Below are 55,416 nucleotides of genomic sequence, written 5' to 3' on the forward strand. Positions count from 1 at the left end.
CTTCCTCACGGTCGGCGTCCTCATCGCCGTCTTCGGCATGCGGCTGGTCTTCCCCGTCGTCATCGTCGCGATCAGCGCCAAGATGGGCCCGATCGAGGCCGTCGACCTGGCACTCAACAACAAGGACCGCTACCAGCAGCTGGTCACCGACGCCCACCCGGCGATCGCCGCGTTCGGTGGCATGTTCCTGCTGATGATCTTCCTCGACTTCATCTTCGAGGACCGGGACATCCAGTGGCTGCGCTGGATCGAGCGGCCCCTGGCCAAGCTCGGCAAGGTCGACATGCTGTCGGTCTGCATCGCCCTGATCGTCCTGCTGATCACGTCGTTCACCTTCGCCACCCACGCCCACCAGCACGGCGGCGCCCACGTGGACAAGGCCCAGACGGTCCTGATCGCCGGCATCGCCGGCCTGATCACCTACATGGTCGTCGGCGGCCTCTCCGGCTACTTCGAGGACAAGCTGGAGGCGGAGGAGGAACGCGAGCACGAGGAGGAGGAAGAGGCCGCCCGCACCGGCAGGCAGAAGCCCGCGATCGTCCTGGCCGGCCAGGCCGCGTTCTTCATGTTCCTCTACCTCGAGGTCCTGGACGCGTCCTTCTCCTTCGACGGCGTGATCGGCGCCTTCGCCATCACCAACGACATCGTCCTGATGGCCCTCGGCCTCGGCATCGGCGCCATGTACGTCCGGTCGCTGACGGTCTACCTGGTCCGCCAGGGCACCCTCGACGACTACGTCTACCTGGAGCACGGCGCCCACTACGCCATCGGCGCCCTCGCCGTCATCCTCATGGTCACCATCCAGTACGAGATCAACGAGGTCGTCACCGGTCTCGTCGGCGTCGTCCTGATCGCGGCCTCCTTCTTCTCCTCCGTCCGCCGCAACCGCGCCCTGGCGGCGGCGGGCGCGGGCAGCGACGAGAAGGCCGAGGTCTCCTCCGGGGTGTGACGGCCCGGACGGTGAGGAACGCTTCGAACGGGGCGGCCGGCAGGGCCGGCCGCCCCGTCGGCGTCACAACAGGTACCTGGGGGCGGGAATGGGTTTCTTCGACGGACTGCTGGGCGGGCGCGCCGCCGACTTCGACTCGGGCAACGCGTCGACCAACGCCATAGAACTGACCAGGCGGCACCAGACGGTGTCCCTCACCAAGCAGGAGGCGGCCACCGGCCACCTGCGCGTCAACCTCTCCTGGCGGATGCGGACCTCCGACTTCGACGGAGCCCAGCGCACCAGCCTGTTCCGGCACCCGTTCAGGGCACTGAAACCGCCGGAGGTCCTGGGCCACGGCCAGAGCATGGTCAACGTCGACCTGGACCTCGGCTGCCTGTATGAACTGACCGACGGCACGAAAGGGGTCGTACAGCCCCTCGGCGGCTATCTCGGCGACGTCAACGCACCGCCGTACATCAAACTCAGCGGCGACGACCGGTTCGGCTCGGCGTCCGGCGAGACGATGTACGTCAACCTCGACCACCGGGACGCCCTCAAGCGACTGCTCGTCTTCGTCTACATCTACGACCAGACCCCCGCCTTCGACCGTACGCACGCCATCGTCACCCTCTACCCCAGCAACGGCCCCCGCATCGAGATAGGCCTGGACGAACGCCACCCCCAGGCCCGCTCCTGCGCCGTGGTCATGATCGAGAACATCAAGGGCGAACTGATCGTCCGCCGCGAGGTGAAGTTCGTCTACGGCTTCCAGGGCGAACTGGACCGCCTCTACGGCTGGGGCCTGCAGTGGGGCAGGGGCTTCAAGACGAAGGTGGACAGGTGACCGGCGCCCGCCTCGGGGGCTGACTACCGCCCGAGGAACTGCGGCCCCTGCGGCGGCAGCCGGAAGTAGGGGTCCCCGGCCACGGCCACCGGCGCCGACATCGGCTGGGGATAGCCGTAGGCGGGCGGCTGTGCCGGAACCGCGGCCGTCGGCTGCTCCGGGGGCAACGGCTGGGAGGGAACCGGCTCCTCCTCCATCTCGGACTCGTCCACCGAGATCCCGAAGTCCGTGGCGAGCCCCTTCAGCCCGTTCGAGTAACCCTCGCCCAGCGCCCGGAACTTCCAGCCCTCCCCGCGCCGGTACAGCTCACCGCAGATCAGCGCCGTCTCCGCGCCCGTCTCCGGCTTGATCTCGAACCGGGCCAGCGGCTCCCCGTCGGCGACCGCCGCGTCGTACAGCAGGATGCACAGCGCCGGCACCTGGTCGAAGGCGACCCCGTCCGCGGAGGCGACCAGCACGATCCGGCCGACCCCCGGCTCCACCCCGGACAGCTCGGTCTGGATCGTGTCCGTCAGCCCCTCGGCGATCCGTTTCTTGCCGAGCCGCCACACCTTCCCGGAGGGGTGCCGGGGCTGGTTGTAGAAGACGAAGTCCTCGTCGGAGCGCACACGGCCGTCCGGGCCCAGCAGCAGCGCCGACACGTCCACGTCCGGGACCCCCTGCCCGGGCGTCCAGCGCAGCACGGCGCGGACCGTGGTGGCCTCCAGCGGGACGTTCGACCCCTTCAGCATGGCGTGCGTCATGCGGCCATCCTGCCCTCTCGGTCCTGGTCACGACAATGCGGGGCTGGGCCGCCGACATGGGCGAGTTACCGGGAATTCATGCCCACAGGGAACCCCGGACACGGATCCCTACGTACTATTACCGGCCACCCTTTACCGAACCCAGAGGCTCGGCTCGCGCCCTGAGGGAGTCCTATGCGTCATTTCGGGCACATCGCCCCCGAGGTGCGGCAGCGCCTCTTCCACCAGGAGCCGTGCGCGTTCACCGCCGACTCCCCGGCCCGGCTGCTCTCCGCGGCCCTGGGTGCCACGCTGTACAGCCCGGCCACGCGGCCCCGGCTCGCCGACGACATCGTCAAACAGGCCGGCAGCGGCGTGGTCTCGATGGTGCTGTGCCTGGAGGACTCGATCGACGACGCGGACGTCGAACCGGGGGAGGAGAACCTCGTCCGGCAGTTCGCCGACCTCGCCGCCCGGCCCGCGGTGGAGCCGCCCCTGCTGTTCATCCGGGTGCGCACCCCCGAGCAGATACCGGACCTGGTCCGCCGTCTCGGGCCCGCCGTGCGCCTGCTGTCCGGGTTCGTGCTGCCCAAGTTCACCGAGGAACGCGGCGTCCCCTTCCTGGAGGCGCTGACCGCGGCGGAGAACAGCAGCGGCCGGCGGCTCTTCGCCATGCCCGTCCTGGAGTCCCCCGAACTGCTCTACCGCGAGTCCCGGGTGGAGACCCTGGAGGGCATCTCCCGCGCGGTCGGCAAGTACCGGGACCGGGTACTGGCCCTCCGCCTCGGCGTGACCGACTTCTGCTCCTCCTACGGCCTGCGCCGCGCCCCCGACATGACCGCCTACGACGTCCAGATCGTCGCCTCCGTCATCGCCGACGTCGTGAACATGCTGGGCCGCGCCGACGGCACCGGCTTCACCGTCACCGGCCCGGTCTGGGAGTACTTCCGCGTCTCCGAACGCATGTTCAAGCCGCAGCTGAGGCAGAGCCCCTTCCTGGAGGTGCAGGCCGTCTCGCTGCGCGAGAAGCTGATCGAACACGCCATGGACGGACTGCTCCGGGAGATCTCCCTCGACCAGGCCAACGGCCTGCTCGGCAAGACCTGCATCCACCCGTCCCACGTGCTGCCCGTGCACGCGCTGTCCGTGGTCAGCCACGAGGAGTTCAGCGACGCCCAGGACATCCTGCGGCCGGAACGCGGCGGCGGGGGTGTACTGCGGTCCGCCTACACGAACAAGATGAACGAAGTGAAACCGCACCGCGCCTGGGCCGAGCGGACCCTGTTGCGCGCCGAGGTGTTCGGCGTCGCCAACGAGGACGTCGGCTTCGTGGAACTGCTCGCCGCCGGCATACCCGGCTGAACCCTTCTCCACCTCCACCTCCACCTCCGCCTCTCCAAGGAACGAATGAACAACGCAGTGAACGACGGGGTCTGGTCCGGCAGCTGGGTCGCCGAGCGGCTCGGGGTCGCACTCGTGGGCGACGACGGCCTGCCGGCCCTGGTCGGGCTCGCGCTGCGGCGCAACCCCAAGCGGGCGCACCTGCTGGTCTCGAACGTCCTCGGCAAGCACGTCCCCCAGTCGCCGGCCGTGGTGTACGACCACGGCTTCCGGCTGGGCCGACGGGTCGCCGCCCTGCTCGGCGCGGAGGCGGGCGCCGCGGTCGTCCTCGGCTACGCGGAGACCGCGACGGGGCTGGGGCACGCGGTCGCCGACGGGCTCGGCGCGGTGCCGTACCTGCACTCCACGCGACGGCCGGTGCCCGGGGTCGCCCCCGCGGGCGGCTTCGAGGAGTCGCACTCGCACGCCACGTCGCACCTCCTGCTGCCGGAAGACCCCGCCCTGCTGGCCGGGGAAGGGCCGCTGGTGCTGGTGGACGACGAGTTCTCCACCGGCAACACCGTGCTGAACACCGTCCGTGATCTGCACGCACGGTATCCGCGCGGACGGTACGTGGTGGTCGCCCTGGTCGACATGCGGTCGGACGGGGACACGGCCCGCCTCCAGCGGTTCGCGGAGGAGATCGGCGCCCGGGTCGACGTGATCGCCGCCGCGTCCGGCACCGTACGGCTGCCGGAGGACGTGCTGGAGAAGGGGCAGCGGCTGGTCGCGGAGCGTGAGGCCGCCGGACCGGAGGGCGACGGGGCTGCCCGCGCCCCCGGAGGAGCGCCACAGCCGGGGCCCGTCGCCAGGGTCGACCTGCGCTGGCCCCCCGGGCTCCCCGACGGCGGGCGGCACGGCTTCACCCCCGCCCACCGGGCCCGGCTCGAAGCGGCGCTGCCCGCCATGGCCGGGCGAATACGCGCGGCCCTGCCCGCCGGCGCCCGGCGCGTCCTGGTGCTCGGCTTCGAGGAACTGATGTACGCCCCGCTGCGGCTCGCGCGCGAGCTGGAGCGGGCGGCGGACGCCGAGGTGCGGTTCTCCACCACCACCCGCTCGCCCGTGCTCGCGGTCGACGACCCCGGCTACGCCATCCGCAGCCGCCTGGTCTTCCCGGCCCACGACGACCCGGCCGACGGGCCCGGCGAACGGTACGCCTACAACGTGGCCGGCGCCGGCTTCGACGCCGTCGTCGCCGTGGTCGACTCCGCCGCCGACACCCCCGCCCTGCACGCGCCGGACGGTCTGCTGGCCGCCCTCGCCGCACACGTCCCGCACGTCCTGCTCGCGGTCGTCCCCTCCTACCTCCCGCACGCTCCCGAAAGGCCGGCCATGCTGCCCGAGCCCCTCCGCGGCCCCGCGTTCTCCTCGTACGCGCCGGAGGAGGTCGGCTGGCTGCTCCAGGACCTGTCCGACGTGCCCCTGGAGGCGCCGACGGAGGAGCGCGAGGAGGCCGTCCAGCGCGGGGGCGCGCACTACGCCGAGTCGCTGCCGGTGGAGTACCAGCCCAGCGCGCGGTACCAGGAGCTGTTCCACGCGGCCCTGGACGCCTCCGCCGCCCGCATCGCGCAGGCCGTCGGCGTCGTGACCGAGACCGTCCTCACCGAGCGCTCGCCCCGCCCGGTGCTGGTGTCCCTGGCGCGCGCCGGCACCCCCGTCGGCATCCTGATGCGCCGCTGGGCCCGCTTCCGGCACGGTCTCGACCTGCCGCACTACGCCGTGTCGATCGTGCGCGGCCGGGGCATCGACGCCAACGCGCTGCGCTGGCTGGCCGCGCACCACGACCCGCGGGACGTCGTGTTCGTCGACGGCTGGACCGGCAAGGGCGCGATCACCCGCGAACTCGCCGAAGCAGTCGAGGAGTTCGAGCGGGAGGAGGGCATCAGCGGATTCGACCCGGAGATCGCCGTCCTGGCCGACCCCGGCTCCTGCGTCCGCACCTACGGCACCCGCGAGGACTTCCTCATCCCCTCCGCCTGCCTCAACTCGACCGTCTCCGGGCTCGTCTCCCGCACGGTGCTGCGCGCCGACCTGGTCGGCCCGCACGACTTCCACGGCGCCAAGTTCTACCGCGAACTCGCGGGCGCGGACGTCTCCGTGGCCTTCCTCGACGCCGTCGCCGCCCGCTTCCCGGAGGTGGCCGACGGCGTGGACGGCGCGGTGAAGGAGCTGTCGGCCACGGACCGGACCCCGACCTGGGCGGGCTGGCGGGCGGTCGAGCGGATCAGCGAGGAGTACGGCATCCACGACGTCAACCTCGTCAAGCCCGGCGTCGGCGAGACCACCCGGGTGCTGCTGCGCCGGGTGCCGTGGAAGATCCTCGCGCGGGCGGGGGCGGGCGACGACCTGGCCCATGTGCGGCTGCTCGCCGAGCAGCGCGGGGTGCCGGTGGAGGAGGTGGACGACCTGCCGTACACCTGCGTCGGGCTGATCCACCCCCGGTACACGCGGGGCGCCACGGGCGCCGACGGCAAGGCGGTGAACGTCTGATGCCGGTGCTGGTGGCGAGCGACCTCGACCGTACGCTGATCTACTCCTCGGCGGCCCTGGCGCTGACCATGCCGGACCCGAGGGCGCCCCGGCTGCTGTGCGTGGAGGTGCACGAGGCCAGGCCGCTGTCCTACATGACCGAGACCGCGGCCCGGCTGCTCACCGACCTCGGTGACACGGCCGTGTTCGTGCCGACGACGACCCGGACGCGCAAGCAGTACCAGCGGATCAACCTGCCGGGGCCGCCGCCGGCCTACGCGATCTGCGCCAACGGGGGCCACCTGCTGGTCGACGGGGTCACCGACGCGGACTGGCACGCGGGCGTGCAGGCGCGGCTCGCCGAGGAGTGCGCCCCGCTCGCGGAGGTCAGCGAGCATCTGCTGCGGTCCGCCGACCCGGTCTGGGTGCGCAAGCACCGCATCGCCGAGGACCTGTTCGCCTACCTCGTGGTGGAGCGCGACCTGCTGCCCGGGGACTGGGTGAAGGAGCTCGCGGTGTGGGCGGAGGACCGGGGCTGGACGGTGTCCCTGCAGGGCCGCAAGATCTACGCCGTGCCGAAGCCGCTCACCAAGAGCGCGGCCGTCCGTGAGGTGGCCCGGCGCACCGGCGCGGAGCTGACGCTGGCCGCGGGGGACTCCCTGCTCGACGCCGACCTGCTGCTGGCCGCCGACCGCGGCTGGCGCCCCGGCCACGGCGAACTCGCCGACAGCGGCTGGACGGCCCCGCGGATCAGCGCCCTGCGGGAACGGGGCGTCCTGGCGGGGGAGCGGATCCTGCGGGAGTTCCTGACAGCGGCACGGCAGCCGATCTGAGGGGCGCGGGGCGCCCGGCACCCCGGCAGGCGGCTACCCGCAGCACCCGCCCCCGCAGCACCCGCCCCCGCCGGCCCTCGGCGAAGGCGCGGGCGCGACCGCGGACGTGTTGTTCGACACGCCTACCGCTACCGTCGACAGGAGCTTCACCGTGTCGTCGTGCCCCGCGGGGCACGACGCGGGGGCGGCGGACTGCGCCATGGGCCGGCTGAGTTCGAACGTGTCGCCGCAGGTCCGGCAGCGGTACTCGTAACGAGGCATGGCCCCAGGTTAGCCGTCGGGGCCCGGCCGGGGGCGTCTCAATGTTTCATGAGTGTTGCTTTCTATCCGGCATATGTGCAGGGCATTCGAAAACGTTACTGATAATTTGTGAACGCCGTTGCGAGGATGCTCAGCTCACCCGCGCGAGCAAGACCGAGTGCGGAGGGAGACGCAGGCGTGACCAATGCGTCGCAGGGGGAGGACGGCCCCATGGGGGGTGGCCGTGGCGAGGAGCCGTTGGACGCCGATGAGACGCTGCACCTGAGAGTCGACGCCCTCAGGGCGGACCAGACCATGCAGTTGCGCGTGCCGCCGCCACCGGAGCCGCCCGCCGCGGGCGGCGGCCGGGCCGAACGCCGGCGTGACGCGCGCTCGGCCGGACGGGAGCGCGTCGCGCCCGCGAGCGCGGCCCTGGGCGCCGTCGTCCGGCTGCTGGCCCCGCTGGCCCCGTACGCGCGCCGGATAGCCCCCTACGCGCGCCGCCTGAAACCGGTGTACCCGCGCCCCGGGCGCGACGGCTGGCGCCGCTGGATACCCTCCTGGCGCCAGTGGCTCGGCGCCACCCTGACCTCGTTCGGTCTGCTCAGCGCGTTCCTCGTCACCGCGTACGCGATGACGGACATACCGGAGAACCTCAACTCGTACGCCACCCAGCAGGACAACGTCTACTTCTGGTCCGACGGCACGCCCATGGCCCGCACGGGCTGGGTGCAGCGGCAGGCGATGCCGCTGAAGGACATCCCGCCGGACGTCCGCTGGGCGGTGCTCGCCGCGGAGAACGAGAGCTTCTACTCGGACCCGGGCATATCCGCCAGAGGCATCACCCGGGCCGTGTTCCGCACCCTGGGACAGGGGGACACCGAGGGCGGATCGACCATCACCCAGCAATACGTCAAGAATGTCTATCTGACGCAGAACCAGACGATCAGCCGCAAATTCACCGAAGCGATGATCGCCCTCAAGCTGGACAACAGGATGAGCAAGGACCAGATCCTGGAGGGCTATCTCAACACCAGCTGGTTCGGCCGCGGCAGCTACGGCATCCAGCGCGCCGCCCAGGCGTACTACGGCAAGGACGTCGGCGATCTCGACGCCTCCGAGGCGGCCATGCTCGCCGGGCTGCTCAAGGGCGCCGGCCTGTTCGACCCCACGCTCAGCAAGGCCAACCACGCGCGGGCCGTCGAGCGCTGGTCCTGGATCCTCGACCGCATGGTCAAGATCGGCAAGCTGTCGCCGCGGGAACGGGCGAAGTACACCAAGTTCCCCGAGCCCCTGAAGAGCAACCCGCTCTACAACACCGGTGCGCAGAGCGACTACCTGGTGGAGCTGGCCTCGCAGTACGCCAAGAAGGCGGGGCACCTGACGGACAAGCAGTTCGACCTGGGCGGCTACCAGATCTACACGACCTTCGACCGCAAGCGGGAGAAGGCGCTCACCGACGCCGTCACCAAGGCCCGCAAGCAGGCCGGGCGGGACGATCCGGCGGCGGCGAGGAACGGCCACTACGGCGCCGCCTCGGTGGCGGCGGACGGCCGGATCCTCGCCGTCTACGGCGGCCCCGACCACCGCACCCAGGGCTACAACGAGTCCAACGCGACCACCGTCCCGGCCGGCACCGCCTTCACGCCGTTCGTCTACGCCGCCGGGCTCGAACACGGCGTGCGCAAGACGCGCGGCGGACCCGCCACCCCCGTCACCCCGGACAGCGTCTACGACGGCGACGACGGCGTGCCCGTCACCACCCCCGAGGGGCCGTACTGGGACCGCAGCGGCAAGAAGGTCGCCGCGCACAACGACGGCGGCCGGTCGTACGGCGACATCAGCCTGCGCGAGGCCATGGCCCGGTCCGTGAACACGCCGTTCATGCAGCTCGGCATGGACACCGGCCTGGACAGGGTGCGCCAGACCGCCGTGGCGTCCGGGCTGCTGTCCTCCAGCATGGGCCCCCAGGTCCCGGCCCTGTCCATGGGCAACTCCACGCCCAGCGCGATCCGGATGGCCAGCGGCTACGCCACCTTCGCCGCCGACGGCAACCACACCGAGCCGTACTCGGTGCGCCGGATCACCCGCAACGGCTCCCCGGTCGCCCTGGCCACCCCGCGCCCGAGGCGCGCGGTCGGCGCCGAAGTGGCCCGGCAGGTCACGGAGGCGCTCGGCGACTCCTTCCGCACCGCCCATCCCGAGGCGGCGGCCGGCCGGTCCGGAGTGTCGGGGAAGGCCGGCACCACCGAGAAGGACACCGCCGCCTGGTACGTCGGCACGGCCGACTCCGTGTCCACCGCGATCGTCGTCTACCGGATCGACCTGGCCAAGTCCCTGGAGCCACTGCCGCTCAAGGGCCTGGCCGGCACGTCCGCGCACAGCGTCCCGTATGCCCTCTGGTCGGCAGCGACGGGTCTCGGCTGAGCCGGGGCCCGTACACCCTCCCCTTCCGCAGAATGAGCCGCGCATGCCCCGCAAGATGTCGTCGTCAGGCCGCCGTCGAGCCCCCCGCAGCCGCAGTGTGCCCCGCGCCACCCGGCCGCAGGTCCTGACTCTGGCCGCCCTTCTCGTCGTCGCCTCGCTGGTCGCCGGGTTCCTGGCGCTGTCCGGCACGGACGGCAACAGCACCCCGGCCGCCGCGGCCGGCAAGAGACAGAAGAGCGCGCCGAAGGCCAGCCCGACCCCTGAGTGGGACGGCAGGACCAAGGTGCTCGGGGACGGCTCGACCTCCTACACCGGGCCGCAGAAGGGGCAGCTGAAGCCGGTGCCGCTCAAGCCCGGTGAGAAACCACCGCAGTTCGTGGTCTTCTCCTGGGACGGCGCGCTGGAGGGCAGCGACCACCTGTTCTCGCACTACCGGGAGCTGGCCAAGGAGTACGACGCCCACATGACCTTCTTCCTCACTGGCATCTACCTGCTGCCCAAGAGCAAGAAGTCGCTGTACCACGGTCCCATGCACTCCCCGGGCGACGCCGCCATCGACTACGCCACCGACGACCACATCCGCACCACGGTGGAGCAGCTCGGCAAGGCGTACGAGGACGGCAACGAGATCGGCACCCACTTCAACGGCCACTTCTGCGGGGCCAAGGGCGGCGGCGACTGGAGCGTTGAGGAGTGGAAGAGCGAGATCGACCAGTTCTACTCCTTCGTGGAGCACTGGAAGACCAACACCGGCTTCAAGGACCTCGCGCCGCTGCCCTTCGACTTCAGGAAGGAGGTCACCGGCGGCCGGGCGCCCTGCCTGGAGGGGCAGCCGAACCTGCTGAAGGCCATGAAGAGCTACGGCTGGCGCTACGACGCCAGTTCGCCGGGCGACTTCCAGATATGGCCGTCGAAGAAGAAGGGCATATGGGACTTCCCGCTGCAGATGCTGCCGTACGAGAGCGGCAAGTACCAGGGCCTGTCCATGGACTTCAACTTCCTGTACAACCAGTCCGAGGGTGAGACCCAGGGCGATCCGGCCAAGTTCCCCCAGTGGGAACAGCAGACCGTCGACTCCTACATGGCCGGCTTCAACCGGGTGTACTACGGCAGCCGGGCCCCGCTGTTCATCGGCAACCACTTCGAGAACTGGAACGGTGGCATCTACATGAAGTCCATCGACCAGGTGGTCAAGAACGTCTGCACCAAGAAGGGCGTCAAGTGCGTGTCCTTCAAGGAGCTGGCCGACTGGCTCGACGCGCAGAAGCCGCAGACCCTGGCCGCCCTGCGCAGCCTCGACCCGGCCCAGTCGCCGGACTGGTCGGCGGTCGTCAAGTGACGGGCGGGCGCGGGGGATTCCACTTGTGCAACCCCCTTCACAACCGACGCCCACGGCGTGCGAAGATGCCCCTCGCCCGGTAGGTGTACCGGCGTAGAGGGGAACATCATTGAAATCTAGAAGACTGAGCCGTGGGCGGCGCCGCACGGCCATAGTCACCGCCGCGGCCGCCTCGGTGGTCGCCGGCGTGGCACTGGTGCCCAACTGGAGCGCGGGTGCGGCGGTGACCGACGACCCGACGGTGGACGCGGCGACCAAGGCGACCTTCCAGCGGCTGGCCGACGCGGTCTTCACCGACCGCACGCAGGCCCTCGTGGAAGGCGCCGGGAAGGCGCAGACCCGGCACACGTCCGGCTTCTCCGGTTCCGTGCGCCTGTCCGGCGGGCAGACCCGCCAGGAGAAGTCCGCGCTCGACGAGCTGCGCGACCGCCGCGGCCGGCTGGCCCGGCTGGGCGAGACGTACCGCGCGGGCAGCACCAAGGTGACGCTCGACGCGACCCAGGTGAAGGGCCGGCACGCCAAGGTCGCCGTCACCGAGACCACGTCGCTGACCTACGACAAGGCCACCGTCAAGGGACCGAAGTCGACCGGCTTCCAGGCCCACCACGAGCTGACCTTCGAGGCCGACCGCAAGGGCACCTGGCGGCTCACCGGCATCCGGGACACCGACGACGGCTACCTGGCGGTGAACCAGGTCGCCAAGCCCGCCGTCACCTCGGTGAAGACCGCCACCGCGGACGACGGCCCGCCCTCCGCGGCGCGCGCCGCCACGACGTGGCCCGCACCGGTCAACCAGAAGAACTTCTCCGCGACCGGCTACGACTACAAGGCCATGGTCGCGTACGCGCAGAAGTACTGGAACAAGTACAACCCGGCCTACCCGGACTTCAACGGGCAGGGCGCCGGCGGCGACTGCACCAACTTCGTCAGCCAGGTCCTGAAGGCCGGCGGCTGGAAGCACGTGCCCGGCTACACGTACGACTGGAAGAAGTGGTTCGGCACCGCCGACATCCAGTCGGACTCGTTCGTCGGCGTCAACGAGTTCTCCTGGTTCGCCCTGTCCTCGAAGCGCGCCACCAGCCTCGCCAACGTCTACCAGATGGACATCGGCGACGTGCTGCAGATGGACTTCAACCGGGACGGGTCCAAGGACCACTCGATGATCGTCACGTACCGGGACAGCCGCGGCGTGCCCTACGTGAGCTACCACTCGACCAACACGTACAACCGGTCGGTGGCCAGCCTCGTCGCCTCGTACCCGAACGCGGCGTTCTACGCCTACAGGACCTGACCCGGTCCCGGCTGCCGCGGGCCCCGCTGCTCCCGCCCCTCCGGCCGCTCGTCCTGCGGACGCCGCTCCCGCGGCGTCAGCTGCTCGGGCCGCGCCCGCTGTTCCGGCGGAGGGGCGTCGGGGTGGCGGGCCCGCCAGTACGGGTTGTCGTGCGGCAGGTTGTGACCGACGCGGCCGTACATGCCGAACGTCATCAGCAGCAGGCCCACGATGAAGCTGAAGAACACGTTCTGGATCCTGAACGCCAGGAAGTTGCCGGTGGTGTCCAGCAGGCCGAGGAACAGGAAGCCGTTCAGCAGGAACAGCACGCCGAGGACCATGTTCAGGGTCGACGCGAAGTTCCCGCCGATCACCATGCCGACCAGCAGCACGGCGCCGATGCAGATCGACAGCACACTCAGCGCGCCGTTGGAGTTGAGCCCGGCGACCGTGTTGCCGCCGGTGTCGAAGAAGCCGATCTGGTTGAGCAGGCCGAGAATGCCGAAGGCGACCAGGAATCCGCCGATGAGGCCGGCACCGATCCGGTAGACCTGGTTGAGCCGGTGATCGACGGGCAGATGGTCGTCCAGCCGGGGCCGTCGCTCCTCGGCCTTCCTCGTGTGCACCGCGTGTGTGGCCATGTCCGCCTCCCTCGGGCGCTAGCGGAGGCCATCCGTCCTCTTAATATCCGCTGCCGCACAGCACCCGGCAACACGCACGTCAGTGCCCGGCGCCGCGCTCCTCGCGGATCTGCGCCACCACCCGCGCCACCGTCTGCCGCACCCCTTCGGTCTCGGTGAGGAAGTGCCAGTAGTCCGGGTGCCGCCCCTCCAGCGTGCCGACCGCCCGCTCCAGCCGGGCCACCGCGTCGTCCAGCGGCCGGGCGTGCCGCGGATCGGGGGTCGAACGGCCCGTCATCGCCAGCCGCTGGGCGTCCCGGATCGCGAACCGGGTCCGCTCGATCTCCGCCTGCGGGTCCTTCTGCACCGCGTTCAGCCTGCCCAGCCGGTCACCGGCGGCCGACACCGCCTCGTCGGTGGCGTTCAGCAGGGCCCGCACGGTCGCCAGCAGCGCGGTCGCGTCCGCCCAGCGCTGGGCCTCCCGCGCCGCCTGTGCCTCCCTGAGCTTCAGCTCGGCCTGCCGTACGTTCTCCGCGGCCTGGTCCGGCACGTGCTGGAGGTCCTGCCAGCAGGCGGCGGTGAAGCGGCGGCGCAGCTCGCTCAGCACCGGCTCCACCTGTCCGGCCCGGGTGGTCAGCGCCTCGGCCCTGGTGCGCAGGCTGACCAGCCGGTGGTCGATCTCGGCCGCCCGCTCCGGCAGCCGCTCCGCCTCCGCCCGTATCGCCCCGGCCTCCCGCTGCACCCGCTCGGCCCGCTCCAGCGTCGCCTGCACCCCGTGCCGCCCGGCGCCCTGGTTCAGCCTGGTCAGCTCCGGCGACAGGGCCGCCAGCCGCGCGGCCAGCTCGTCGGCCCGCAGCTCGCGCTCCCGTACGGTGTCCAGGGCGTTGCTCGCCGCCAGCAGCGACTGCCGGGCCCGCTCCACGGCGGGCGCCAGTCGGGCCAGCTGCGTCTCCGCCTTGCCCAGCAGCGGCTCCAGCGACCCGCCGAACCGGTCCAGCTCCTGCCGGACCCGGTCCAGCTCGTCCTTGGCCGCGGTCAGCTCGGCCCGCGCCCGCGCCGCCGCGCCGGCCTCCAGGTCGTCCCGGTCCAGGTCGTGGGCGTCCACGGCCTGGATGTAGCGCCGGCTGACCTCGTCGATCCTGAGCCCGAGCGCCTCGAAGTCGGACACGGCCCGCCGGGCGGCGGGGGAATCGTCCACCGCCGAGATGGTCTCCACCGAGATCCGCAGGTCCCGCTGCGCGGTGTCGAGTTCGTAGAACGCGGTCGCCGCCGCGTCCTTCGCGGCCTGCGCGTCGGCCCGGTGGCTCTCCGCCCGCCCGCCGAACCAGCGCCGGGTGCCGCCGCCGGCGAACGCGACGGGCAGCGCGAGCGCGGCCAGCACCGGCAGGCCGAGCAGCGTGAGGGCGTCCCGCAGCGGGGAGGGGCGGCGCCGGGCCCGTGCGGTGGACGGCGGCCGGTACGGCTGGCTGGCTGGCGTGCCCGGTGTCGCCGTCACATCCCTCTCCCGTGCTGTGGTTCGCGCTGGGTGGTGTCATTCTCCCACCCGTTGAAGACGAACACACGGGCCGGTCAGTTCGCCGTGCGCACCGTGACCTTCCCGTCCTGGGTGTGCGCCGACACGCGGTGCGGGCTGCTGTCGTCCCGGGGCACGGACACGGCGACCGACCCGTCGTCGGCCCCCGCCGACACCCGGTACGCGCCCCGGGGCAGGCGCACCGTCACCGGCCCGTCGTCGCTGCGGACGTCGACCAGGTCCGGCGGACCGGTCAGCTCGACGTCCACGGAGCCGTCGCCGGTGGCGGCCTTCACCCGGCGCGAGGAGACCACCGCGCGCACCGACCCGTCGTCGGCGCGCAGGTCCAGCGGGCCGCTGGTGTCGGTGACGCGCACGGCGCCGTCCTCGTTCACGACCCTGACGCCGACCCCGCGCGGCACCTCGATGCGGTGCCGGGCCGAGCAGTCGGCGATGAGCCCGGAGCAGTGCACCCGCAGCACGAGCCGGTCGCCGTCCATGGACCAGCGCACCCCGGGTTCGGAGCCGGCGACCACGGACCCCTCGAACCAGCGGGTCACCTCGACCGTGCCGGCCTTCCGCCCCCCTACGGCGACGATCTCCAGCGCCGAGTCGTCGGAGTCGACGGTGAGGGTGCGGCCGTGCAGCGCGAAGGACCGGTGATCGGGACGGGTGTCGTCGCCGGCGGAGGCGCCGCAGCCGGTGAGCACCGCGAGGAGCGCGCCGGCGAGCACGGCCGGCCGGGCGGCGCGGAACGAGAGCGAACGGACCATGTGATGTCTCCCCTTGAACCGGCTCCGCGGTGCGAACCGGTCTGACGCGGCGCCGCGGGATCCGGGGCCGGTGCTGCTTCGGTCTCCGCCGACGCTAGGGCCCGCGGGCCCGCGCCGGCGATCCGGCGGCCTCCCGGAGCGGGGGTGGGGTTAACCCCCTTGCCCCGGCCCGCTGTCCGGTTTGCAGGGCAGCCGCTCGGGCAATGTAGGCTGTCGACCTGTCCCGGGTGCGTAGCTCAGGGGTAGAGCGCCTGCCTTACAAGCAGGATGTCGGCGGTTCGAAACCGTCCGCGCCCACCGGTCCGGCCCCTCGGAGCAGTTGCCGAGGGGCCGTTTCCTTGCCCTATTCCTCCTCCGCCGTCCTCTCGTGGGCGTGCTTCAGCCGGGAGCGGGCGTCCATGCGGTCCGCCGCCGCGACCTCGGCCCAGAAGCGGTGCGTGCTGACGAAGACCGCGAGTTCGTGCTCGCGCCGCCGCAGCTTCTCCACCTCGGCCTGCTCGTCCTCCGTCCAGCCGGGGGACGCGGGCCGCTCCACCTTGCGCCAGCCGGTGTCGTCACTGAACCCGTCCATCGGCTCGACCGACCAGGGCAGCCGCTTGAGCAGGGCCGACAGCTCGGCCCGGACCTGATGCAGCTCCTCCTGACCGGCGAGGAGGTCACTGGGGAATTCATAGGTCGTAGCCACGCGGCAATGCTACGCCTGTTCGATTTACGGGGGCGAGGCCGTCCGTGGGGTCCGGGGGAAGGTTCAGCCGAACGGGTGGCGGGGCGGGGACGGCCGGGGGGCCGGGTCAGCGAGCGCCGTCCCGCAGCTCCCGGACCAGGCGGGCCGTCATCGGCACCGGCACCCCGTGCCGCTCGGCCGCGCGCAGCAACGCCCCGCCGATGGCGTCCAGCTCCAGCGGGCGGCCCGCCTCGGCGTCTCGCTGCATGGACGACCTGGCGGCGGGCGGGAAGGTGTCGTAGCGGGCCAGGGCCCGCTCCGGGTCGGCCGGGGCGCCGCAGGCACGGCTGACCGCGGCGGTCTCCGCGACCAGTGCCTCCAGCTCCTGCCGGTGACGGACGCGGGCCACGCCGAGCGGGACGCCGTACCGGGTGGTGAGCAGGGCGAACGGGGCGAGGAACGCCATCTTGGCCCACAGGGCCGCCGTCTCGTCCCCGGCCACGCGGGCGGTCGTACCGCAGTCGGTGAGGTGGGCGGCCAGCGCTTCCAGGCGGGTGCGGGGTACGGCGTCCCCGGCCAGGTCGATCTCCGTGAACGGGCTGCCGTGCTCGATCACGCCCGGGGCGGTCCGGGTGGACTCCACACGGATCACGGCCGGGGCGACCCGGTCGGGACGGTAGCGGGCGCGCAGGGCCCCGGGGTGTTCGACGCCGTTCAGCAGCGGCACGGCCAGGGCGTCGCCGAGGACGGCGGGCGAAACCCTGGTCAGGGCGGCGCCGAGCGCGGTGTGCTTCACGGTGATCAGGCAGGCGTCCACCGGCTCGCGCAGCTCGGTGTCCGCGTCGACGGCGGCCGTGAAGTCGCCGAACTGCGGGCTTCGGACCGTGATGCCGGTACGGCGCAGGGCCTCGGCCGTGGCCTCGCCGGCCAGGCAGATCACGCGGTGCCCGGAGCGGGACAGCAGGGCGGCGAGCAGTCCGCCGGTGCCGCCGGGGCCGAGGACGGCCACGGTGAGCGGTCGCGTCATGAACGTCATGGAATCGTCCCTCCGACGGTCGGCCCCGGGTGTCGGTGGCCGCCTTCGCGCGGATCATCGCAGGGCACGGCGGGGTGCGCGAGACTGGGCGCATGTGCCGGAGCATCAAGACGCTGCGTCCGCCCGTGCTGCCCGGTGAGGCCACGGACGAGGACATCCACGCGGCCGCGTTGCAGTACGTGCGGAAGATCTCGGGCTTCCGGGCCCCCGCCGCCCACAACCGCGAGGCCTTCGACAAGGCGGTGCGAGCGGTGGCGCGGGCCACGGCGGAGCTGCTCGGGGAGCTCGAGGTCCGCGGGCAGTCGGTGCGGCGAGAGGGGTAGCCCCCGGCGGGGCCGGCGGCGGTCGGCCGGCGGCCGTGGGGGAGCGGGGCCGGCGGGTCCGGGGCAGGCGCGGACCCGCCCGCAGGCGTGCCCGCGTGTGACCACTCTCACGGAGGCGCGGCCCCGGAACCCGGTCGAGGCGTCATCGCGCAGGGCCGCCGGCCGTACGCCGTGGACGGTTATGAGACAGGTGGGCTGGGCGTGGCGAGGACGGCCGTACGGCGTGACGGAACGTCAAAGAGGCGCAGGTGTACGCACGTTGACTTCCGGGAAGTTCGCGGGAGACGTGCGTCCGGTGACCGCGGCGGGCGTCCGGACCGGCGCCGGGCCGTGAGCGGGGACATCACCACCGTGGCCGAATGTTGAACTTGCAAGCATTGATTAGGTGCCCCTAACCTGGGTCTTCCGTTCGGTACCGCCGCCCCACGACCGGCCTTCTCCGTCCCCGGCCGGCCCGACCGTCACCGAAGAGGAGACCTCCCCATGTCCGCACGTCTCGATTCCGCTCGGCCCTATGTGATCGGGCTCTTCCGCATCGTCCTCGGCCTGCTCTTCGCGGCGCACGGCGCCGCATCCCTGTTCGGCGTCCTCGGCGGCGCCGCCGGCGGCGACGGCGGCACCATCGCGGCCGGCACCTGGCCCGGCTGGTACGCGGCCGTGATCCAGCTGGTCGCCGGCGGCCTGGTGCTGCTCGGCCTCGGCACCCGCGCCGCCGCGCTGATCGCCTCCGGCTCGATGGCGTACGCCTACTTCGACGTCCACCAGCAGGCCGCCCTGTGGCCCATACAGAACGGCGGCGAGCTGTCGGTCCTGTTCTGCTGGGCGTTCTTCCTGCTCGTCTTCACCGGCTCGGGCGCCTTCGGCCTGGACCGGCTCCTCGTCCGCCGCGCGCCGCAGGACGGCGAGCGGGCGCCGGAGCGGTCCCCGGTGGCCGCCTGACCACCGGGTCGGCGTGCCACGACGGCCCGGCCGGTGCGCCGTCCGACGGTGCGACCGGTGCCCTGTCCGGCGGCCGACCGGTGCCCTGTCCGGCGGGACCGGTTTACGCCCGTGACCGCCCCGTGAGCCCCCCGCGAACCTCCTGTCACACCCCCGGCGTACGCTGTATGGCTGTCTACGGGGGAGTGACGGGAGTCGTGGTGTTCGAGAGTGTGGGGTCGCTGGCGGCCGGGCCGTGGATCTATGCCGTGGTGGCCGTGTCGGTCCTGCTCGACGTGTTCCTGCCCGTCCTGCCCAGCGGCGTGCTCGTCATCACGGCCGGCACGGCGGCGGCGGCCGGCTCGGGCGCGGCCGGCCAGGTCCCGCACGAGGTGCCGGACATCCTGGCCCTGATCCTGTCCGCCGCGACCGCCTCCGTCCTCGGCGACCTGGTGGCGTACCGGCTGGCCTGGCGCGGCGGGGAGCGGCTGGACCGGGCGATAGCCCGCTCCCGGCGGCTGACCACCGCGCAGGAGCGCCTCGGTGACGCCCTGACCCGGGGCGGCGGCGCGCTGGTCGTCCTCGCCCGCTTCGCCCCGGCCGGCCGCTCGGTCGTCTCCTTCTGCGCCGGCGCCGCCCACCGCCGCGTCCGCGACTTCCTGCCCTGGTCCGCCCTGGCGGGCCTGTCCTGGGCCGCCTACAGCGTGGCCCTCGGCTACTACGGCGCCCAGTGGCTGGGCGCGACCTGGCTGGCCACGGGCGTCTCGGTGGCGGCCCTGTTCGGCGCGGGCGCGGCGGCGGCCTTCCTGATGCGCCGCCGCCCGGTTTCCTGAGCGCCCCGAGGGGCGCGGGCGGCGGCGGGGCTCAGCAGCCGGACAGGTAGTTCGTCAGCGCGCTCTTCTCGGCGGAGTCCACCGACAGGTCGTAGTAGTACTTCACCTGCACCCAGGCCCGCACGTACGTGCACAGGTACGCCGACCGGGACGGCACCCAGGTGGCCGGGTCCTGGTCGCCCTTGGCCTGGTTGACGTTGTCGGTGACGGCGATCAGCTGGGGCCGGGTCAGGTCGTTCGCGAACGCCTGCCGCTGCGCGGTCGTCCACTTGCTCGCGCCGGAGTCCCACGCCTCCGCCAGCGGCACGAGGTGGTCGATGTCGAGGTCGGAGGCGGCGGTCCAGGTGGCGCCGTCGTACGGGGAGTACCAGCTGCCGCTGGTCGCGGCACAGGAGGAGTCGGTCACGACGTTCGACCCGTCCCGCTTGAGGACCGTCTCGCGGGTGTTGCAGGCGCCGCTGATGGTGATCCAGTGCGGGAAGAGGTCGCGGCTGTAGCCGGTGCGGTTCTCGGTGGCCACGGTGAGCTGGGAGAGGTAGCTGCGGGCGGTGGCGCCGCTGACCGGGGTGGGGAGGGCCGCGGAGGCGTTCGGGGAGTTGAACAGGGCGACGGAGGCGATCAGACCGGTGAGGGCCGCGAGTATGCTCGTCCGTCGACGCGCGTAGAACCTGGGCATGCGTGAACTCCCTTGTGGGGTGGCGGTGTTGGAGCGCGAGCGAGGGAATGCTCGCGGGGCGGTGTTGCCGGGGGGTGAGCGCTCGGTAAGAAGCTAGTGACGTGCGCATGTCACGACAAGGTTGACGGCGGAACTTTCACATCCCTTACGATGGGGAGCGCAGAAGGGGAGTAGCTCTTCGCCGGACCGTCGACATACTGCTCAGCGAGCCTGAGCCGGCGCCCGGAGGCGGACCGCGTTCCAGCGGTCCCGCCAGCGAGACCTTCGGCAAGCAGTGCACGCCCGTGCCCCTTCGGCGCGGGCGCCGAGTGCGCTGCCGTGCCGAGGTGTCATCGCGTGACGTACCGCACTCTCGGCGGGGCAGCCCGACCGATTGAGGAACCTTGATCAGCATCACCGTGACGGCGCTCGTCTTCGGCGTCATCTTCCTCGCCGAACTGCCGGACAAGACCGCCCTCGCCGGTCTCGTCCTCGGCACCCGCTACCGCGCCTCGTACGTCTTCGCGGGCGTCGCCGCCGCCTTCCTGCTGCACGTCGTGCTCGCCGTCGCGGCCGGCAGCGTGCTGACCCTGCTGCCGCAGCAGATCGTGCACGCCGTCACCGGCGTCCTCTTCCTCGGCGGAGCCGCGATGCTCCTGCTGAAGAAGGGCGAGGAGGAGGAAGAGGTCAGGAAGCCCGCCGACCAGTCCTTCTGGAAGGTGGCGGGGACCGGCTTCACGCTCATCCTGGTCGCCGAGTTCGGTGATCTGACCCAGATCATGACCGCCAACCTGGCCGCCCGCTACGACGACCCGATTTCCGTCGGCCTCGGCGCGGTGCTGGGCCTGTGGGCCGTCGCCGGGCTCGGCATCGTCGGCGGGAAGGCGCTGATGAAGCGGGTGCCGCTGCGGCTGATCACGCAGATCGCGGCGCTGCTGATGCTGGCGCTCGGCGTGTGGAGCCTGTGGGAGGCCGTCAGCGGCTGACCGGCAGGGCTCCGCGCCGGGGCTGTGCGGTGGGACCGGGCTGAACAACGGGTGAATGCTCGCGGGGGCGGTGGCGGGATGCGGACGGGTTTTGTACCGTAGAGAAACAAAGTGGCTCCCGCCCGTTCACCCTGACCGGCGGGCGGGGCCGCCTTGTCCCGTCCGACGTCCCACCCGACGTCCCGCCCGACCCGGGGTCCTGTCCTCTGGAGCTGCCGATGCCGGCCACCGCCACGCCCGCCGTCCTCACCGCCCGCGCCCTCCTGCTCGACATGGACGGCACCCTCGTCAACTCGGACGCCGTGGTCGAGCGCATCTGGCGGCGCTGGGCCGAGCGGCACGGCCTGGACGGCGACGAGGTGATGAAGGTCGTGCACGGCAGGCAGGGCCACGCCTCCATGGCCGTCCTCCTCCCCGGCCGGCCGGTCGAGCAGAACCTCGCCGACAACGCCCGCATGCTCGCCGAGGAGACCGCCGACACCGACGGTGTGATCGAGATCCCCGGCGCGCGTGCCTTCCTCTCCGCGCTGGAGGGGCTGCCGCACGCCCTGGTGACCTCCGCCGACGTCGCCCTGTCCACCGCCCGCATGAACGCCGCCGGGCTGCCCCTGCCGGCCGTGCGCGTCACCGCGGAGTCGGTCGGCGCGAGCAAGCCGGACCCCGAGGGCTTCCTGAAGGGCGCCGCCGAACTGGGCGTCGACCCGGCCGACTGCGTCGTCTTCGAGGACTCCGGGGCGGGGATCGCGGCGGGGCGCTCCGCGGGGATGCGGGTCGTCGGGGTCGGGCCGCGCGCGGTGTTCCACGAGCCGGACGTCGCGGTGCGGGACCTCACCCAGGTGCGGGTCGAGGCGGTGGCCGGCGGGGGCGTCCGACTGCACATCGGCTGACGGCCGGCTGCCGGCCCCGGACGCGCGGGGCCGCGCGACGGAGCCGCACGCCGAGTCCGCCCGGGCTCCTTCGGGGCGCTCCCTCACCCGCTCGGGGCGCTGCGGCCGGGCCACGTCCGCCGGGGCGCCCCGTCCTCCGTCGGGGCCCCGTGGCCGGGCCGTCTCCGTCCCTCCGAGCGGCCACGCACCCCGTCGGCGGCGCTACGGCTGCGTCGTTTCCGACTCCAGGCTTCTGCGGGTCGCCGGGCCGTACGTGCCCAGGGTGTCGTCCGTGATGCCCCGGGCCAGCTGGTAGTTGCGCACCGCGTCCTCGACCGCGCGGGTGAAGGTGCCGTTGATCTGGTCCCCGTAGAGGTTCAGCCGGCGCAGGCGCTGCTGGAGCTCGGTGACCTCCGGGCCCGTGTCACCGCGGCGCAGGACCGGTGCCGCGGTGGGCGTGGTGCGCGGAGTGCCCGAAGGCGTCGGGGACGGGGTCGGCGAGGCGGCGGCGCTGGAGGCGCTCGCGGAGGGTGTCGCGGACGCGGAGGGCGAGGCGGAGCCCCGCGACGGGCTCGGGTCGGCCGTCGCCGAGGGGGAGGGCAGGGGTGGGCGGGGTGTCACCGGGGGTGCCGGGGCCGCCGCCGAGGACGGTGCCCGCGTCGTCGCCTCCGGGATGCTCGCCCTGACCTCCTGAGCCACCCTGCCCCGGGCCGGTGCCTGGTACGAGAACAGCGCGAAACCGGCGACCGCGACGACGGCCGCCCCCGCGCCCCCGGCGGCCAGCAGCACCGTGCGGCGCGGGCGGCGCCGGGGCCGTCCGGGCCCGGTCCCGGCCGCGTCCGGCTCCGCCGCCGGACCGGGCGGCGCGGGCGTCCGCAGGGGCGGCGGCGCGGTCCCGGCGGCTGGTGCGGGCGGTGGCTCGTCCTGGGCCGGCCGCATCTCCACGTACGGCCGTATCCGCAGCGGGTCGAAGTCCTCCGCCGCCGCGGCCTCCGCCGTGCGGGTCTCGCGCAGGGCCTCGGCCGCGCGGGCCGTGCAGTCGCACGACGGCGTGTTGTCCGGCCCCCTCGGCGTCCCGCACCGCGGGCACGTGGTGCCCCGCTCTCCCGTCACGCGTGTGCCCCTCCCCTCGGGAACTCCAGAGATTATGCGGATTTTCTCCGCAGCCGCAGCACTCGGCGGGCCATAAGTGGTGACACCGATCACCATGGAGGAGACGCACCGACCCCCGGGAGGTCCCATGGTCCTGGAGACGCACGGCACGGCGAAGGGCGTGAGCAGCGGCGAACACGTCCCGGGCAGCGTGCTGGTGCCGATGGGCGCGCTGCTGCTCGGGCTGCTGCTCGCCGCGCTCGACCAGACCATCGTGTCGACCGCGCTGCCGACGATCGTGAGCGACCTCGGCGGCCTGGAGCACCTCTCCTGGGTCGTCACCGCCTATCTGCTGGCGTCGACCGCCGCCACCCCGCTGTGGGGCAAGCTCGGCGACCAGTACGGCCGCAAGCGACTGTTCCAGACGGCCATCGTGATCTTCCTGATCGGGTCGGCGCTGTGCGGCCTGGCGCGGGACATGCCCCAGCTCATCGCCTTCCGGGCGCTGCAGGGCCTGGGCGGCGGCGGGCTGCTGGTGCTGTCCATGGCGATCGTCGGCGATCTCGTGCCGCCCCGCGAACGCGGGCGCTACCAGGGTCTGTTCGGCGCCGTCTTCGGCACGACCAGTGTGCTCGGGCCGCTGCTCGGCGGGCTGTTCACCCAACACCTCAGCTGGCGCTGGGTGTTCTACGTCAACCTGCCCGTCGGCGTGACAGCGCTCGCGGTCATCGCCGCCGCCCTGCGCATCCCGCGCCGCACCGCCCGCCACGTCATCGACTACCTGGGGACCTTCCTGATCGCCGCCGTCGCCACATGCCTGGTGCTGGTCGCCTCCCTCGGCGGCTCCACCTGGCCCTGGGACTCGGCGCCGGTCATCGGGCTCGCGGTGCTGGGCGTCGTCCTCGCCGTGGCGTTCGTCGCCGTCGAGCGCCGGGCCGCCGAACCGGTCCTGCCGCTGAAGCTGTTCCGCATCCGCACCTTCACCCTGGCCGCCGTCATCAGCTTCATCGTCGGCTTCGCCATGTTCGGCGCGCTGACCTATCTGCCGACCTTCCTCCAGGTCGTCCACGGCATCTCCCCGACCCTGTCCGGCGTCCACATGCTGCCGATGGTCTTCGGCCTGCTGCTGTCGTCCACCCTGTCCGGGCAGATCGTCAGCCGCACCGGCCGCTGGAAGGTGTTCCCGGTCGCCGGCACCGGCGTCACCACCCTCGGCCTGCTGCTCCTGCACCGGCTCGACGAGCACAGCCCGACCGCCGTGATGAGCGTCTGCTTCTTCGTCTTCGGCGTCGGCCTCGGCCTCGTCATGCAGGTCCTGGTGCTCATCGTGCAGAACGCCGTCTCCTACGAGGACCTCGGCGTCGCCACGTCCGGCGCCACCTTCTTCCGCTCCATCGGCGCCTCCTTCGGCGTGGCCATCTTCGGCACGGTCTTCGCGAGCCGCCTCGGCGACAAGCTCACCGGCGCCTTCCGTGGCGTACACCTGCCGCCCGGCGCCACCCCCGACGCGCTGAAGGCCGACCCCCGGGGCATCGCCGCCCTGCCGCCCGCGCTGCGCCCCGCCGCCCTGCACGCGTACGCCTCCGCCATCACCGACGTCTTCCTCTACGCCGCGCCCGTCGCCCTCCTCGGCTTCCTGCTCGCCTGGCTGCTGAAGGAGGACCGGCTGCGCGGCTCGGTCACCGCGCCCGACGTCTCCGAGACCATCCCGCCCAACCCGGTCCAGCGCTCCTCCTACGACGAGGTGTGCCGCGCCCTGTCCGTGCTCGGCACCCGGGAGGGCCGCCGCGAGATCTACCGGGAGATCACCGAACGGGCCGGGTACGACCTGCTGCCCGCCGCCAGCTGGCTGCTGCTGCGCATGCGCCGCTACGGCTCCGTGGAGCCGGCGGTGCTCGCCGAGCGCAGCCCGGTCCCGCTCCAGGCCGTCATGGCCGCCGCCCGCCAGGTGGAGGAACGGCGGCTCGGCGAGCGCGGGGGCCTGGACCTGGCCCTGACCGACGCCGGCCGGGAGGTCGCCGAGCGGCTCGCCGCGGCCCGCGAGGAGTCCCTGGCCGAACTGCTCGGCGACTGGTGGCAGCCCGGCCGCTCGACCGACCTCAGCCGGCTGGTCCGCGAGCTGACCGGCGAACTGTGCGGCGCCGAACGCGAACGCCCGCACAACGGCACGGTGACGAAGATCAGCTGACGGCCCGCGCCGGCGGCAGCTCCTTGCGGAACCAGTGCTCGGCGTACCGGTCGGTGTTGTGCGGGGCGGTCTCGGTGTAGCCGAGGCGGGCGTACAGGGCGCGGGCCTCGACCAGGTCGCCGCGCGTGTCGAGGACGATCCGCCGGGCGCCGAGGGCACCGGCGGCCTCCTCGGCGGCGGCCACGAGCAGCGGTGCCCCGCCCCGGCCGCGCAGCTCCGGCAGCACGAACACCCGGGTCAGCTCGGCCGTGTCCGGGTCCAGCAGCCGCACGCCCGCCGACCCGGCCGGCGTGCCGTCGTACCGCCCGACGAGCAACTGCCCGCGCGGGGGCGCGAGTTCGGCACCGCTGCGCGCGGCTACCGCACGCTCCAGCTCCTCCGGATCGGTGCGGCGCCCCTCGTGCAGCAGGTACCAGCGGTCACTGACCTCCGTGTAGTACGCCCGCCACAGCGCGGCGGCGGCCGGGGAGCCGTACGGTTCCGGAGCGATCGTCCACGTCATGCCGGCCATTGTCGGGAGCCGCCCCGTCCCCGCCGCAACCGGATAAGACGGCGGGCCGCACGCGGGACGGGGAACCGTTTGTGGGCGAACTTCCGGGTCACCCGAAGGGAGAACCGGCCAGCGGGGCCGGTCCGACCGGAAGGCAACCATGTCCACAGGCCTGATCATTCTGTTGATCGTGATCGCGGCGGTCGTGGTCCTCGGCGCCGTCGCGCTGACCGTGCGGGGCCGTACCCGGCACGGCGGCCCGAACCTGAAGCGGCGCTTCGGGCCCGAGTACGAGCGGACCGTGGCCCTGCACGACGGGGACACCGAGGCCGCCGAACGAGAGCTGACCGAACGCCTCGAACGCCACGGTGATCTTCGGGAGCGCCCGCTGGACGGCGCCGAGCGGCAGCGTTACGCGGACCGCTGGACGGCCGTGCAGGAACACTTCGTCGACTCGCCCCGGCAGGCGGTGGCCGAGGCCGACCTCCTCATCGCAGAACTCGCCGCCGCGCGCGGCTACCCCGACGGCGGACGGTACGAGGAGCAGCTCGCCGCCCTGTCCGTGCACCACGCCGACCACGTCGACGGCTACCGGCAGGTGCACCGCGCGGCCACCGGCGCCGCGGCGGACGGCACCGGCGCGGGAACCGAAGAGCTGCGGTCGGCGCTGCTCGGCGCGCGGGCCCTCTTCGAGGACCTGACCAGCGCCGAGTCCGGGCGGCACCGCGCCCCCGCCGGCACGGGCCGCGCGACGCCGCCCGCCGCGACCCACTCCCACGCCCGTTCCCACACGCCGTGGGCCCTGCACCGGAGCCGACCGAAGGAGAGCTGACGCCATGACGGACAGGACCAGCGGCTCCGGCGGTGACCGGCACCGCCCGCAGCGCCTCACGCGCGGGGACGAGTGGACGCCGGAGCAGGAGTCGGAACAGAGGGACGCGTGGGCACCGGGCGACGCGGCGGCGGGCCGCAGGACCCCGAGAAGGCCCCTCCCGGAGGAACGCCTGCCCGGCGAACCGGGAGCGGACCGGAGCGGAGGCGGCCGGGGCGCGGAGGGCACCGGCCGGGAAGGGCTGACCGGGGACGACCGGACCCCGCGGGACACACCGCCGGAGGCCGCGGACGCCGCATCCCGTGAGTACGACCCCCGCCACGGCTCCGAGGGGCTGCGGCCCGGCACGGAGGACTTCGGCCCGGAGACCCCCGGTACGCAGGGGCGGGCGGCGCAGACGTACGGCGCGGGGGACAGGCGGACCGGTGGCCCGGAGCGGGCCGGGGAGGAGGAAGGCGTGATGCCGGACAACGGGCTCGGGGCCCCGTCCACCGGTGAGGTCAGCGGGCGCGAGTCCCGGATGACCGAGGCGCGCGCGGCGGACACCTGGCCGACGGCGCCGGGCGGCACGGCCGCACCCGGTGGCAGCGCCACCGGCGCCGGCGCCCCGCTGCTGCCGCACGAGGAGACGGAGCAGTGGGAGCGGCGGCTGCGCGAGGTGCTCGCCGGGTTCGTCGACGAGCCCCGGCAGGCCGTCGAACAGGCCGACCGGACGCTGGAGGAGATCGCCGCGCGGTTCACCGAGGCCGTCACGCGCCGCCGTCGCACCCTGCGGATGTCCTGGGAGGGCAGGGAGGAACGCGGACCGGCCGTCGAGACCGACACCGAGCAATTGCGGCTCGCCCTGCGCGACTACCGGGAACTGGCCGGGCGGCTGCTACACGGCTGAGCCCGCCGCGCCCCCGTCACCCCTGGCGGCAGCCCTGCGCTGCCGCCATTCGCGTACGACCGCCTCGACGTCGTACGGCTTCCTGCCCAGCGGCGGACCGGGCGGCGGCTTGAACATCATGTCCTTGATCCGGACGTTGACGTCCTCGATGATCTTCCGGGCGATCCGCTCCGAGGGCGCCGCGTACGCCGCCTCCAGCGCGTCCTCCGCCTCCTTGCGCAGTGCCAGCGCGGGCGGCAGCACCGCCAGCCCCTCCCGGACCAGCTTCCGCTTCACCCACCACAGTTCGTCGTAGGTGGAGTCGACCTCCGTGGGCAGCGGCGCCCCCGCTCCCGGCAACCGGTCGAACTCCCCGCGCCCCTGCGCGTCGCGGATCTGCTTGTCCACCCAGGACTCGAACGGGACCCCCGGTGGCTTTCGCTCGGTCATGAACCCATTGTGCCGGACGCGACCCCGCCGGGCGTTTTATCATGCGGCGGCGGTACGGCACCCGCCCACCGCGACCCAGCCGGCGCACAGGACGTATGCAGGGGGAACCTCGTGCTCGAACTCACCATGGCCACCGTCTCCGGGGCGGACGCGGGCGCCACCGCCGGCATGACGATGGCCGAGGCGCCCAGCGAGCCCGGCGCCGTGCTGCGGATCGGCCGGGACGGCGCGGCGTGCCGGCTGGTCACCCCCGACGACTGGCTGTTCGTCTCCCGCGTTCACCTGGAGTTCCTGTGCGGCCCGGACGGCGCCTGGCAGCTGACCTGGCTGCGCGGTTCCCAGCCCGACCCGGCCTCCGAGGTCCGGCTCCTCGTCGGGGAGTACGCGCAGCCCCTCGGCTACGGCACGACCGTCCCGCTGCCGCACGGCGGGTCCGGAGAGATCGTCATCCAGGACCGCACCGCGCCGCGCAGCGTCAACGTCGGCTTCTACCACGAACCGTGAGCCCACGCGTCCCCGGGCGCAGCCGCCTCAGCCGAGCACCCGGGCCAGGGCGAACCCGTCGTACCCCTTGCTGCCGACCGTCTGGATCGCCGTACCGGTCAGCCGGGGGTGGCCGGCGATCAGCTCCAGCGCGGCACGGGTGCCGACCACGTCCGGCTCGGTGCTGCCCGCGTCGGCCACCCGGCCGCCGCGCACCACGTTGTCCAGGACGATCAGGCTGCCCGCGCGGGTGAGCCGCAGCGCCCACTCCACGTAGTGCGGGTTGTTGACCTTGTCCGCGTCGATGAAGACCAGGTCGAAGGGGGCCGGGTTCTCGTCGGCGAGCTTGGGCAGCGACTCCAGGGCCGGGCCCACCCGCACCTCCGTGATCCGGTCCAGGCCCGCCCGGGCGATGTTCCGGACGGCCACCTCCGCGTGCTTGGCGCTGTACTCCAGCGAGATCAGCCTGCCGTCCTCGGGCAGCGCCCGGGCCAGCCAGATCGTGCTGTACCCGGCGAGCGTGCCGATCTCCAGGATGTGCCGGGCCCCCTGGAGCCCGGCGAGCAGCTGGAGGAACTTGCCCTGCGCCGCCGTGACGGCGATGGCGGGCAGCCCTGCGGCATCGCTGTCGCGCAGGGCCGCGCGCAGCACCTCGTCGTCCGGTGAGAGCGTGTTGATGAAGTAGTCGTCGACGTCGTCCCAGACCTGCGACCCGCTCATAGCCCCAGCTGCCTTTCCCGAGTGTCCTGCCTCGATGATCGCAGCCGAGGACGCCGATGGGTACGACTGCGCGCGGGGCAACGCGCCGGGGACGCCCCTCAGCGGCCTTCCACGGACGGCGCGGAACCCGGCAGCGGACGCCCCGCCGACTCCGACATCCGCCACACGGCGACACCGCCCACGACAGCCGCGGCCATCATGTAGTAGGCGGGCATCATCATGTTCCCGGTCGCCCCGATCAGCGCGGTCACGACCAGCGGGGTCGTACCGCCGAACAGCGACACGGACACGTTGAAACCGATCGACAGGGACCCGTAGCGCACGCGCGTCGGGAACAGGGCGGGCAGCGCGGCCGGCATGGCCGCCGTGAAGCACACCAGGAGCAGACCCAGCGCGCCCATGCCCAGCCCCACGGCCAGCAGGCTGCCTTCGCGGATCAGCAGCAGAGCCGGGACGGACAGGAACAGGAAGCCCGCACAGCCCGCCGCGATCACCGGCCGGCGGCCGACCCGGTCGGTCAGCGCGCCCGCGAACGGCTGGACGATCATCATCAGGGCCATCACGCCGAGCACGACCAGCAGCCCGTGCGTCTCGTCGTACTTCAGCTCGCTGGTGAGGTAGCTCGGCATGTACGACAGCAGCATGTAGTCGGTGACGTTGAAGACCAGGACCAGGCCCATGCACAGCAGCAGGGACTTCCACTGGCCGGTGACCATCTCGCGCAGCGGCACCTTCGGCCGGGCCGCCTCCGCCTTCTCGACCTCCGCGGCGAACGCCGGGGTCTCCTCCAGCCGCATCCGCAGGTACAGGCCGATGATGCCCATCGGGCCCGCGATCAGGAACGGGATGCGCCAGCCCCACGAGGTGAGGTCGTCCGAGGACAGCAGCGCGGTCATGAGGGTGACCAGACCCGCGCCGCCGATGTAGCCGGCGAGCGTGCCGAACTCCAGCCAGCTGCCGAGGAAGCCGCGCTTCTTGTCCGGCGCGTACTCGGCGATGAACGTCGTCGCGCCCGCGTACTCACCGCCGGTGGAGAACCCCTGCACCAGACGGGCCGCGAGCAGCAGCAGCGGCGCTCCCACGCCGATCGTCGCGTACGAGGGGATCAGGCCGATCGCGAACGTACCCGCCGCCATCATGATCATCGTGACCGCGAGGACCTTCTGCCGGCCCACGCGGTCGCCCAGCGGGCCGAAGACCATGCCGCCGAGCGGACGGACGAGGAAGGCCGCCGCGAAGGCGCCGAACGTCGACAGGAGCTGCGCGGTCGGGTTGCCGGACGGGAAGAAGACCTTGCCCAGGGTGACGGCGATGTAGCTGTAGACACCGAAGTCGAACCACTCCATCGCGTTGCCGAGCGCCGCCGCCTTCACGGCGCGCTTGACGAGCGCGGGATCGGTGACGGTGACGTCGCGGCCGGTGCGGGCCCGCGCGGCCCGTCGCGACTTGAGGGGCGGGGTGACGGCTGAGGCGGTGGTAGCGGTCGCCAAAACGGGGCTCGCCTACCTTTCGACGGGGACAGGGACCGGCCCGGACGGCGACGATGACGTACGGCGGGCCGAAAATCGACCATAGGCACACTTCCGCCCCTTACGTCCTGCACGCGGGTCGATGCACAGTGCAGCTAAAGGGCGTATACGCAGGTACGTCTTCCCCCTGACGTGCGGCCATGCCGGCGGCCCACTGTGATCCATATCGCGTCCCCGGCGTGCAACCACCGGCTCCCCGGACCGTGGTGTTTCGGACAAAAGGAGACGGACGTCAGGTGAATCGGGGGTTGCCCGCGTCCCTTTCCAGGGGGTCTGCGAGGCTCAGAAGGAGCGCAGAGGGGCACCCGGCGCGCACCGGCTGCCGGGACGACGGGGCGGGAGGCCGACGAAGCGTGGCGAACGTGGAGCACAGCGGGCGACCGGCGGACGTCTTCGGGAGAACGGCGGCCGGAGCGCGGCTGCACGCGACCCGGCTCGCGCTGTGGGCGGTGGCCGCGATCCTCGCCGTACGGCAGATGGCCGCCGTCCTGACCACCCCCAGCGGCGAACGGCTCACCGATCTGGAGACCTGGGTCGGCCCCGAGGGCGTCCTGCACGTGAAGGGCTCGATCTACGACTCGACACGGTTCACCGGCACCCCCTTCAGCGGCCTGGTGCTCAAACCGCTCACGCGCTCGGCCGAGGCCGCCCTCGGCTGGGGCTGGACCTTCGGCACCCTGCTGCTCGTCGTCGCCCTCGGCCTGGTCGCCGCCCGCGCGCTGCCCCAGCCGGTCAGCCGGCGCACCTCGCTGCTGGCCGCGCCCGTCGCCGTCAGCCTGCTCATGCTGTCGCTGCCGGTCCGCAACACCCTGTGGCTCGGGCAGACCAGCGTCATCCCGGTCCTGCTCGTCCTGCTCGGCTGCTTCACCGTGCGCGGGGAACGCGCGAGCGGCCTGTGCACAGGCCTGGCCGCCGCCCTCCAGCCGACCGTCCTGCTCTTCGTCCCGCTGCTGTGGTTCACCGGCCGCCGCCGCGCCGCCCTCACCACGGCCGGCACCTTCGCCGCCTGCACCGCGCTCGCCTGGGCCGCGCTGCCGCACGACTCCCGCACCTACTGGGTGCACCACATGGCCGGCGTCGGCCTCGGCGGCAAGGCCGACGCCCTCGCCAACCAGTCCCTGCACGGCGCCCTGCTCCGGTTCGGCCTGTCGGGCTCCTCGGAGATAGCGCTCTTCCTCCTCCTCGGCGCCGGCGTCGCCTCCCTCGCCCTGCGCCGCGCGGTCCGCTACGCCCACGACGGCCAGCTCCTCCTCGCCGTCGCCGTCACCGGCTGCGCAGCCGTCGCCGTCTCCCCGACCACCTGGCAGCACCAGCTGCTGTGGGTGCTGCTCGCGGTGGTCGGCCGGGTCGGCAGGCGGGCCTCCGACCGCTACGTCTGGCCGGTCGCGGTCGTCCTCGTCACCACGCTCCCGGCGCAGATGATGCTGCCGCACATGCCGGTGGTGTACCCGCTGCGGGACAACCTGGTCCTGCTCGCGGCCCTGGCCGCCGCCACGGCCGTGCCCTTCCTGTCCCGCACCTCGCCGTACTACCGGTCCCCGATACCGGCGCAGTACGCCCCGCAGGCCCCGGCCCGCTTCCGCCGCGTCCCGCTGCTGCCCTTCCTGCGCCGGGTGCTCACCCGCCCCAACCTGCTGCTGGAACTGCTCCTCCTCCGCGTCACCTACGCGGCCTACCAGCAGGTACGGCTGGCGGCGACCGGCGGCAGCAACTCCGGGGGGCGCGCCACGGCCGAGCGGCACGGCCACCTGGTCCTCGAGGCCGAGCGCTTCCTCCACATCGACATCGAGCACGCCGTCAACCACGCCGTGGTGAAGGCCGACTGGCTGCGGGACTTCTTCGACTTCTACTACGAGTCCTTCCACTTCGTCGTCCCGCTGACCGTCCTCGGCGTCCTGTACTGGCGCCGCCCGGTCGACTACCGCTGGGCCCGGGCGTCCCTCGGCTTCGCGACGCTGCTCGCCCTGATCGGCTTCTGGCTCTTCCCGCTGGCACCGCCGCGCCTGATGCCCACGCTCGGCATCATCGACACCGTCCACGGCGTCCAGGACTTCTCCAAGCCGGACTACGGCACCCTGACCGCGCTCACCAACCAGTACGCGGCGATGCCGTCGCTGCACTTCGGCTGGTCCCTGTGGTGCGGGGTGGTGATCGCGGTGATCGCGCCGAGGTGGTGGATGAAGGCGCTGGGGCTCCTGCACCCGCTCTTCACCGTCTCGGCCATCGTCGCCACCGGCAACCACTGGGTCCTGGACGCGGTCGGGGGCGCAGTGGTGGTGTCGGCGGGCTTCGCCCTGTCGTACGCCTTCCAGGGCCCGCGGCCGAGGGGGCGGGCGGGGATCAGGCCGGCCGGGGTGGAGGCGGGCACCGGAGCCGGGGCCGGGGAGTCCGGGCGGGTGACCGTCGCCGGCAGGTGACCGTCGGTCCGTCCCCCGTCCGGCGGTGATCGGCGGACTCGTACCGAGGGGGTGCGGGCAGAGCCGCGGGTCAGGGGGCGGGACAGGCGGCGTGGGCGGCCCGGATCCGCCGGTCACGCGGGCGGGGCGCCGGGGTGTGCCCCGAGCTCCGGGCCGGCGCCGGGTGACGGGAGCGGCCGTCGGATCGCCGTCCGCGGTTTGTCACTCCCGGCCCGAGGCGACCACCGCCAGCGCACCCGACACCAGCGCCGCCAGCAGCAGCGGGATGCCCAGACCGTGGTGGAGGACCAGCCACGCGCCCAGGCAGGCACCGGCGGCCATCGCGGCCACGGAGGCCGCGCGGCGCACAGTGCGGCGGCTCGTGTCGTCGCCGAGGCGGGACTCGGAGGCCAGCCCGGTCAGGGTCATCGTCACGACGGTGGTGGTGGTCAGGTCGGGCACGCGGAACTTGCGGACCGTCGCCGTGCGCAGGCCCATCGCGAAGGCCGTGAGGCCGATGAGGGCGACCCGGGTTCCGGCGGTGTCCGGCCGCACGAGGGCCACCGCCGCCGCCACGCCGACCAGCACCGCCTCCACCGCCAGGGCCAGCCGGGCCGAGCGGCGGCGGGAGCCGCGGCCGTACCGGCCCGCCACCCGGCCGCCCGCCACCGCGCCCAGCAGGAAGCAGACCAGGGACATGAACGCGTGACGCACGGAGAAGCCCGGGGCCCCGGCGGCGGCGAAGCCGAGGACGACCACGCTGCCGGTCACGTTGGCCGTGAAGACCCGGCCCAGGCCCAGGAAGCTGACGGCGTCGATCAGGCCGCTGACCACGGTGAGCGCCAGCAGGACGGCCACCAGCCGCAGTCCGCGCGTCTCCGGGTCCCCTACCGGCGGCGTCGGCGTCGTCATCGTTCCTCCGAGGGGACGGGAGGTGGAAAGAAGTCCACCCGGCGCGCGAAAGAAGTCCACCCGAGGACGGGGGGCTCTCGGATGTCCGGGCGCAGCGTGCGTCCGTAGCGTTCGGGACATGACTCAGGACACGCGCGAAACGGCGGAAAAGCAGCCCGGTCGGCCCATGCGCACGGGCCCGGCGGTCACCCTGGGTGCCCTGGCACTCGTCGGGGTCGCCGGGGTGGCGCCGGGGGTTCCCGGCGCCGACGGACAGCGCTCCGGTGAGCGCGGGGAGGTGGTGTCCGTCGTACCGGTCGCCGCGCACAGCCGTGCGGAGGTCGCCCGGGCCCTGCGCGCGCAGCACATCGGCGCCGCCCCGGTGCGCCACGGCGTCCTCGCCTACCGGGTGACGTACCGCACGGTGGACCCGCACGGCCGGCCGACCACCGCCACCGGACTGCTCACCGTCCCGTCCGGCGGCGGGCGCCGCCTCGGGCTCGTCTCCGACACGCACGGCACCATGGCCAACCGGTCCTACGCGCCCTCCGTGGCCGAGGCCGCGCGGGCGCAGTCGTACCTCTTCGCCGCCACGGGGCGCGCGGTTGCCGCGCCCGACTACCTGGGCCTGGGGCAGGGGCCCGGCCGGCACCCCTACATGGACACCCGGTCCGCGGTGACCGCCTCGGTGGACATGCTGCGCGCGTCCCGGACGGCGGCCGGGCTGCTGGGGCGCTCACTGACCGGGGACCTGTACGTCACCGGGTTCTCCCAGGGCGGGCAGGTGGCGATGGCGCTGGCCCGGGCGGTGCAGGGCGGGGACGCGGCCGGGTTCCGCCTGAAGGCCGTCGCGCCGGTGGCGGGGCCGTACGACCTCCAGGGCACCGAGGAGCCGGCGCTGACCGACGGCCGGGTCAACGACGTGAGCGGGGTGTTCTACCTCTCCTACTTCCTCGTGGCCCAGAACCGGCTGCACCCCATCTACCAGGACCCCGCCGAGGTGTTCCGGCAGCCGTACGCCGGGCGCGTCGAGCGGCTCTTCGACGGGCGGCACAAGGACGAGGACATCGTGCGTCAGCTCGCCCCGACCGTGCGGCAGTTGCTCACCGACCGCTTCTACCGGCAGCTGCGCAGGCCCACCGGCGGGCTGCTCGCGGCCCTGCGCGCCAACGGCCACGCCTGCGACTGGAAGCCCGAGGTGCCGGTACGGCTCTACGCGGGCAACCGCGACACCGACGTGCCGATCGGCAACGCCCGGACCTGCGCGCGCACCCTCGCCCAGCGGGGGGCGAGGGTGCGGGTGCTGGAGGTCGGACCGGTCGACCACTTCGGGTCGGACCGGGCCGCGCTGGCCGGCATCGCGCGCTGGTTCAGCGGGGGCACGGCTCGGTGAGGGGTGGCCGGACGGCCGGCGGCTCGGTGCCGGGTGGCTCAGTACCAGCCGTTGGCCTGCCAGAAGTTCCAGGCCTTGGCCGGGCTGCCGTAGCGGGAGTTCATGTAGTCCAGGCCCCACTTGATCTGGGTGGCCGGGTTGGTCTTCCAGTCGGCTCCGGCGGTGGACATCTTCGAGGCCGGCAGGGCCTGGACGAGGCCGTAGGCGCCCGACGAGCTGTTGGTGGCGGAGGGGTTCCAGCCGCTCTCGTGCTCGACGATCTTGCTGAACGCGTTGAACTGCGCGGAGTCCGGGATCATCTGGTGCGCGATCGCCTGGGCGGAGGAGGCCGACGTGGTGGCGGCCTGGGCGGGCGCCGCGGTCAGAGCCATGCCGGCGGTGGCGGCGGCCAGGGCGGCGGTGGTGAGGACCTTCTTCGGGGAGGCGATGCGACGGATGAAGGAAACGGACACGGAGAACCTCTTGCGTCGGGGACGGGGGATCACCCGCATGGGAGGGGCCACGCGGTGTGGCCTCATGCGGCGGCGCCGCGGCCCGGGTGGGCTCGTGGCGCCTGGCGACGTCGTCCAGAGAAGCAGGCCCGGAACCTGTCCGCAATGACCCCTTTTGCTAGTTGTGGCCGGATCGGTGGCATACGTCGGCACTGTGATCTGGGTCGCAAAGTGCAGGTCAGAAGGGGCACAGGAATAGGTGTATCGGGCAAATAGGACTACGATTCCGGATCGTAGGTGACGTGCGTCATGTGGGGCTCCTCACCGGTCCGCTCACCGACCGGTACCGCGCCCTCACCCGACGCGACCGTCGAATGTGACCGCGGTCTCGAAAGCGGCCCGCCGCGTGGCCCGGCGCAGCGCCCGCAGCACCGCCGGACCGAGCGCGACGGTCAGCACCACCGTGCACAGCGCCCGGCCCAGGTCCCAGCCGAGCGAGGTGGCCAGGCAGTAGGCGACGAAATGGGCCAGGTTCTCGGCGACCGGGGCGTCGCCGTGGAAGGAGATGTTCGAGGCCGCCGCGCCCAGGAAGGGCCAGCCGGCCAGGTTCATGCACGTGCCGTAGGCGAAGGCGGCGAGGAAGCCGTAGCCGGCGAGCAGCAGCAGCTCACCGCGACCGCGCAGCCGGACCGGTCCGGGCAGCAGGCCCGCGCCCAGCGTGAACCAGCCCATCGCCAGCATCTGGAACGGCAGCCACGGCCCGACCCCGCCCGTCAGCAGCGCGGACGCGAACATCGTCACCGAGCCCAGCGCGAAGCCGAAGCCCGGGCCGAGCACCCGCCCGCTGAGCACCATCAGGAAGAACATCGGCTCCAGCCCCGCCGTGCCCGCGCCGATCGGCCGCAGCGCCGCCCCCGTCGCGGCCAGCACGCCCAGCATGGCCACGGCCTTCGGCCCGAGGTCCGACTCCGAGATCGTCGCCGCGACCACCGCGACCAGCAGCACCAGCAGGCCGGAGAAGAGCCAGGGGGCGTCCTGCGCGTGCGCGTTGAGCTGGGAGGCGGGCGGGGCGAGGAACGGCCAGCCGAAGGCGGCCACACCGACCGCGCTGGTCAGCGCGAGCGCGGCGAGCGAGCGGGGACCGAGGCGGACGGCGCGCGTCCGTGCGGCGGTGCGGATGCCGTGGCTCACCTCAGCGCCTCCCGCACCTGGGCCACCGTCAGCCACTGCTGAGGGGCGAGGATCTTGGTCACCTGTGGGGCGAAGGACGGGGAGGACACCACGATCTCGGCCGTCGGTCCGTCGGCGATCACCTCGCCCTCGGCGAGCAGCACCACCCGGTGGGCCAGCTCGGCGGCCAGCTCCACGTCGTGCGTGGCCAGCACGATCGCGTGCCCCTCGGCCGCCAGCGCGCGCAGCACTCCGACCAGGCGGGCCTTGGCCGCGTAGTCCAGGCCGCGCGTCGGCTCGTCGAGGAGGAGCAGGGGAGGCCGGGCGGTCAGGACCACGGCCAGCGCGAGCGCCAGCCGCTGGCCTTCCGACAGATCACGCGGGTGTGTGCCGTCCGCCACGCCCGGCAGCAGCTCGGACACCAGGGCGCGGCAGGTGCCGGGCGCGGCGCCCGCGTCCCGGTCGGCCGCCGCGCACTCGGCGGCGACGGTGTCCGCGTACAGCAGGTCGCGGGGTTCCTGGGGGACGAGACCGACCCGGCGCACGAGGTCCCGGGGCGGGGTGCGGTGGGGTACGGCGCCGTCGACGTCGACGGTTCCGGAACTGGGCGCCACCAGGCCGACGAGCGAGCCGAGGAGGGTGGACTTGCCGGCGCCGTTGCGGCCCATCAGCGCGACGGTCTCGCCGGGGGCGACGGTCAGGTCGACGTCCCGGAGGGCCTGGACATGGTCCCGGCGGACACAGAGGGCGCGGGTCTGCGCGAGGTGCTTGCCCGGAGGTTCCTGGCCGGGGGCGGGCCGGCGACGGAAGAGGGAGCGGCGCCCCGCGCCGCTGGGCACCCGGCGCGGGGGCCGCCCGGGGACCGGTGCCGCCTGACCACGCGGACGCGGCACCGCCGCGGCGCCCGCCCGAGCCGTCCCGGCGACACGGCTGTCCGCCGCCACGACACCGGAGGCGCCGGTGCCGGGGGCGGTCGAGGTGTCCGCGGCTCGGGTGGCGGAGGCGTCCGCGGCCGTGGCGCCTCGGTGCGCAGCCGCGTCGGCCGGTTCGAGCGCGGTCGCGGTGGCCGCTACCGCGGCGGCAGGGGTGTGCGCCGCTGCCGCCGCGCCGGACAGGCGGGCGCGCAGGGGCGGGGCCTGCCGGCGGGCGTCCCGGACCGTCAGGGGAAGCGGGGACCAGCCGGCGAGCCGGCCCAGGGCCACCACCGGGGGACAGACCGGGGACACGGCCATCACCTCGGCCGGGGGACCGGTGACCGGGGCGGCGCCGCGGGCCGGGAGCAGCACGACCCGGTCGGCGTACTGGATGACCCGTTCCAGGCGGTGCTCGGCCATCAGGACCGTCGTCCCCAGGTCGTGCACCAGCCGTTGCAGCACGGCCAGCACCTCCTCGGCGGCGGCCGGGTCCAGTGCCGAGGTCGGTTCGTCCAGGACCAGCACCCGGGGGTGCGGGGTGAGGACCGAGCCGATCGCGACCCGCTGCCGCTGTCCGCCGGACAGGGTGGCGATCGGGCGGTCGCGCAGCCCGGCGAGGCCCAGCAGGTCGAGCGTCTCCTCCACCCGGCGCCGCATCACCGCCGGGGCCAGCCCCAACGACTCCATCCCGTAGGCGAGTTCGTCCTCCACGGTGTCCGTCACGAAGTGCGCGAGCGGGTCCTGTCCCACCGTGCCGACCACGTCGGCGAGTTGGCGCGGCTGGTGGGTACGGGTGTCCCGGCCGGCCACCGTCACACGGCCGCGCAGGGTACCCCCGGTGAAGTGCGGGACCAGCCCGTTCACCGCGCCCAGCACGGTCGACTTGCCGACCCCGGACGGACCGGCGAGCAGCACCAGTTCACCCTCGGGGACCTCGAAGTCGACGCCGGCGACGGTGGGCCGGGCCGCACCCTCGTACGTCACGCTGACATCCTCGAAGCGGATCACGACGGCTCCCTCGGGACGACGAAGGCGGGCAGCAGGGCGAGCAGGACGGCCACGGCGGGCCAGAGCGGAAGCGTGGGCGCGACGAGGGGCACGACCCCGGGGTGCAGCGCCCGGGGATCGCGGACGGAGGCGAGCGTGAGCAGCCCGGCCACCGCGGCGCCCGAGCCCGTGACCAGCCAGGCGCGCGCGCCCCACGGGTCCGGGCGGTACCGGGTGCGCAGCGAGCGCCGGCCGCCCAGCCGCAGCCCGGTGAGCGCGGCGGCGACTCCCGCGAGCAGCACGGGGAGCCCGTACGCACCCCCTGCCGCCGTCAGCAGCCCGTACGTTCCCGCGCACACGCCGAGCAGGCCGCCGAGGGTGAGCGCGGCCGTCGTACGGCGGACCCGGGCGGGAACCTCGGCGGTACGGCCGTAGCCGCGGGCCTCCATCGCGGCGGCGAGCGCGACCGAGCGCTCCAACGCGCCCTCCAGGACCGGCAGTCCGACCTGGAGCAGGCCCCGTACGCCCCGGTCCGGACGGCCGCGCAGGCGGCGGGCGGCGCGCAGCCGCCGCACGTCGGCGACGAGATGGGGCGCGAAGGTGAGGGCGACGACCACGGCCACGCCCGTCTCGTACAGCGCGCCGGGCAGGGACTTCAGGAGACGGGTGGGGCTGGCGAGGGCGTTCGCGGCGCCGACGCAGACGAGGAGGGCGGCGAGCTTCAGCCCGTCGTACGCGGCGAAGACGACCGCCTCGGCGGTGACCCGGCCGCCCAGCCGGATGCCCTGCGCCCAGTGCGGGAGCGGGACCTCGGGGAGCGTCAGGAGGGTGTGGGTGCCGGGAACGGGGGAGCCGAGCGCGACCGCGAACAGGACGCGGACCAGGAGGACGGCGAGGGCGAGTCTGACGAAGGCGGGGTAGGAACGGGCCCAGGGGGCGGGGGAGCGGCGGACCGCCACGACGTAGGCGGAGGCGGATATGAGGAGGCACAGGAGCAGGGGGTTGGTGGTGCGGGTGGCGGCGACACCCAGGGACACCGCCCACAGCCACCAGGCCCCGGGGTGCAGGGCGGCCCGGGACGGGCGCCCCGAGGGGGCGCCGGGCACCGTCCGCCCCGTGGCCACCGCCGTGCGGGCGCGTGCGGACACGACGTGCCCGGACCCGCACGGCTGCCCGGGTTCACCCGGACGCATCGCGCCGCCGACGTGCCTGCCACACCGCGGCCCCCGCCAGGAGGGCGACCGCGCCCGCGCCGATCGGCAGACCAAGCGAGGGCCCGCCGTCGCTTGGTCTGCCGGTCTCGCCCCCGCTCCGCTTACCCCCGGCGGCGACCTGCTCCCCGCACCCCTGCTCCGGATACCCGGCGATGGCGCACAGCAGCGCGTTGGTGTCGTACCGCAGGGGTTTCGCCACGGCGGCCAGCGCGTCCGCGGTGGTCGCGTCGGACGGCACCCGCGCGCAAGCCGTGCGGCGCGCGGGCGGGGTCTCGCCGGACGGCGCGTCCGGCCGCGTGCCGAAGTCGAGGACCAGGGCCACCCGCTTGGCGCCCGGCCGGGCCGGTGTGCCGGCGCAGACCGTGCCGAAGTCCGCCGTACCGCGCGGCCGGCTGGCGTCCGCCGAGTCCGCGCTCACCGCGAACCGGAAGCCCTGGACCGCGCCGTCGTCGGGGCGGACGAAGGCCGGGCCCTGGGTCGCGTACGTCCAGTGGCCGCCGGTGCGCTCCCAGAAGGACCAGTAGCGGTAGCCCGTGGCACCGGCCGGCCCGGCGGAGGCGAGGAGCAGCAGTGCGGCGACGAGCACCGGCACGGCACGGCGGACGGCGGTCACGGCTGCTGCTTCTTCCGGCCGCTGAGCAGGAAGCCGATGCCGATGCCGGCGACGAGGCCGACGCCGACGATCCACCAGACACCCGTGCCGGAGCCGTCGTCGGACTTCTCCTCGTGCTTCGAGGCGGTGTCCATGTGCGGGGCGGGGCCGAGGGCGTTGAGGGAGCGGACCAGGCTGGTGCCGCCGAAGTCGCCCGGCTGCTCCCCGAGCGCGTGGGCGGCGAGGATCAGCTGGGCGTACGCGGCCGGGCCGTTCTGTGCCGCCCACGGCCCGGCGTCCTTCTCCAGCCAGGAGTAGGCCTTCCTCGCCGGCCCGGTCCGGCCGTCCGCGGCGAGCGCGACTACGGCGTCGGCGGTGTTGCCGAAGTCGGGCTGGTCCTCGGCGCCGGGCATGGCGGACTTGAGGTGGCCCGTCCCGGCGACGGCCGCGGCCAGGTAGGCGCCGGCGTTGTCGGCGACCTGGGTGCGGGTCGTGGCCTCGGCGCAGGTGTCGTGTGCCGGGGCCTTGCCGGCCCGCGCCACGAAGCCCTTGCCGAGGGCGCCCAGCAGGCCGGCGGCCGTCGCGTCCGCGTTGGCGAGCAGCTTGCCCTTCTTGTCCGCCTGGTAGGCGAGGGCGCCGCCGCCGTCCTGGTCGCAGGGGATGGACCAGGCGGGCAGGGCGTCGTAGGGGGACTTGCCGGACTTGTGCACGTCCGCCGGGTCGGTGCCGGCCGCGGTCAGCGCGCCGATGACGACGGAGGTGGAGTTGGTGTCGCTGGGGGCGCCGGGGTAGTAGCCCCAGCCGCCGTCCTCGTTCTGCACGGACTTCAGCCAGTCCACGGCCTTGCCCACGGCGATGCCGTGCCCGTCGGCCGCGGCGAGGGCCTGGACGGCGGCGGCCGTGCTGTTGGTGTCGGCCCTGACCTTGTCGTCGCACGGCTTGGCGGGGGCGGCGCGGAAGGCGGCGAAGGAGCCGTTGGCGCACTGCTGGCCGGTGAGCCAGTCCACGGCCGCGGTGGCCGGCCGGTAACCGAGGGTCCGCTGGGCCAGCAGCGTCAGCGACTGCCGCCACACGCCGTCGTACGTCGGGTCCCCCTTGCCGTACAGCCCGGCCGGGACCGTCACCTTCGGCGACGGGGACGGTTCGGCGGCCGTGGCGGGCGCGGCGGCGGCCAGCACACCTACGGCGGCGAGAGCCGCGGCACTGCGGCGGACGTTCATGGTCGGCGACTGCCTCTCCTGCGGGGAGCCGGGCAGCGCACGGGTGACACCCCGGGCGGCTCGGCTCCGTAGACCTCGACGGTGCCGTGCGCGGCGGGCCGCCGGCGCACGCGAGCCGGTCAACGTCCCGTCCGGGGCGGTCCGGCTCACCGCCGGGCTGGCGGCACACGGATGCCCCCGGCGCGGGCGCAGCCGAGAGCCGGGGGAGGGTCAGCGCCGGAATTGCACCGGCTTCCCCCCGTACGGGTGTGATGACGACCCGCGCCACTTTACCGGCCGCCCCACGCGGGCCGAGGGGTGGCCGTACCCACACGGAAGGGGTGACCGGGGTCACGACCGGGCCGGGTGCGGGGAGAAGCGGCCACCGGGGCGCTGTGGAGCCGTCGTTGCCCGGGCCGCGAGGGTGCCGGGTCGCCGCCGCGAGGGCTGCGAGGGCGCTGTGCCGACCCCGCGCCGCGAGGACGACGACGGATGCCGCCGGCGCCGGCGCCGGGACGCCGGACCGGCGGACGAGGGTCGCACGCCCGGTGGCCGGCTCTCGCGTGGTGCCGGGGCGTGGGCGCGGGCGCGGGTCGCCTGGGCGGTCGGCCGTGGCCGGGTGTGCGGCTACGGGCCGCGGTCGGCTCGCGCGTGGTGCCGGGGTGTGGGCGTGCGTCGCCTGGGCGGGCGGCCGCGCCGGGTGTGCGGCTACGGGCCGTGACCGGGTGTGCGGCTACGGGCCGCGGCCGAGTGTGCGGCCACGGACCGGCGGCGGCCCGCCGGCAGACGGGGCCAGGCGCGGGAAGGCGGACCCGTGCGTGGCGGCCGGTGCCGTGACGCGACGGGGCGGGACCGGCCGCCACGGCACCGTGCGGCCGGACCCGTGGGCCGAGTCCGCAGGTGTCCCCGCGCGCGGTGGCCAGAGGGTCCGCGGACCCGGTCGGGACACCGCCGACCGGGGCGGAGTCCCGGCGCGCCGCGTCGCCTTCCCGGTCCGGGCCGGCCGGCAGGTGCCCGTGCGGGCCCGGGAGCCGGGCGGCCGGGCGTACCGGATGCGCGGGCGGTGGTGATCCGCGCCGGCGGGAGGCCGCCGCACGTGTCCCGGCGGCCGGACGGCGAGGAGACGGCGAGGAGGCGAGCGGGGCGCGCCGCGGTGGGCCGATGCCCCCGGGGAAGGCAGGCACGGAGACGCCCCGGGTGCCGCTCCCCCATAGGCGGCACCCGGGACGGGCCGGAATCTTGCTCTCCGTGCGGTGATCCTCACCCACCCCGCCCCTAACTGTCAACGATAGCTGCCTAATTAGGCAGGGAGCGTTGTCACATCTGGTCGCCGAACGGGCGAACGGGTAGCCTCGCCGTCAGCCCAGCCACCGAACGGACGACACGCCCAGGGGGGACCTCGGTGAGTGACGCGTACGCCTCGCTGGCCGATGTCCTGGACCGGCTCGGCGAGTTGACCGGCCGGCCCGGCCGACTGCCGGAGGCCCTCGACGTGTCCGGTCTCTCCCACCGCACGGGCATCCCCGTCGGCGTCGTCGTCGACCTGCTCTCCGGCGGCCGCGCCCCCGAGACCTGCCTGGCCGAACGCGTGCGCCAGCGGCTCGACTTCATCCGGGAGACCCGGCGCCGGCCGGACGGCAAGCGGTACTCGCTTGACGAACTGGCCAGGATCGCCGGGACCAGCCGGCAGTGGCTCAGCGAGTGGCGCAAGAGCGGGATGCCGAGCCTGGAACACGCCGACCGGCTGCGCCGGTTCTTCCGGCTGCCCGCCGGCTTCTTCACGGCGGACGAGCCGGAGGCCCTGCACGAGGCGCTGCAACCGGTGCTGCAGAGCCTGGAGGCGGAGGCGGACCCGCTGCTGCGGCTGCGCGAGAGCGGGCTGGTACGACTGGCCGCCCGCGCCCCGCAGATGAACGCCCGGCAGCTCGCCACCCTCGCCGACCTGGCCGAGATGATCATCGCCTCCGAGCGGGCGGAGGACGCCGGGCGTGCGTGAACCGAGCGCCAAGGCCACGAAGCCGGCGCCGGCCTCGCGGCCGGCGTCCGCGCGGCCCCCGAGGCACTCCAGGTCCCCGAGGCGCTTCCTCGACCGGCTCGTGCGCGACACCGTGCGCACGCTCACCCCGCCGACCGGCCCGGAGGCGTTCCTGCACGCGCTGTGCGCCACGCTCAGCCCGCAGCTCGACCGCCCGGTCCGGCTGAGGTTCGTCGCCTTCCCGCCGGGCCTGGACGTCTCCGGGATCACCCTGGCCCGGGACGAGGACTACATCGTCGTGGTCGAGGACCGGGCCCCGGACCCGCACAAGTTCGTCATCGCCGGGCACGAGATCGGGCACATCCACTACGGCACACTGGACGTGCACTACCCGTCCGGCCTGCCCGCCGCCGCCCGCCGGCTGCTCGCCCGCGCCGAGGACGACGTCCCCTGGGACCGGGTGGTCGCCATGGCCGCCCGCTCGCCCGCCGCGGCGGCGGCCGAGGCCGAGTGGGAGGCCGAGGAGTGCGGGCTGCGCCTCGCCGCGAAGTTCTCCAAGGTCGTGGGGCCGGGCGCGGCCGGCCTGACCCAGGACACCCTCGTCGACCGGCTGTCGTCCTCGCTGGGCAACATCGGCGGCCCCTGATGCGCTGGGACATCGCCGGTTCCTTCGCCGCCTACGCCGTCCCGGCCGCCCTGCTCGCCGTCGCCTTCGTGATCAAGCTGCCGCTGCTGCGGCGGGCCTGGCGGGACCCGATCCTGCGGGCCACCGCCCTGCTGCTCGGCATCGGCGCGGTCTGCTTCGCCTCGCTGCCACCGGCCAACCTGCACCGCATCAACGTGCTGACCGGCATCCCCAACTTCGCCGGGCTCTGGGTCTACTCGCTGCTGACCGCGTACTGCGGCGCCTGTCTGTGGCTCATCATCACCTGGCGGGAGCCGCCGTCCGCCGTGCGCCGCCGGCGCACCCGCCTGGTCCGGGTGGCGTACACCGTCATCATCGTCGGCCTGTGGACGACGTTCCTGCTCGGCGACCACCGGGCGGAGCGCACGCGCGACCTCGACACGTACTACGCCGGCACGCCCTGGATGCGCGAGTTCGTGCTGCTCTACCTCGTCGCCCACCTGGTGTCCGCGCTGGTCGCGGCCGGCATGCTGTGGGCCTGGTACCGGGAGGTCGAGGACACCTGGCTGCGCCGGGCGGTGATCTTCCTCCAGGTGGCCTACGCCCTCGGACTCCTCTTCGACGTCGCCAAGCTCGCGGCGATCGGCGCCCGCTGGAGCGGCCGGGACTGGGACTGGCTGTCGACGTACGCCGCCCCGCCGTTCGCCATCGCCGAGGCGGTCCTGGTGGCCGTCGGCTTCATCGCCGGGCAGGCCGGCCCGTGGGCGGCGGAGCACCGCAGGCTGGTGCGCACCCACCGGCGACTGAAACCGCTGTGGCAGGCCATGCTGGCCGTGACCGCGCCGGCGGCGCCCGCGACCGGCCGGGTCAGCGGTGCCGCCCTCCGCCTGGAGCTGCGCCGGGCCGCCATCAACGACGGGCTGCTCAAGCTCGCCCCGCACCTGTCCCCGGCGCGGCGCGAGCGGACGCGGACGGCGGCGACGACGGCGGGCTACCCGCAGTCCGTGGCACGGGGCATCGCGGCCGCGGTGGACATCCTGGTCGCGTCGGACGTGCTGCACGCGCCCGACGGCGGCGCCCGGCCGCCGTCCGCCGGGCGGGCCGCTGCCGCCTTCGTCCCCGACAGCGAACTGGAGTCGGTCGCGCACGCGTTGCGGAACCACGCGGCGGCCATCGAACGGTTCCGCCGGCAGGCGGTCGCCTCGGAAGGTCTCACCTCACATGCCTGACACACCCACCCGCCGCCGTACCGCGCTCGTCATCGGCGGCAGCACGGCCGGCATGCTCGCGGCGTCCGTGCTCGCCAGCCGCTTCCACGAGGTGACGATCGTGGAGGCCGACCGGCTGCCCGAGGGGCCCGAGCCGCGCAAGGGCCTGCCCCAGGCGCGGCACGCCCATCTGCTGTGGTCCGGCGGGGTGGCCGCGCTGGAGGAGCTGCTGCCGGGCGTCACCGGGGAACTGACCGCCCGGGGCGCCGGGCTCATCGGGGTGATGCGGGACCTGGTCAGCAAGGCGCCCTCGGGGCAGTGGTTCCGGCGGTTCACCGACTCCCGGCACCACATGATCGTGTGCAGCCGGGACCTGCTGGACGCGGTGGTCCGCGCCGACGTCCTGGCCCGGCGCCGGATCACCCTGCGCGACGGGACCCGGGTGGCGGGCCTGGCCGGCGACCGCCACCGGGTGACCGGAGTCCACCTGCCCGGGGGCGGCACGCTCCACGCCGACCTGGTGATCGACGCCGGCGGGCGCGGATCCCAGGCGGACAGCTGGCTGCGGACCCTCGGTCACGCGCCGGTCGAGGAACGGGTGGTCGACGCGGGCGTCGTCTACGCCAGCCGTGTCTACGCGGCCCCCGACGCCACGGCGGCGCTGCGCTACCCGGTGGTGAACGTGCAGGCCGACCCGCGCGAGGCGCCCGGCCGGGGCGGGGTCGTCGTACCGATCGAGGGCGACCGCTGGCTGGTCACGCTCTCCGGCACCCGGGGCGGTGAACCCTCCGCCGACCCGGACGCGTTCGAGCACTTCGCGCTGACCGGTCTGAAGGACCCGGTCATCGGCCGGCTCCTCGCGGGGGCGAAGCCGCTGACCGACCCGGTGACCACCCGCAGCACGGCCAACCGCCGGCGCTTGTACGAGAAGGCCGGGACGTGGCCGGAGGGCTTCGCCGTCCTCGGGGACGCCGTCGCCGGCTACAACCCGGTCTACGGCCACGGCCTGTCCGTCGCCGCGCAGAGCGCCATCGCCCTCGGCCGGACCCTCGACCGGTACGGCCCCACCGCCACCGGCACCGCCCGCCGGATCCAGCGCGCGGTGGCCCGGCCGGTGGACAACGCGTGGAACCTCGCGGTCGGCCAGGACGCCTGCTACCCCGGGGCCTCGCCCCAGCCACCGACCCGCGTCGAACGCCTCCTGACCGCCTACGTCGACAAGGCCGTGGCCGCCGGCTCCGCCAACCCGCACGCCCTGCGCGGCCTGCTGGACGTCATGAGCCTGCGCACCCCGGCGGCCCGCCTGTTCGCCCCGGACATGCTCTGGACCCTCACCTTCGGCCCCCGCAAGGCCCCCCTGCCGGGCCCGCCCCTGACCCGCGCGGAACGGGACGCGGCGGGGCTGGACTGAACCCGTGTCAGGACGGGCGGTACCTGTGCCTGGACCGCTCAGGAGAATTCGTGCAGCACCACCCAGTAGTCGTACTCCTCCACCGAGGCGGCGCACAGGTGGCGGCCGTCGGTCGAAACGGTCACGAACTCGGGGGAACCCGTCACCTCGGCAATGCGTGAGGGCAGATGCGTGCCGACGCTGTCCCTGACCCGTACCCAGCCGATCTCACTGCCTCCCGGCACGGGAGGCAGGATCAGGAACTCGCCCTTGTCGTCGTAGAGGGACACGCTGGACGCGTGGAGGTGCCACGTCTCGTCCAGTGCGGCGGTGGCGCCCGGTGACGAGGCGGGGATGGTGGCGACCGGTTCGACCTCGACTCCGGTGACGGCGTAGAGGGCGGACCGCACGGGAGGTCCGCTCCGGACCGCCTCCTCCACCACCTGGAGTCCGCAGCGCTCCAGGACGTCCCGCCACTCGGGCTTCCGCTCGTCCTGCGGTATCTCTGACTTCGGCATACCCCTCCATGCTTTCCGGGTAGCCCCGGATGCCGTCCGCCTGCTCGCCCGTGCGTTGTCCCAGCCGAAGCCGACGAGGTTCCGGGACCTGGGCGCTTCGAGGTCAGGGCGACCGGGTCGGGCAGTGCCGGCGAGGTGGTGGTCTGTTCGCAGAGACCGGTGCCGTCTCGTGTTCGCGGCGACGTAGTCGGAGTTCAGGTCAGCCGAGCCAGGCGAGTGGGTCCTCCTCGTCCTCCCCGGACGCTCGGACGGTGGTGAAGGTAACAGGGACTTCCAGCTCTGCGAGACCTGCGAGGACGTCGGTCGAGAGGTGAAGCCCCGATCCGGACTCGGCAACGCCTGCCACATCGACCTTCACTGAGTTTCCCGCCTTCCTCAGCGCGTCGAGCGCCGGCTTGCGGGGCTCAAGCAATCCGATGAGTACCGCGGCCTGTTCATCGGCGCACTTCGCGCGTCGCTCGTCAACGGTGAGCGTAGCCCAGCCGGGGCCGGAAAAGACGCCCACGCCTTCAAGTGAGGCGAACTGTTGGCTGTCGGCGAGTTGCAACCCGACAAGCAGGGACCTGGAATCCACTTCCCGGCCTGACACGACCAGGGATGTGCTCAGGTCGCCCCAGGGTTTCAATCCCGCCGCAGGTTCCATTTCCATGATCACTCTCTCAGCGTTCGTTCATACTGGCCGCGACCCTGAGGGGGAATCCCAGACGTGCGATTCGCTTGATTTCTTCCGGATGCAAGGCAAGAGTGGAATCGTTCCCGGAGAAGCCGAACAGGTTGATGGTCACCTCATATCCTCGTTCGGCCAGTTGCCTCAGCTCGGTCCGCTTCCGTTCTGCGACGGAGAGGATACTGTCCAGCTGTTCGTGAAAATCCCGGGTGCGGCGCTCGTCGCAACTGATCCTCCACTGTCCATCGATCTCGCCTGGACGGTCCCATTTACCGGGGCCCGGTTCTCGTACTCCAGTGGGCTCGATGGCAAGGAGAGGTGTGATCTCTTCGGGGTGCAGATCTCTTCCCTTGATGACGAGCGACACCTCCGTCAACACCCAGTAACGCTTTTCTGTCACATCCATACCTGACTCTCATTTCCGTGCGCCTGCCGCGGCGAGGGCTCGCACGAGCAGGAGCGGAAGACGCACGCGGGCGCCCAGCGGGTGTCCCTCGCGGCGCCCGAGGAGGAGGCGCGCCGTCTGCTCGGCCAGTGGGCGGCGCAGACGCCGGGCGGCCGGAGCTGGAGCGGGCTGACCGTGGTCGGATGACCTGCGGGTGTCGCATTTGAGGGGAATTGGTCGGAAATGAGGGGTTCCGCAGCGCGGTATCCGTTCTATGCTGAAAGCAGCCTACGAGGCGAGTGAGGGAGTCCGACCGGAGTAGCCGACTCAGGCGGGATGCGCAGGCATCCGCCCGGGCCGACGGCGACGGTAGGGCTGAGAGGCCGGAAGGCAGCAGTCGGGCCGTACGGCGACCCCTATCACCTGATCCGGACCATACCGGCGAAGGGAACCCGTCTCGTAGGTCTTCGCATGCCCGGGCCTCGTGCCCTGCCCCCGCGTGCATTGTCCTCGCGTGTCCCGCGTCATCCGCGCCCGCGTCATGCGCGCCGCGTCGGCTCCGGCGGGTCGATCAGCCGGCACACCGTCTCGATGTCGGTCTTGACCTGGGCGATGGAGGCGCGGCCCGAGAGCCAGGTGATCAGGACCGAGTGCCAGGTGTGCTCGATGACCCGGACCGCCGAGAGCTGCTCGGGGGTCGGGTCCGCCAGGCCCATCGCCTCAAGGATGATCGCCGTCGTCTGGCGGGAGACCTGGTCGACCTCGGGCGAGACGCTGCGGTCGGCGAAGGTGAGGGCGCGGACCATCGCGTCGGCCAGGTGCGGCTCGCGCTGGAGCGCGCGGAAGGCCCGCATCAGGGTCTCCGCGACCCGCTGGGCGGCCGTGTCGCCCGCCGGGGGCTTCCTGCGCAGGGTCCCGTGCAGGTGCTCCAGCTGGTCCTGCATGGTGGCGACCAGCAGGTGCACCTTGGACGGGAAGTAGCGGTACAGCGTGCCGAGGGCCACCTGCGACGACTCCGCGACCTCACGCATCTGCACGGCGTCGAACCCGCCCCGGCCGGCCAGCTGCGCGCTCGCGCGCAGGATCCTGCGACGGCGGGCCTCCTGCCGCTCGGTGAGGGGTGAGGCCGGACGCGAGGTGCTGGCTTCCGCAGGCATGGGTCCCCGTTCCGTGACAGTCGGTGAGGCCGTCTGTTGGGCTCGTGATCGGACAGCATGGCAGGGTGGCTCGCCGTGGCGCGAATCACCTGATCCACTGCTCACAGCACCCCTACCTGCCGGTAGATTCAGAGGCTCTGAATGATCAAGTCTGAAACTTGTTCTAGATTAGCGTCCCGTCGTAGTCTCGCGGGACAGTGCAGGCAGAAGGGGGCACGGAGTGACCGCTGAGGCCCGGGAAGCGGGAGCCGATCAGGAACCCGCTGCCGACGGCGGACGACCGCTCGACATCGCGCTCCTCACCTACAAAGGGAACCCGTTCTGCGGAGGCCAGGGCGTCTACGTCCGGCACCTCTCGCGGGAGCTGGCCCGCCTCGGCCACCGGGTGGAGGTCATCGGCTCCCAGCCGTACCCCGTCCTCGACGAGGGCCTGCCCGGCCTCACCCTCACCGAGCTGCCCAGCCTCGACCTCTACCGCCAGCCCGACCCCTTCCGCACCCCGAAGCGGGAGGAGTACCGGGACTGGATCGACGCCCTGGAGGTCGGCACCATGTGGACCGGCGGCTTCCCCGAGCCGCTGACCTTCTCGCTGCGCGCCCGCCGGCACCTGCGCGCCCGGCGCGGCGAGTTCGACGTCGTCCACGACAACCAGACCCTGGGCTACGGACTGCTGGGCGACATCGGCGCCCCTCTGGTCACCACGGTCCACCACCCCATCACCGTGGACCGGCGGCTGGAACTGGACGCCGCCGGCACCTGGCAGCGCCGCTACTCCGTGCGCCGCTGGTACGCCTTCACCCGCATGCAGAAGCGCGTCGCCCGCCGGCTGCCCTCGATCCTCACCGTCTCCGGCAGCTCCCGCCAGGAGATCGTGGACCACCTCGGCGTCCGCGACGAGCGCGTCCACGTCGTCCACATCGGCGCCGACACCGACCTGTTCGCGCCGGATCCGGCCGTCGCCGAGGTGCCGGGCCGGATCGTCACCACCTCCAGCGCCGACGTGCCGCTGAAGGGGCTGGTGTTCCTCGTGGAGGCGCTCGCCAAGGTCCGCACCGAGCACCCCGCCGCCCACCTCGTCGTCGTCGGCAAGCGCCCGCAGGAGGGCCCCGTCGCCCAGGCGATCGAGCGGTACGGCCTCGAAGGCGCCGTCGACTTCGTCAAGGGCATCTCCGACGCCGAGCTGGTCGACCTGATCCGTTCCGCCCAGGTGGCCTGCGTGCCGTCCCTGTACGAGGGCTTCTCGCTGCCCGCCGCCGAGGCCATGGCCACCGGCACCCCGCTGGTCGCCACCACCGGCGGCGCGATCCCCGAGGTCGCGGGGCCGGACGGCGAGACCTGCCTGGCCGTACCGCCCGGCGACGCGGGGGCGCTGGCCGCCGGGCTGAACCGGCTGCTCGGGGACCCGGAGCTGCGCGCGCGCCTCGGCCGCGCGGGCCGCGCGCGGGTGCTCGACCGCTTCACCTGGGCCCGCGCCGCCGAGGGCACCGTGGCCCACTACCGCGAGGCCATCGCCCGCTCCGCGGGCCACTCCCCGAGCCGCTCCGCGGCCCCGACCCCCGGCCGCTCCGCGGCCCCGGCAAGTGTTGCAGGCGTCTCCTCCGAAAGCAGGGCCACGTGCTGACCGTCGACTTCTCCCGGTTCCCGCTCGCCCCCGGCGACCGTGTCCTGGACCTCGGCTGCGGAGCCGGCCGGCACGCCTTCGAGTGCTACCGGCGCGGCGCCCGGGTCGTGGCCCTGGACCAGAACGGCGAGGAGATCCGCGAGGTCGCCAAGTGGTTCGCGGCGATGAAGGAGGCCGGCGAGGCACCCGAGGGCGCCACCGCCACGGCCATGGAGGGCGACGCCCTCGCCCTGCCCTTCCCCGACGAGTCCTTCGACGTCGTCATCATCTCCGAGGTGATGGAGCACATCCCCGACGACAAGGGCGTGCTCGCGGAGATGGTCCGCGTGCTCAAGCCGGGCGGGCGCATCGCCATCACCGTGCCGCGCTACGGCCCCGAGAAGGTCTGCTGGACGCTGTCCGACGCCTACCACGAGGTCGAGGGCGGTCACATCCGCATCTACAAGGCCGACGAACTGGTCGGGAAGGTCCGCGAGGCCGGGCTGAAGCCGTACGGCAGCCACCACGCGCACGCGCTGCACTCGCCGTACTGGTGGCTGAAGTGCGCGTTCGGCGTCGACAACGACAAGGCGCTGCCGGTGCGGGCGTACCACAAGCTGCTCGTCTGGGACATCATGAAGAAGCCGTTCGCCACCCGGCTCGCCGAGCAGGCGCTCAACCCGCTGATCGGCAAGAGCTTCGTGGTCTACGCGACCAAGCCGCACCTGCCGCGGCTCGCCGAGGCCGACGGGGTGGCCGCCGAGTGACCACCCCCCGGACAGAACACCTCGTCCTGCCCGGGGTCCTCACCGCCGAGCAGGCCGCCGCGACCGTCGCCGGCATCCTGGCGGTGCAGCGGGAGGACGGCGCGATCCCGTGGTTCCGCGGGCACCACCTCGACCCGTGGGACCACACCGAGGCCGCGATGGCCCTGGACGCGGCCGGTGAACACGACGCCGCCGAGCGGGCGTACGGCTGGCTCGCCCGGCACCAGAACGAGGACGGCTCCTGGTACGCCGCCTACGCCGACGGCGCCCACGACGAGATCACCGACCGCGCCCGCGAGTCCAACTTCGTCGCCTACATAGCGGTCGGCGTCTGGCACCACTACCTGTCCACGGGCGACGACACGTTCCTGGACCGCATGTGGCCGACCGTCTACGCGGCCGTCGAATGGGTGCTGCGGCTCCAGCAGCCCGGCGGCCAGATCGGCTGGCGCCGGGAGGACGACGGCACGCCGGCGACGGACGCGCTGCTGACGGGCAGCTCCTCCGTCCACCACGCCCTGCGGTGCGCGCTCGCCATCGCCGAGGAACGCGAGGAACCCCAGCCGGACTGGGAGTTGGCCGCCGGTTCCCTGCGCCACGCGATCCGCCGCCACCCCGAGCGCTTCCTGGACAAGGACCGCTACTCGATGGACTGGTACTACCCGGTCCTCGGCGGCGCGCTCACCGGAGCGGAGGCCAAGGCCCGCATCGAGGCGGACTGGGACCGCTTCGTCGTCCCCGGCCTCGGGGTGCGCTGTGTGGTACCCAACCCCTGGGTGACCGGCGGCGAGTCCAGCGAACTCGCCCTGGCGCTGTGGGCGATGGGCGAGTCCGACCGGGCCCTGGAGATCCTCCAGTCCATCCAGCACCTGCGGGACGCGGACAGCGGCCTGTACTGGACGGGTTACGTCTTCGACGACGACACGGTCTGGCCCCGCGAGCTGACCACCTGGACGGCCGGTTCCCTGCTGCTCGCCGTGGCCGCGCTCGGCGGCCACGACGCCACCTGCGCGGTGTTCGGCGGGGAACACCTGCCGGCCGGACTGGCCCCGGACTGCTGCGGCTGACCCCGCGAGGGTCCGGCCCGGCCGTCCGCCGGGTCAGTGCCGGTGCATCCGGTTGGCTATGGCATGGCCCACGAACAGGTAGACCACCGCGGCGAGTCCGTACCCGGCGACCACCCGGGCCCAGGCCTCGTCGAAGGTGAAGAGGTCGTGGGACCAGCCGGCCAGCCAGGAGGCCGCGTCATGGACGAACTGGACCAGGCTGTTGGCCCGGTTCGCGTCCAACAGGTACATCAGGATCCACAGGCCGAGGATCAGCGCCATGATGTCGGCGACGACCGCGATGACCGTCCCGGCCTGGTTCGCGCCGTTGCGATATCGAGGGGACATACTCTCCGGATTGCCGGGCGGTGTGCCGTGAAACCCCCCAGGTGGCCCGGAGCGGACCCGGACCCGTCCCGGACACCACCCGGACGGCGTCCCCCGAGTGGCGCACCCCGCCGCCCCGGACGACGCTGCCGGAGGAAGCAGACCGCTCGGGGAGGACACGTCCGGAGGACTCCGTGCCCGTACCGATACGGCGCCTCGTTGTGGCGCTCACCTTGTGCTGCGCCTTGGTGGCGGGTGCCACCGCCTGTGGAGGCAGCGAGAAGAACAGTACGAAGGACACCGCGGCGGCACAGGCCGTCCCCGCCGGGGACAGTCCCAGCCCGACCACCTCCGCGGAGAAGCGCAAGTTCGCCAAGACGCGCTTCGTGGTGGACGCGGGTCTCGCCGCCGGCGCGACCTACCAGTGGATCGTCAAGCCCTGGAAGGCGGGCAAGTTCAAGAAGGGCGCCAAGGGCCGCAAGACCGCGCTGGTCAAGGCCGCTCTCGCCGGCGCCTTCGCCTACAACCGGCTCAAGGCGGCCCAGAAGAACGCCAAGGCCGACCCGGCCCTCTCCAAGGCGCTCCAGCCCCTCAGCAGCGGCATCGAGTCCCTGAAGAACCTGCCGTCCAAGCTCCGCAAGGGCGACGAGAACGCGGCGAGCTCGTTCAGCGACGTCATCGGTGGCGTCAAGGACGCGGGCAAGAGCGCCGGTGCCCCGGTCAAGGACCAGGTGCCCTCGGCCTCCCAGCTCAGCAAGGGCTAGTCGCGTTCTGACGGAGCGTCAATCACCGTTGGCGAGAAGGCCGTACGGCAACGGCCCCCCGCCGGGAAGGGCGAGGGGCCGGTGCGGTGCGGCGGTGCGGATCAGCCGCGCTGGATGCCCGAGGTGTCCTGGAGCACGCCACGGCGGCCGTCCTGCGTCTGCGCGACCAGCGCGGCACCGCGCTGCTCGACGGCCAGGTACCAGGTGCCCGGCGCCAGTTCGGCGATCTGGCTGGGCGAACCGTCCTCCGAGAACAGCGGGCGGGGCACCGGCACGGCGAACCAGAACGGCGAGAACTCCGCGGCGGCCGGCTGCGGCGCCGGGGCGGCACCCTGCGCGGCCGGCTGCTGCTGCCCGAACGGCTGGCCCGGCTGCGGCTGCGCACCGTAGGGCTGCTGCGGCTGGGCGCCCGGGTAGCCGTAACCACCGGGCGGCTGGGCGCCGTAGGGCTGCGGGGCGACCGGCTTGGGGGCCGGGACCAGGGCGGCCTGGAGGGCGGGGACCAGCGGGGTGGCGACGGCGGCGGCGGACAGGACGAGAGCGGCGATGAACCCGAGGACGAGACCCGCGCCGGCGTCCACGTTGTCGAGGTCGATCAGCGTCCACAGCAGCGTCCAGGCCGCCAGGATCGCGAAGGCGGTGCCGACCGCGGCCAGGTCGAGCCCGGCCACCTTGCGCGGCTGCGGCAGGCAGCGGTTGACGACGATGAGAACGGCACCGATCACCGCGCCCATGTAGATGCCCAGGCCCATGCCCAGGTTGTCCCACGCGCTCCGGCTGTACGTGTCGCCGAAGCCGGAGATGCTGTAGAAGTCGAGGAACGACGCGATGAACAGCACCACCGCTGCTCCGATCACCACGCCGTCGCCTCTAGTGAGGGAGCGGATATTCACTTCAGGTCCTTCGTAGGTCGTCTCGTCGTCGGTAGACACTATCGTCAGCAAGATCCGGCTGTCCGGCCGGTTCCGCCCGCCGGTCACGAACCACGCAGGAAACTCACGATTCCCTCGGAGATTCCCTGCGCCGCCCGCTGTCGCCAGGCGCCGCTGGTCAGCAGTGCCGCGTCCTTGCTATCGCGCATGTTGCCGCACTCGATGAACACCTTGGGAACCGTTGACAGATTGAGACCACCCAGGTCCGTCCGCGTGACGAGACCGGTACCGCCGCCGAGGTAGTTGGAGGGCTGCTCCCCCGTCTCGCGGAGGAAGTTGCCCGCGACGCGCACCCCGAGATCGTGGGACGGGCCGACGATGGCACGGGTGTCGGCCCCACCCGCGTGCACGGAACCCGGCAGGATGACGTGGAAGCCGCGGTTGCCGGCGGCCGAGCCGTCGGCGTGGATCGAGATCGCCGCGTCCGCGCGCGCGGTGTTGCCGATCCGGGCCCGCTCGTCCACGCACGGACCCCACGCCGGAGCGTCGCCGTCGCGCGTGAGCTTCACCGTGGCGCCCTGCCGCTCCAGCAGGTCCCGCAGCCGGTGCGCCACGTCGAGCGTGAACCGGGCCT

54 protein-coding genes and 1 tRNA gene (2 of these 55 cut by a window edge) are annotated in these 55,416 nt (G+C 73.3%); 28 read left to right on the top strand and 27 right to left on the bottom strand.

The window, feature by feature from the left end:
• Positions 1–949, top strand: the 3' portion of a protein-coding gene (locus LG395_RS27505) for a DUF475 domain-containing protein (RefSeq protein ID WP_225811572.1). The gene continues 191 nt to the left of window position 1, outside the view; the window shows 949 of its 1,140 coding nt (coding positions 192–1,140); its start codon lies off the left edge, out of view; it ends in the stop codon at positions 947–949.
• Positions 950–1,037: 88 nt separating this feature from the next.
• A complete protein-coding gene (locus tag LG395_RS27510; protein WP_132783665.1) occupies positions 1,038–1,775 on the top strand; it encodes a TerD family protein in 738 nt (245 codons plus the stop codon).
• Positions 1,776–1,798: 23 nt separating this feature from the next.
• On the opposite strand, the gene LG395_RS27515 is transcribed toward LG395_RS27510, so the two are convergent.
• Positions 1,799–2,518 (bottom strand): TerD family protein, encoded by a 720-nt coding sequence (locus LG395_RS27515; protein WP_171156721.1) that lies wholly within the window; start codon positions 2,516–2,518, stop codon positions 1,799–1,801.
• 174 nt (positions 2,519–2,692) lie between these two features.
• On the opposite strand from LG395_RS27515, the gene LG395_RS27520 reads away from it, so the two are divergent.
• From LG395_RS27520 to LG395_RS27530, 3 genes are read left to right on the top strand one after another with little or no spacing between them, the layout of a single operon-like run.
• The gene (locus LG395_RS27520; protein ID WP_171156723.1) at positions 2,693–3,859 is read left to right on the top strand and encodes an HpcH/HpaI aldolase/citrate lyase family protein; all 1,167 of its coding nucleotides are present in this window, start codon (positions 2,693–2,695) and stop codon (positions 3,857–3,859) included.
• 45 nt (positions 3,860–3,904) lie between these two features.
• Positions 3,905–6,367, top strand: coding sequence for a phosphoribosyltransferase (locus tag LG395_RS27525; RefSeq protein ID WP_225811573.1), 2,463 nt, complete (start codon positions 3,905–3,907; stop codon positions 6,365–6,367).
• Entirely contained in the window at positions 6,367–7,179 is an 813-nt protein-coding gene (locus LG395_RS27530) for an HAD family hydrolase (protein WP_171156727.1), read from the top strand. Before LG395_RS27525 ends, LG395_RS27530 begins: the two co-directional genes overlap by 1 nt.
• Before the next feature lie 33 nt (positions 7,180–7,212).
• Here the strand turns inward: LG395_RS27530 and LG395_RS27535 are convergent, their stop codons facing one another.
• Positions 7,213–7,440: an FmdB family zinc ribbon protein gene (locus LG395_RS27535; RefSeq protein ID WP_171156729.1), complete on the bottom strand. Its 228-nt coding sequence runs from the start codon at positions 7,438–7,440 to the stop codon at positions 7,213–7,215.
• A gap of 210 nt (positions 7,441–7,650) precedes the next feature.
• On the opposite strand from LG395_RS27535, the gene LG395_RS27540 reads away from it, so the two are divergent.
• The 3 genes from LG395_RS27540 to LG395_RS27550 all read left to right on the top strand — a co-directional run bounded on the left by LG395_RS27540 (position 7,651) and on the right by LG395_RS27550 (position 12,476).
• Positions 7,651–9,846, top strand: coding sequence for a transglycosylase domain-containing protein (locus LG395_RS27540; RefSeq protein WP_225811696.1), 2,196 nt, complete (start codon positions 7,651–7,653; stop codon positions 9,844–9,846).
• Between the two features lie 43 nt (positions 9,847–9,889).
• Positions 9,890–11,185 (top strand): polysaccharide deacetylase family protein, encoded by a 1,296-nt coding sequence (locus LG395_RS27545; RefSeq protein WP_225811574.1) that lies wholly within the window; start codon positions 9,890–9,892, stop codon positions 11,183–11,185.
• Between the two features lie 187 nt (positions 11,186–11,372).
• The gene (locus LG395_RS27550) at positions 11,373–12,476 is read left to right on the top strand and encodes an amidase domain-containing protein (protein WP_171156733.1); all 1,104 of its coding nucleotides are present in this window, start codon (positions 11,373–11,375) and stop codon (positions 12,474–12,476) included.
• Here LG395_RS27550 and LG395_RS27555 read toward each other — a convergent pair.
• The 3 genes from LG395_RS27555 to LG395_RS27565 form a co-directional block, all read right to left on the bottom strand.
• Positions 12,464–13,096 carry a DUF4383 domain-containing protein gene (locus LG395_RS27555; protein ID WP_225811575.1) on the bottom strand — a complete coding sequence of 211 codons (633 nt, stop codon included), beginning with the start codon at positions 13,094–13,096 and terminating at the stop codon, positions 12,464–12,466. The two genes, LG395_RS27550 and LG395_RS27555, sit on opposite strands and share 13 nt — an antisense overlap.
• A 79-nt stretch (positions 13,097–13,175) precedes the next feature.
• Positions 13,176–14,570 (bottom strand): coiled-coil domain-containing protein, encoded by a 1,395-nt coding sequence (locus tag LG395_RS27560; RefSeq protein ID WP_225811576.1) that lies wholly within the window; start codon positions 14,568–14,570, stop codon positions 13,176–13,178.
• 74 nt (positions 14,571–14,644) lie between these two features.
• A complete protein-coding gene (locus LG395_RS27565; protein ID WP_225811577.1) occupies positions 14,645–15,361 on the bottom strand; it encodes a DUF4097 family beta strand repeat-containing protein in 717 nt (238 codons plus the stop codon).
• A 225-nt stretch (positions 15,362–15,586) separates the two neighbouring features.
• Between LG395_RS27565 and LG395_RS27570 the strand changes: the two genes are divergently transcribed.
• A tRNA-Val gene (locus tag LG395_RS27570) sits at positions 15,587–15,658 on the top strand.
• A gap of 46 nt (positions 15,659–15,704) precedes the next feature.
• Here the strand turns inward: LG395_RS27570 and LG395_RS27575 are convergent.
• Positions 15,705–16,046 (bottom strand): DUF8825 domain-containing protein, encoded by a 342-nt coding sequence (locus LG395_RS27575; RefSeq protein WP_225811578.1) that lies wholly within the window; start codon positions 16,044–16,046, stop codon positions 15,705–15,707.
• Between the two features lie 106 nt (positions 16,047–16,152).
• Positions 16,153–17,052, bottom strand: coding sequence for a ketopantoate reductase family protein (locus LG395_RS27580; protein WP_225811579.1), 900 nt, complete (start codon positions 17,050–17,052; stop codon positions 16,153–16,155).
• Positions 17,053–17,153: 101 nt separating this feature from the next.
• On the opposite strand from LG395_RS27580, the gene LG395_RS27585 reads away from it, so the two are divergent.
• From LG395_RS27585 to LG395_RS27595, 3 genes are all read left to right on the top strand, one after another.
• Positions 17,154–17,384: a DUF2277 domain-containing protein gene (locus tag LG395_RS27585; protein ID WP_171156743.1), complete on the top strand. Its 231-nt coding sequence runs from the start codon at positions 17,154–17,156 to the stop codon at positions 17,382–17,384.
• Positions 17,385–17,867: 483 nt separating this feature from the next.
• Positions 17,868–18,323, top strand: coding sequence for a DoxX family protein (locus LG395_RS27590; protein ID WP_171156745.1), 456 nt, complete (start codon positions 17,868–17,870; stop codon positions 18,321–18,323).
• 200 nt (positions 18,324–18,523) lie between these two features.
• Positions 18,524–19,135: a DedA family protein gene (locus LG395_RS27595; protein WP_171160044.1), complete on the top strand. Its 612-nt coding sequence runs from the start codon at positions 18,524–18,526 to the stop codon at positions 19,133–19,135.
• A gap of 31 nt (positions 19,136–19,166) precedes the next feature.
• On the opposite strand, the gene LG395_RS27600 is transcribed toward LG395_RS27595, so the two are convergent.
• On the bottom strand, positions 19,167–19,811 hold the full coding sequence (locus tag LG395_RS27600; protein WP_171156747.1) for an HNH endonuclease family protein: 645 nt from the start codon (positions 19,809–19,811) through the stop codon (positions 19,167–19,169).
• Between the two features lie 383 nt (positions 19,812–20,194).
• On the opposite strand from LG395_RS27600, the gene LG395_RS27605 reads away from it, so the two are divergent.
• Both LG395_RS27605 and LG395_RS27610 read left to right on the top strand, forming a co-directional pair.
• On the top strand, positions 20,195–20,776 hold the full coding sequence (locus tag LG395_RS27605; protein ID WP_171156749.1) for a TMEM165/GDT1 family protein: 582 nt from the start codon (positions 20,195–20,197) through the stop codon (positions 20,774–20,776).
• Between the two features lie 218 nt (positions 20,777–20,994).
• Positions 20,995–21,663 (top strand): HAD family hydrolase, encoded by a 669-nt coding sequence (locus tag LG395_RS27610; protein WP_225811580.1) that lies wholly within the window; start codon positions 20,995–20,997, stop codon positions 21,661–21,663.
• Positions 21,664–21,864: 201 nt separating this feature from the next.
• Here the strand turns inward: LG395_RS27610 and LG395_RS27615 are convergent, their stop codons facing one another.
• Positions 21,865–22,755, bottom strand: coding sequence for a peptidoglycan-binding domain-containing protein (locus tag LG395_RS27615; protein ID WP_225811581.1), 891 nt, complete (start codon positions 22,753–22,755; stop codon positions 21,865–21,867).
• Between the two features lie 127 nt (positions 22,756–22,882).
• Here LG395_RS27615 and LG395_RS27620 point away from each other — a divergent pair, with 127 nt between their 5' ends.
• Positions 22,883–24,922 (top strand): MDR family MFS transporter, encoded by a 2,040-nt coding sequence (locus LG395_RS27620; protein WP_225811582.1) that lies wholly within the window; start codon positions 22,883–22,885, stop codon positions 24,920–24,922.
• Here LG395_RS27620 and LG395_RS27625 read toward each other — a convergent pair.
• The gene (locus LG395_RS27625) at positions 24,915–25,433 is read right to left on the bottom strand and encodes a GNAT family N-acetyltransferase (protein ID WP_171156756.1); all 519 of its coding nucleotides are present in this window, start codon (positions 25,431–25,433) and stop codon (positions 24,915–24,917) included. The genes LG395_RS27620 and LG395_RS27625 overlap by 8 nt on opposite strands.
• A 139-nt stretch (positions 25,434–25,572) precedes the next feature.
• On the opposite strand from LG395_RS27625, the gene LG395_RS27630 reads away from it, so the two are divergent.
• Complete coding sequence (locus LG395_RS27630) at positions 25,573–26,244, top strand: hypothetical protein (RefSeq protein ID WP_171156758.1); 672 nt, start codon at positions 25,573–25,575, stop codon at positions 26,242–26,244.
• 4 nt (positions 26,245–26,248) lie between these two features.
• Positions 26,249–27,133 (top strand): chromosomal replication initiator protein DnaA, encoded by an 885-nt coding sequence (locus LG395_RS27635; RefSeq protein WP_225811583.1) that lies wholly within the window; start codon positions 26,249–26,251, stop codon positions 27,131–27,133.
• On the opposite strand, the gene LG395_RS27640 is transcribed toward LG395_RS27635, so the two are convergent.
• On the bottom strand, positions 27,122–27,562 hold the full coding sequence (locus LG395_RS27640) for a DnaJ family domain-containing protein (protein ID WP_171156760.1): 441 nt from the start codon (positions 27,560–27,562) through the stop codon (positions 27,122–27,124). The two genes, LG395_RS27635 and LG395_RS27640, sit on opposite strands and share 12 nt — an antisense overlap.
• Positions 27,563–27,673: 111 nt before the next feature.
• On the opposite strand from LG395_RS27640, the gene LG395_RS27645 reads away from it, so the two are divergent.
• A complete protein-coding gene (locus LG395_RS27645) occupies positions 27,674–28,066 on the top strand; it encodes an FHA domain-containing protein (protein ID WP_171156761.1) in 393 nt (130 codons plus the stop codon).
• A gap of 27 nt (positions 28,067–28,093) precedes the next feature.
• Here LG395_RS27645 and LG395_RS27650 read toward each other — a convergent pair whose 3' ends face one another.
• Both LG395_RS27650 and proP read right to left on the bottom strand, forming a co-directional pair.
• Positions 28,094–28,765, bottom strand: coding sequence for an O-methyltransferase (locus LG395_RS27650; RefSeq protein ID WP_171156763.1), 672 nt, complete (start codon positions 28,763–28,765; stop codon positions 28,094–28,096).
• 98 nt (positions 28,766–28,863) lie between these two features.
• The gene (gene proP / locus LG395_RS27655) at positions 28,864–30,255 is read right to left on the bottom strand and encodes a glycine betaine/L-proline transporter ProP (protein ID WP_225811584.1); all 1,392 of its coding nucleotides are present in this window, start codon (positions 30,253–30,255) and stop codon (positions 28,864–28,866) included.
• Between the two features lie 392 nt (positions 30,256–30,647).
• On the opposite strand from proP, the gene LG395_RS27660 reads away from it, so the two are divergent.
• Positions 30,648–32,711 (top strand): bifunctional glycosyltransferase 87/phosphatase PAP2 family protein, encoded by a 2,064-nt coding sequence (locus tag LG395_RS27660; protein ID WP_225811585.1) that lies wholly within the window; start codon positions 30,648–30,650, stop codon positions 32,709–32,711.
• Between the two features lie 201 nt (positions 32,712–32,912).
• Here the strand turns inward: LG395_RS27660 and LG395_RS27665 are convergent, their stop codons facing one another.
• Positions 32,913–33,602 (bottom strand): YoaK family protein, encoded by a 690-nt coding sequence (locus LG395_RS27665; RefSeq protein ID WP_171156768.1) that lies wholly within the window; start codon positions 33,600–33,602, stop codon positions 32,913–32,915.
• Between the two features lie 118 nt (positions 33,603–33,720).
• Here LG395_RS27665 and LG395_RS27670 point away from each other — a divergent pair, with 118 nt between their 5' ends.
• A complete protein-coding gene (locus tag LG395_RS27670; protein ID WP_225811586.1) occupies positions 33,721–34,974 on the top strand; it encodes an alpha/beta hydrolase family protein in 1,254 nt (417 codons plus the stop codon).
• 38 nt (positions 34,975–35,012) lie between these two features.
• Here the strand turns inward: LG395_RS27670 and LG395_RS27675 are convergent, their stop codons facing one another.
• The 6 genes from LG395_RS27675 to LG395_RS27700 form a co-directional block, all read right to left on the bottom strand.
• A complete protein-coding gene (locus LG395_RS27675; protein ID WP_225811587.1) occupies positions 35,013–35,426 on the bottom strand; it encodes an aggregation-promoting factor C-terminal-like domain-containing protein in 414 nt (137 codons plus the stop codon).
• A gap of 333 nt (positions 35,427–35,759) precedes the next feature.
• Positions 35,760–36,596 carry an ECF transporter S component gene (locus LG395_RS27680; RefSeq protein ID WP_225811588.1) on the bottom strand — a complete coding sequence of 279 codons (837 nt, stop codon included), beginning with the start codon at positions 36,594–36,596 and terminating at the stop codon, positions 35,760–35,762.
• On the bottom strand, positions 36,593–38,497 hold the full coding sequence (locus LG395_RS27685; RefSeq protein WP_225811589.1) for an ABC transporter ATP-binding protein: 1,905 nt from the start codon (positions 38,495–38,497) through the stop codon (positions 36,593–36,595). The genes LG395_RS27680 and LG395_RS27685 overlap by 4 nt, the downstream gene beginning before the upstream one ends.
• Positions 38,494–39,669, bottom strand: coding sequence for an energy-coupling factor transporter transmembrane component T (locus LG395_RS27690; protein ID WP_372463473.1), 1,176 nt, complete (start codon positions 39,667–39,669; stop codon positions 38,494–38,496). Before LG395_RS27690 ends, LG395_RS27685 begins: the two co-directional genes overlap by 4 nt.
• Positions 39,656–40,303 carry an SCO2322 family protein gene (locus tag LG395_RS27695; protein WP_225811590.1) on the bottom strand — a complete coding sequence of 216 codons (648 nt, stop codon included), beginning with the start codon at positions 40,301–40,303 and terminating at the stop codon, positions 39,656–39,658. The genes LG395_RS27690 and LG395_RS27695 overlap by 14 nt, the downstream gene beginning before the upstream one ends.
• Entirely contained in the window at positions 40,300–41,502 is a 1,203-nt protein-coding gene (locus tag LG395_RS27700) for an SCO2321 family membrane protein (protein WP_225811591.1), read from the bottom strand. The genes LG395_RS27695 and LG395_RS27700 overlap by 4 nt, the downstream gene beginning before the upstream one ends.
• Before the next feature lie 1,381 nt (positions 41,503–42,883).
• Between LG395_RS27700 and LG395_RS27705 the strand changes: the two genes are divergently transcribed.
• The 4 genes from LG395_RS27705 to LG395_RS27720 are packed head-to-tail and all read left to right on the top strand — an operon-like array spanning position 42,884 to position 46,700.
• Positions 42,884–43,477, top strand: a complete 594-nt coding sequence (locus tag LG395_RS27705) for a helix-turn-helix domain-containing protein (protein WP_171156781.1) — start codon at positions 42,884–42,886, stop codon at positions 43,475–43,477.
• Positions 43,470–44,102: a hypothetical protein gene (locus LG395_RS27710; RefSeq protein ID WP_225811592.1), complete on the top strand. Its 633-nt coding sequence runs from the start codon at positions 43,470–43,472 to the stop codon at positions 44,100–44,102. Before LG395_RS27705 ends, LG395_RS27710 begins: the two co-directional genes overlap by 8 nt.
• Complete coding sequence (locus tag LG395_RS27715; RefSeq protein ID WP_225811593.1) at positions 44,102–45,310, top strand: MAB_1171c family putative transporter; 1,209 nt, start codon at positions 44,102–44,104, stop codon at positions 45,308–45,310. The genes LG395_RS27710 and LG395_RS27715 overlap by 1 nt, the downstream gene beginning before the upstream one ends.
• Positions 45,303–46,700 carry an FAD-dependent oxidoreductase gene (locus LG395_RS27720; protein ID WP_225811594.1) on the top strand — a complete coding sequence of 466 codons (1,398 nt, stop codon included), beginning with the start codon at positions 45,303–45,305 and terminating at the stop codon, positions 46,698–46,700. The genes LG395_RS27715 and LG395_RS27720 overlap by 8 nt, the downstream gene beginning before the upstream one ends.
• A 38-nt stretch (positions 46,701–46,738) precedes the next feature.
• Here the strand turns inward: LG395_RS27720 and LG395_RS27725 are convergent, their stop codons facing one another.
• The 4 genes from LG395_RS27725 to LG395_RS27740 form a co-directional block, all read right to left on the bottom strand.
• Positions 46,739–47,197, bottom strand: coding sequence for a PH domain-containing protein (locus LG395_RS27725; RefSeq protein ID WP_171156786.1), 459 nt, complete (start codon positions 47,195–47,197; stop codon positions 46,739–46,741).
• 199 nt (positions 47,198–47,396) lie between these two features.
• Positions 47,397–47,852, bottom strand: a complete 456-nt coding sequence (locus LG395_RS27730; RefSeq protein ID WP_171156788.1) for a hypothetical protein — start codon at positions 47,850–47,852, stop codon at positions 47,397–47,399.
• Positions 47,853–47,856: 4 nt separating this feature from the next.
• Complete coding sequence (locus tag LG395_RS27735; protein ID WP_225811595.1) at positions 47,857–48,270, bottom strand: DUF4279 domain-containing protein; 414 nt, start codon at positions 48,268–48,270, stop codon at positions 47,857–47,859.
• 518 nt (positions 48,271–48,788) lie between these two features.
• Positions 48,789–49,406, bottom strand: a complete 618-nt coding sequence (locus tag LG395_RS27740) for a TetR family transcriptional regulator (protein ID WP_225811596.1) — start codon at positions 49,404–49,406, stop codon at positions 48,789–48,791.
• Between the two features lie 220 nt (positions 49,407–49,626).
• Here LG395_RS27740 and LG395_RS27745 point away from each other — a divergent pair, with 220 nt between their 5' ends.
• From LG395_RS27745 to LG395_RS27755, 3 genes are read left to right on the top strand one after another with little or no spacing between them, the layout of a single operon-like run.
• Positions 49,627–51,027 carry a glycosyltransferase family 4 protein gene (locus tag LG395_RS27745; protein WP_171156794.1) on the top strand — a complete coding sequence of 467 codons (1,401 nt, stop codon included), beginning with the start codon at positions 49,627–49,629 and terminating at the stop codon, positions 51,025–51,027.
• Positions 51,021–51,773, top strand: coding sequence for a class I SAM-dependent methyltransferase (locus tag LG395_RS27750; RefSeq protein ID WP_225811597.1), 753 nt, complete (start codon positions 51,021–51,023; stop codon positions 51,771–51,773). The genes LG395_RS27745 and LG395_RS27750 overlap by 7 nt, the downstream gene beginning before the upstream one ends.
• The gene (locus LG395_RS27755; RefSeq protein ID WP_225811598.1) at positions 51,770–52,840 is read left to right on the top strand and encodes a prenyltransferase/squalene oxidase repeat-containing protein; all 1,071 of its coding nucleotides are present in this window, start codon (positions 51,770–51,772) and stop codon (positions 52,838–52,840) included. Before LG395_RS27750 ends, LG395_RS27755 begins: the two co-directional genes overlap by 4 nt.
• A gap of 33 nt (positions 52,841–52,873) precedes the next feature.
• Here the strand turns inward: LG395_RS27755 and LG395_RS27760 are convergent, their stop codons facing one another.
• Positions 52,874–53,167 carry a hypothetical protein gene (locus tag LG395_RS27760; RefSeq protein ID WP_014672411.1) on the bottom strand — a complete coding sequence of 98 codons (294 nt, stop codon included), beginning with the start codon at positions 53,165–53,167 and terminating at the stop codon, positions 52,874–52,876.
• Positions 53,168–53,340: 173 nt separating this feature from the next.
• Here LG395_RS27760 and LG395_RS27765 point away from each other — a divergent pair, with 173 nt between their 5' ends.
• Positions 53,341–53,910: a hypothetical protein gene (locus LG395_RS27765; RefSeq protein ID WP_225811599.1), complete on the top strand. Its 570-nt coding sequence runs from the start codon at positions 53,341–53,343 to the stop codon at positions 53,908–53,910.
• 101 nt (positions 53,911–54,011) lie between these two features.
• Here the strand turns inward: LG395_RS27765 and LG395_RS27770 are convergent, their stop codons facing one another.
• Entirely contained in the window at positions 54,012–54,770 is a 759-nt protein-coding gene (locus LG395_RS27770; RefSeq protein ID WP_225811600.1) for a DUF5336 domain-containing protein, read from the bottom strand.
• Positions 54,771–54,886: 116 nt separating this feature from the next.
• Positions 54,887–55,416, bottom strand: the 3' portion of a protein-coding gene (locus LG395_RS27775; RefSeq protein ID WP_225811601.1) for an N-acetylmuramoyl-L-alanine amidase. The gene runs 424 nt beyond the window's last position; 530 of the gene's 954 nt are visible here — the last part of the coding sequence; the start codon falls outside the window, past its right edge — the gene reads right to left on this strand; its stop codon occupies positions 54,887–54,889.

The sequence above is a fragment of the Streptomyces spinosus genome (assembly GCF_020400655.1).
Taxonomy (GTDB): domain Bacteria; phylum Actinomycetota; class Actinomycetes; order Streptomycetales; family Streptomycetaceae; genus Streptomyces; species Streptomyces argyrophylli.

Bases quoted from the DNA above. Each gene is read 5' to 3' on its own strand.
- LG395_RS27510 (WP_132783665.1), top strand. From the start codon at position 1,038: ATGGGTTTCTTCGACGGACTGCTGGGCGGGCGCGCCGCCGACTTCGAC.
- LG395_RS27515 (WP_171156721.1), bottom strand. From the start codon at position 2,518: ATGACGCACGCCATGCTGAAGGGGTCGAACGTCCCGCTGGAGGCCACC.
- LG395_RS27520 (WP_171156723.1), top strand. From the start codon at position 2,693: ATGCGTCATTTCGGGCACATCGCCCCCGAGGTGCGGCAGCGCCTCTTC.
- LG395_RS27525 (WP_225811573.1), top strand. From the start codon at position 3,905: ATGAACAACGCAGTGAACGACGGGGTCTGGTCCGGCAGCTGGGTCGCC.
- LG395_RS27530 (WP_171156727.1), top strand. From the start codon at position 6,367: ATGCCGGTGCTGGTGGCGAGCGACCTCGACCGTACGCTGATCTACTCC.
- LG395_RS27535 (WP_171156729.1), bottom strand. From the start codon at position 7,440: ATGCCTCGTTACGAGTACCGCTGCCGGACCTGCGGCGACACGTTCGAA.
- LG395_RS27540 (WP_225811696.1), top strand. From the start codon at position 7,651: ATGGGGGGTGGCCGTGGCGAGGAGCCGTTGGACGCCGATGAGACGCTG.
- LG395_RS27545 (WP_225811574.1), top strand. From the start codon at position 9,890: ATGCCCCGCAAGATGTCGTCGTCAGGCCGCCGTCGAGCCCCCCGCAGC.
- LG395_RS27555 (WP_225811575.1), bottom strand. From the start codon at position 13,096: ATGGCCACACACGCGGTGCACACGAGGAAGGCCGAGGAGCGACGGCCC.
- LG395_RS27565 (WP_225811577.1), bottom strand. From the start codon at position 15,361: ATGGTCCGTTCGCTCTCGTTCCGCGCCGCCCGGCCGGCCGTGCTCGCC.
- LG395_RS27580 (WP_225811579.1), bottom strand. From the start codon at position 17,052: ATGACGCGACCGCTCACCGTGGCCGTCCTCGGCCCCGGCGGCACCGGC.
- LG395_RS27585 (WP_171156743.1), top strand. From the start codon at position 17,154: ATGTGCCGGAGCATCAAGACGCTGCGTCCGCCCGTGCTGCCCGGTGAG.
- LG395_RS27590 (WP_171156745.1), top strand. From the start codon at position 17,868: ATGTCCGCACGTCTCGATTCCGCTCGGCCCTATGTGATCGGGCTCTTC.
- LG395_RS27600 (WP_171156747.1), bottom strand. From the start codon at position 19,811: ATGCCCAGGTTCTACGCGCGTCGACGGACGAGCATACTCGCGGCCCTC.
- LG395_RS27610 (WP_225811580.1), top strand. From the start codon at position 20,995: ATGCCGGCCACCGCCACGCCCGCCGTCCTCACCGCCCGCGCCCTCCTG.
- LG395_RS27620 (WP_225811582.1), top strand. From the start codon at position 22,883: ATGGTCCTGGAGACGCACGGCACGGCGAAGGGCGTGAGCAGCGGCGAA.
- LG395_RS27625 (WP_171156756.1), bottom strand. From the start codon at position 25,433: ATGGCCGGCATGACGTGGACGATCGCTCCGGAACCGTACGGCTCCCCG.
- LG395_RS27630 (WP_171156758.1), top strand. From the start codon at position 25,573: ATGTCCACAGGCCTGATCATTCTGTTGATCGTGATCGCGGCGGTCGTG.
- LG395_RS27635 (WP_225811583.1), top strand. From the start codon at position 26,249: ATGACGGACAGGACCAGCGGCTCCGGCGGTGACCGGCACCGCCCGCAG.
- LG395_RS27640 (WP_171156760.1), bottom strand. From the start codon at position 27,562: ATGACCGAGCGAAAGCCACCGGGGGTCCCGTTCGAGTCCTGGGTGGAC.
- LG395_RS27650 (WP_171156763.1), bottom strand. From the start codon at position 28,765: ATGAGCGGGTCGCAGGTCTGGGACGACGTCGACGACTACTTCATCAAC.
- LG395_RS27665 (WP_171156768.1), bottom strand. From the start codon at position 33,602: ATGACGACGCCGACGCCGCCGGTAGGGGACCCGGAGACGCGCGGACTG.
- LG395_RS27670 (WP_225811586.1), top strand. From the start codon at position 33,721: ATGACTCAGGACACGCGCGAAACGGCGGAAAAGCAGCCCGGTCGGCCC.
- LG395_RS27690 (WP_372463473.1), bottom strand. From the start codon at position 39,669: ATGCGTCCGGGTGAACCCGGGCAGCCGTGCGGGTCCGGGCACGTCGTG.
- LG395_RS27700 (WP_225811591.1), bottom strand. From the start codon at position 41,502: ATGAACGTCCGCCGCAGTGCCGCGGCTCTCGCCGCCGTAGGTGTGCTG.
- LG395_RS27715 (WP_225811593.1), top strand. From the start codon at position 44,102: ATGCGCTGGGACATCGCCGGTTCCTTCGCCGCCTACGCCGTCCCGGCC.
- LG395_RS27720 (WP_225811594.1), top strand. From the start codon at position 45,303: ATGCCTGACACACCCACCCGCCGCCGTACCGCGCTCGTCATCGGCGGC.
- LG395_RS27725 (WP_171156786.1), bottom strand. From the start codon at position 47,197: ATGCCGAAGTCAGAGATACCGCAGGACGAGCGGAAGCCCGAGTGGCGG.
- LG395_RS27735 (WP_225811595.1), bottom strand. From the start codon at position 48,270: ATGGATGTGACAGAAAAGCGTTACTGGGTGTTGACGGAGGTGTCGCTC.
- LG395_RS27740 (WP_225811596.1), bottom strand. From the start codon at position 49,406: ATGCCTGCGGAAGCCAGCACCTCGCGTCCGGCCTCACCCCTCACCGAG.
- LG395_RS27760 (WP_014672411.1), bottom strand. From the start codon at position 53,167: ATGTCCCCTCGATATCGCAACGGCGCGAACCAGGCCGGGACGGTCATC.